General features: G+C 58.5%; 60 protein-coding genes, 3 tRNA genes and 1 pseudogene (2 of these 64 cut by a window edge). 13 read left to right on the top strand and 51 right to left on the bottom strand.

Annotated elements, in window-relative coordinates:
• On the bottom strand, nucleotides 1-3,343 hold the 5' portion of the coding sequence (locus SFU85_12870; protein ID MDX6767667.1) for a hypothetical protein. 800 nt of this gene lie to the left of the window's left edge; the window shows 3,343 of its 4,143 coding nt (coding positions 1-3,343); the start codon lies at nucleotides 3,341-3,343; its stop codon lies off the left edge, out of view.
• Nucleotides 3,344-3,789: 446 nt separating this feature from the next.
• Here SFU85_12870 and SFU85_12865 point away from each other — a divergent pair, with 446 nt between their 5' ends.
• From SFU85_12865 to SFU85_12850, 4 genes are all read left to right on the top strand, one after another.
• Entirely contained in the window at nucleotides 3,790-5,538 is a 1,749-nt protein-coding gene (locus SFU85_12865; protein MDX6767666.1) for a glycoside hydrolase family 3 N-terminal domain-containing protein, read from the top strand.
• A gap of 21 nt (nucleotides 5,539-5,559) precedes the next feature.
• A complete protein-coding gene (locus SFU85_12860; GenBank protein MDX6767665.1) occupies nucleotides 5,560-8,031 on the top strand; it encodes a glycoside hydrolase family 2 protein in 2,472 nt (823 codons plus the stop codon).
• 50 nt (nucleotides 8,032-8,081) lie between these two features.
• Nucleotides 8,082-9,323 carry an alpha-L-fucosidase gene (locus tag SFU85_12855; protein MDX6767664.1) on the top strand — a complete coding sequence of 414 codons (1,242 nt, stop codon included), beginning with the start codon at nucleotides 8,082-8,084 and terminating at the stop codon, nucleotides 9,321-9,323.
• A 117-nt stretch (nucleotides 9,324-9,440) separates the two neighbouring features.
• Nucleotides 9,441-10,688, top strand: a complete 1,248-nt coding sequence (locus SFU85_12850) for a glycosyl hydrolase family 28 protein (protein ID MDX6767663.1) — start codon at nucleotides 9,441-9,443, stop codon at nucleotides 10,686-10,688.
• Between the two features lie 160 nt (nucleotides 10,689-10,848).
• On the opposite strand, the gene glsA is transcribed toward SFU85_12850, so the two are convergent.
• Nucleotides 10,849-12,735, bottom strand: a complete 1,887-nt coding sequence (gene glsA, locus SFU85_12845) for a glutaminase A (GenBank protein ID MDX6767662.1) — start codon at nucleotides 12,733-12,735, stop codon at nucleotides 10,849-10,851.
• Between the two features lie 273 nt (nucleotides 12,736-13,008).
• A tRNA-Ala gene (locus SFU85_12840) sits at nucleotides 13,009-13,081 on the bottom strand.
• 115 nt (nucleotides 13,082-13,196) lie between these two features.
• On the opposite strand from SFU85_12840, the gene SFU85_12835 reads away from it, so the two are divergent.
• From SFU85_12835 to SFU85_12825, 3 genes are all read left to right on the top strand, one after another.
• Complete coding sequence (locus SFU85_12835; protein ID MDX6767661.1) at nucleotides 13,197-13,997, top strand: LysM domain-containing protein; 801 nt, start codon at nucleotides 13,197-13,199, stop codon at nucleotides 13,995-13,997.
• Nucleotides 13,994-14,617 carry a hypothetical protein gene (locus SFU85_12830; protein ID MDX6767660.1) on the top strand — a complete coding sequence of 208 codons (624 nt, stop codon included), beginning with the start codon at nucleotides 13,994-13,996 and terminating at the stop codon, nucleotides 14,615-14,617. Before SFU85_12835 ends, SFU85_12830 begins: the two co-directional genes overlap by 4 nt.
• A gap of 77 nt (nucleotides 14,618-14,694) precedes the next feature.
• Nucleotides 14,695-15,006 (top strand): hypothetical protein, encoded by a 312-nt coding sequence (locus SFU85_12825; GenBank protein MDX6767659.1) that lies wholly within the window; start codon nucleotides 14,695-14,697, stop codon nucleotides 15,004-15,006.
• Between the two features lie 231 nt (nucleotides 15,007-15,237).
• Here the strand turns inward: SFU85_12825 and rplQ are convergent.
• The 35 genes and pseudogenes from rplQ to SFU85_12650 all read right to left on the bottom strand — a co-directional run bounded on the left by rplQ (nucleotide 15,238) and on the right by SFU85_12650 (nucleotide 35,393).
• Nucleotides 15,238-15,591: pseudogene (gene rplQ, locus SFU85_12820) on the bottom strand (50S ribosomal protein L17).
• Nucleotides 15,592-16,611, bottom strand: coding sequence for a DNA-directed RNA polymerase subunit alpha (locus SFU85_12815; protein MDX6767658.1), 1,020 nt, complete (start codon nucleotides 16,609-16,611; stop codon nucleotides 15,592-15,594).
• 105 nt (nucleotides 16,612-16,716) lie between these two features.
• Nucleotides 16,717-17,325: a 30S ribosomal protein S4 gene (gene rpsD, locus SFU85_12810; protein MDX6767657.1), complete on the bottom strand. Its 609-nt coding sequence runs from the start codon at nucleotides 17,323-17,325 to the stop codon at nucleotides 16,717-16,719.
• 20 nt (nucleotides 17,326-17,345) lie between these two features.
• Nucleotides 17,346-17,732, bottom strand: a complete 387-nt coding sequence (gene rpsK, locus SFU85_12805) for a 30S ribosomal protein S11 (GenBank protein ID MDX6767656.1) — start codon at nucleotides 17,730-17,732, stop codon at nucleotides 17,346-17,348.
• Nucleotides 17,733-17,892: 160 nt separating this feature from the next.
• The gene (gene rpsM, locus SFU85_12800; GenBank protein MDX6767655.1) at nucleotides 17,893-18,288 is read right to left on the bottom strand and encodes a 30S ribosomal protein S13; all 396 of its coding nucleotides are present in this window, start codon (nucleotides 18,286-18,288) and stop codon (nucleotides 17,893-17,895) included.
• 12 nt (nucleotides 18,289-18,300) lie between these two features.
• Nucleotides 18,301-18,417: a type B 50S ribosomal protein L36 gene (gene ykgO / locus SFU85_12795; protein MDX6767654.1), complete on the bottom strand. Its 117-nt coding sequence runs from the start codon at nucleotides 18,415-18,417 to the stop codon at nucleotides 18,301-18,303.
• A 9-nt stretch (nucleotides 18,418-18,426) separates the two neighbouring features.
• Nucleotides 18,427-18,642, bottom strand: a complete 216-nt coding sequence (infA, locus tag SFU85_12790; protein MDX6767653.1) for a translation initiation factor IF-1 — start codon at nucleotides 18,640-18,642, stop codon at nucleotides 18,427-18,429.
• Nucleotides 18,615-19,379: a type I methionyl aminopeptidase gene (gene map, locus SFU85_12785; GenBank protein MDX6767652.1), complete on the bottom strand. Its 765-nt coding sequence runs from the start codon at nucleotides 19,377-19,379 to the stop codon at nucleotides 18,615-18,617. The genes infA and map overlap by 28 nt, the downstream gene beginning before the upstream one ends.
• A gap of 11 nt (nucleotides 19,380-19,390) precedes the next feature.
• Entirely contained in the window at nucleotides 19,391-20,893 is a 1,503-nt protein-coding gene (secY, locus tag SFU85_12780; GenBank protein MDX6767651.1) for a preprotein translocase subunit SecY, read from the bottom strand.
• A 58-nt stretch (nucleotides 20,894-20,951) separates the two neighbouring features.
• Nucleotides 20,952-21,416: a 50S ribosomal protein L15 gene (gene rplO, locus SFU85_12775; protein ID MDX6767650.1), complete on the bottom strand. Its 465-nt coding sequence runs from the start codon at nucleotides 21,414-21,416 to the stop codon at nucleotides 20,952-20,954.
• 13 nt (nucleotides 21,417-21,429) lie between these two features.
• Nucleotides 21,430-21,906 (bottom strand): 30S ribosomal protein S5, encoded by a 477-nt coding sequence (rpsE, locus tag SFU85_12770; GenBank protein MDX6767649.1) that lies wholly within the window; start codon nucleotides 21,904-21,906, stop codon nucleotides 21,430-21,432.
• 203 nt (nucleotides 21,907-22,109) lie between these two features.
• Nucleotides 22,110-22,478, bottom strand: coding sequence for a 50S ribosomal protein L18 (gene rplR, locus SFU85_12765; GenBank protein MDX6767648.1), 369 nt, complete (start codon nucleotides 22,476-22,478; stop codon nucleotides 22,110-22,112).
• Nucleotides 22,479-22,501: 23 nt separating this feature from the next.
• The gene (gene rplF, locus SFU85_12760; protein MDX6767647.1) at nucleotides 22,502-23,044 is read right to left on the bottom strand and encodes a 50S ribosomal protein L6; all 543 of its coding nucleotides are present in this window, start codon (nucleotides 23,042-23,044) and stop codon (nucleotides 22,502-22,504) included.
• Between the two features lie 5 nt (nucleotides 23,045-23,049).
• Entirely contained in the window at nucleotides 23,050-23,445 is a 396-nt protein-coding gene (gene rpsH, locus SFU85_12755; protein MDX6767646.1) for a 30S ribosomal protein S8, read from the bottom strand.
• A 13-nt stretch (nucleotides 23,446-23,458) separates the two neighbouring features.
• Nucleotides 23,459-23,644 (bottom strand): type Z 30S ribosomal protein S14, encoded by a 186-nt coding sequence (locus SFU85_12750; GenBank protein MDX6767645.1) that lies wholly within the window; start codon nucleotides 23,642-23,644, stop codon nucleotides 23,459-23,461.
• Between the two features lie 34 nt (nucleotides 23,645-23,678).
• Nucleotides 23,679-24,251 (bottom strand): 50S ribosomal protein L5, encoded by a 573-nt coding sequence (rplE, locus tag SFU85_12745; protein MDX6767644.1) that lies wholly within the window; start codon nucleotides 24,249-24,251, stop codon nucleotides 23,679-23,681.
• A gap of 6 nt (nucleotides 24,252-24,257) precedes the next feature.
• Nucleotides 24,258-24,542 (bottom strand): 50S ribosomal protein L24, encoded by a 285-nt coding sequence (gene rplX / locus SFU85_12740; protein MDX6767643.1) that lies wholly within the window; start codon nucleotides 24,540-24,542, stop codon nucleotides 24,258-24,260.
• Nucleotides 24,539-24,904: a 50S ribosomal protein L14 gene (gene rplN, locus SFU85_12735; GenBank protein MDX6767642.1), complete on the bottom strand. Its 366-nt coding sequence runs from the start codon at nucleotides 24,902-24,904 to the stop codon at nucleotides 24,539-24,541. Before rplN ends, rplX begins: the two co-directional genes overlap by 4 nt.
• Before the next feature lie 22 nt (nucleotides 24,905-24,926).
• Nucleotides 24,927-25,205 (bottom strand): 30S ribosomal protein S17, encoded by a 279-nt coding sequence (gene rpsQ, locus SFU85_12730; protein MDX6767641.1) that lies wholly within the window; start codon nucleotides 25,203-25,205, stop codon nucleotides 24,927-24,929.
• An 11-nt stretch (nucleotides 25,206-25,216) separates the two neighbouring features.
• Entirely contained in the window at nucleotides 25,217-25,432 is a 216-nt protein-coding gene (gene rpmC / locus SFU85_12725; GenBank protein ID MDX6767640.1) for a 50S ribosomal protein L29, read from the bottom strand.
• On the bottom strand, nucleotides 25,429-25,854 hold the full coding sequence (rplP, locus tag SFU85_12720) for a 50S ribosomal protein L16 (protein MDX6767639.1): 426 nt from the start codon (nucleotides 25,852-25,854) through the stop codon (nucleotides 25,429-25,431). Before rplP ends, rpmC begins: the two co-directional genes overlap by 4 nt.
• 6 nt (nucleotides 25,855-25,860) lie before the next feature.
• A complete protein-coding gene (gene rpsC, locus SFU85_12715) occupies nucleotides 25,861-26,502 on the bottom strand; it encodes a 30S ribosomal protein S3 (GenBank protein ID MDX6767638.1) in 642 nt (213 codons plus the stop codon).
• A 9-nt stretch (nucleotides 26,503-26,511) separates the two neighbouring features.
• Nucleotides 26,512-26,946, bottom strand: coding sequence for a 50S ribosomal protein L22 (gene rplV / locus SFU85_12710; GenBank protein MDX6767637.1), 435 nt, complete (start codon nucleotides 26,944-26,946; stop codon nucleotides 26,512-26,514).
• A gap of 1 nt (nucleotide 26,947) precedes the next feature.
• Nucleotides 26,948-27,670 carry a hypothetical protein gene (locus SFU85_12705; GenBank protein ID MDX6767636.1) on the bottom strand — a complete coding sequence of 241 codons (723 nt, stop codon included), beginning with the start codon at nucleotides 27,668-27,670 and terminating at the stop codon, nucleotides 26,948-26,950.
• 2 nt (nucleotides 27,671-27,672) lie between these two features.
• Entirely contained in the window at nucleotides 27,673-27,951 is a 279-nt protein-coding gene (gene rpsS, locus SFU85_12700; GenBank protein ID MDX6767635.1) for a 30S ribosomal protein S19, read from the bottom strand.
• A 12-nt stretch (nucleotides 27,952-27,963) separates the two neighbouring features.
• Entirely contained in the window at nucleotides 27,964-28,809 is an 846-nt protein-coding gene (gene rplB / locus SFU85_12695) for a 50S ribosomal protein L2 (protein ID MDX6767634.1), read from the bottom strand.
• Nucleotides 28,810-28,841: 32 nt separating this feature from the next.
• Nucleotides 28,842-29,126: a 50S ribosomal protein L23 gene (gene rplW, locus SFU85_12690; protein ID MDX6767633.1), complete on the bottom strand. Its 285-nt coding sequence runs from the start codon at nucleotides 29,124-29,126 to the stop codon at nucleotides 28,842-28,844.
• A gap of 12 nt (nucleotides 29,127-29,138) precedes the next feature.
• A complete protein-coding gene (gene rplD / locus SFU85_12685; protein ID MDX6767632.1) occupies nucleotides 29,139-29,750 on the bottom strand; it encodes a 50S ribosomal protein L4 in 612 nt (203 codons plus the stop codon).
• A 2-nt stretch (nucleotides 29,751-29,752) separates the two neighbouring features.
• Nucleotides 29,753-30,406 (bottom strand): 50S ribosomal protein L3, encoded by a 654-nt coding sequence (rplC, locus tag SFU85_12680; protein MDX6767631.1) that lies wholly within the window; start codon nucleotides 30,404-30,406, stop codon nucleotides 29,753-29,755.
• Nucleotides 30,407-30,443: 37 nt separating this feature from the next.
• Nucleotides 30,444-30,752 carry a 30S ribosomal protein S10 gene (rpsJ, locus tag SFU85_12675; GenBank protein MDX6767630.1) on the bottom strand — a complete coding sequence of 103 codons (309 nt, stop codon included), beginning with the start codon at nucleotides 30,750-30,752 and terminating at the stop codon, nucleotides 30,444-30,446.
• A 4-nt stretch (nucleotides 30,753-30,756) separates the two neighbouring features.
• Nucleotides 30,757-32,886, bottom strand: a complete 2,130-nt coding sequence (gene fusA / locus SFU85_12670; GenBank protein MDX6767629.1) for an elongation factor G — start codon at nucleotides 32,884-32,886, stop codon at nucleotides 30,757-30,759.
• A gap of 45 nt (nucleotides 32,887-32,931) precedes the next feature.
• Entirely contained in the window at nucleotides 32,932-33,405 is a 474-nt protein-coding gene (gene rpsG, locus SFU85_12665) for a 30S ribosomal protein S7 (protein MDX6767628.1), read from the bottom strand.
• A 44-nt stretch (nucleotides 33,406-33,449) separates the two neighbouring features.
• Nucleotides 33,450-33,875 carry a 30S ribosomal protein S12 gene (gene rpsL / locus SFU85_12660; protein MDX6767627.1) on the bottom strand — a complete coding sequence of 142 codons (426 nt, stop codon included), beginning with the start codon at nucleotides 33,873-33,875 and terminating at the stop codon, nucleotides 33,450-33,452.
• A 373-nt stretch (nucleotides 33,876-34,248) separates the two neighbouring features.
• Nucleotides 34,249-35,268: a cyclic nucleotide-binding domain-containing protein gene (locus tag SFU85_12655; protein ID MDX6767626.1), complete on the bottom strand. Its 1,020-nt coding sequence runs from the start codon at nucleotides 35,266-35,268 to the stop codon at nucleotides 34,249-34,251.
• 43 nt (nucleotides 35,269-35,311) lie between these two features.
• Nucleotides 35,312-35,393: transfer RNA gene (locus tag SFU85_12650), tRNA-Leu, on the bottom strand.
• Nucleotides 35,394-35,534: 141 nt separating this feature from the next.
• Between SFU85_12650 and SFU85_12645 the strand changes: the two genes are divergently transcribed.
• A complete protein-coding gene (locus SFU85_12645) occupies nucleotides 35,535-35,726 on the top strand; it encodes a hypothetical protein (protein MDX6767625.1) in 192 nt (63 codons plus the stop codon).
• Here the strand turns inward: SFU85_12645 and SFU85_12640 are convergent.
• Nucleotides 35,717-36,616: a LysR family transcriptional regulator gene (locus tag SFU85_12640; GenBank protein ID MDX6767624.1), complete on the bottom strand. Its 900-nt coding sequence runs from the start codon at nucleotides 36,614-36,616 to the stop codon at nucleotides 35,717-35,719. The genes SFU85_12645 and SFU85_12640 overlap by 10 nt on opposite strands.
• A gap of 245 nt (nucleotides 36,617-36,861) precedes the next feature.
• Between SFU85_12640 and leuC the strand changes: the two genes are divergently transcribed.
• Nucleotides 36,862-38,277 (top strand): 3-isopropylmalate dehydratase large subunit, encoded by a 1,416-nt coding sequence (gene leuC, locus SFU85_12635; protein ID MDX6767623.1) that lies wholly within the window; start codon nucleotides 36,862-36,864, stop codon nucleotides 38,275-38,277.
• A gap of 41 nt (nucleotides 38,278-38,318) precedes the next feature.
• Complete coding sequence (leuD, locus tag SFU85_12630) at nucleotides 38,319-38,924, top strand: 3-isopropylmalate dehydratase small subunit (GenBank protein MDX6767622.1); 606 nt, start codon at nucleotides 38,319-38,321, stop codon at nucleotides 38,922-38,924.
• Nucleotides 38,925-38,989: 65 nt separating this feature from the next.
• Here the strand turns inward: leuD and pyrE are convergent, their stop codons facing one another.
• Both pyrE and SFU85_12620 read right to left on the bottom strand, forming a co-directional pair.
• Nucleotides 38,990-39,553, bottom strand: coding sequence for an orotate phosphoribosyltransferase (gene pyrE, locus SFU85_12625; protein ID MDX6767621.1), 564 nt, complete (start codon nucleotides 39,551-39,553; stop codon nucleotides 38,990-38,992).
• A 5-nt stretch (nucleotides 39,554-39,558) separates the two neighbouring features.
• Nucleotides 39,559-39,951, bottom strand: a complete 393-nt coding sequence (locus SFU85_12620; protein ID MDX6767620.1) for a RidA family protein — start codon at nucleotides 39,949-39,951, stop codon at nucleotides 39,559-39,561.
• Between the two features lie 112 nt (nucleotides 39,952-40,063).
• Between SFU85_12620 and SFU85_12615 the strand changes: the two genes are divergently transcribed.
• Nucleotides 40,064-40,882: a TatD family hydrolase gene (locus SFU85_12615; protein ID MDX6767619.1), complete on the top strand. Its 819-nt coding sequence runs from the start codon at nucleotides 40,064-40,066 to the stop codon at nucleotides 40,880-40,882.
• 6 nt (nucleotides 40,883-40,888) lie between these two features.
• Here the strand turns inward: SFU85_12615 and SFU85_12610 are convergent, their stop codons facing one another.
• Together SFU85_12610 and SFU85_12605 are read right to left on the bottom strand one after the other, a co-directional pair.
• On the bottom strand, nucleotides 40,889-42,325 hold the full coding sequence (locus SFU85_12610) for a rhamnulokinase family protein (protein MDX6767618.1): 1,437 nt from the start codon (nucleotides 42,323-42,325) through the stop codon (nucleotides 40,889-40,891).
• A gap of 125 nt (nucleotides 42,326-42,450) precedes the next feature.
• Nucleotides 42,451-43,410, bottom strand: a complete 960-nt coding sequence (locus tag SFU85_12605) for an adenosine kinase (protein MDX6767617.1) — start codon at nucleotides 43,408-43,410, stop codon at nucleotides 42,451-42,453.
• A gap of 155 nt (nucleotides 43,411-43,565) precedes the next feature.
• Between SFU85_12605 and SFU85_12600 the strand changes: the two genes are divergently transcribed.
• A tRNA-Asn gene (locus SFU85_12600) sits at nucleotides 43,566-43,640 on the top strand.
• A 163-nt stretch (nucleotides 43,641-43,803) separates the two neighbouring features.
• Here the strand turns inward: SFU85_12600 and SFU85_12595 are convergent.
• The 3 genes from SFU85_12595 to SFU85_12585 all read right to left on the bottom strand — a co-directional run bounded on the left by SFU85_12595 (nucleotide 43,804) and on the right by SFU85_12585 (nucleotide 48,258).
• Complete coding sequence (locus SFU85_12595; GenBank protein ID MDX6767616.1) at nucleotides 43,804-44,331, bottom strand: hypothetical protein; 528 nt, start codon at nucleotides 44,329-44,331, stop codon at nucleotides 43,804-43,806.
• A gap of 1 nt (nucleotide 44,332) precedes the next feature.
• A complete protein-coding gene (locus tag SFU85_12590) occupies nucleotides 44,333-46,723 on the bottom strand; it encodes an MFS transporter (protein ID MDX6767615.1) in 2,391 nt (796 codons plus the stop codon).
• A gap of 122 nt (nucleotides 46,724-46,845) precedes the next feature.
• Nucleotides 46,846-48,258 carry a GH1 family beta-glucosidase gene (locus SFU85_12585; protein MDX6767614.1) on the bottom strand — a complete coding sequence of 471 codons (1,413 nt, stop codon included), beginning with the start codon at nucleotides 48,256-48,258 and terminating at the stop codon, nucleotides 46,846-46,848.
• Between the two features lie 727 nt (nucleotides 48,259-48,985).
• On the opposite strand from SFU85_12585, the gene SFU85_12580 reads away from it, so the two are divergent.
• A complete protein-coding gene (locus SFU85_12580; protein ID MDX6767613.1) occupies nucleotides 48,986-49,639 on the top strand; it encodes a polysaccharide deacetylase family protein in 654 nt (217 codons plus the stop codon).
• Nucleotides 49,640-49,810: 171 nt separating this feature from the next.
• Here SFU85_12580 and SFU85_12575 read toward each other — a convergent pair whose 3' ends face one another.
• The 5 genes from SFU85_12575 to SFU85_12555 all read right to left on the bottom strand — a co-directional run.
• Entirely contained in the window at nucleotides 49,811-51,292 is a 1,482-nt protein-coding gene (locus SFU85_12575) for a hypothetical protein (protein MDX6767612.1), read from the bottom strand.
• 89 nt (nucleotides 51,293-51,381) lie between these two features.
• A complete protein-coding gene (locus SFU85_12570; protein MDX6767611.1) occupies nucleotides 51,382-52,455 on the bottom strand; it encodes an alginate lyase family protein in 1,074 nt (357 codons plus the stop codon).
• A gap of 62 nt (nucleotides 52,456-52,517) precedes the next feature.
• Nucleotides 52,518-53,603, bottom strand: coding sequence for a hypothetical protein (locus SFU85_12565; GenBank protein MDX6767610.1), 1,086 nt, complete (start codon nucleotides 53,601-53,603; stop codon nucleotides 52,518-52,520).
• Nucleotides 53,600-54,955: an MFS transporter gene (locus SFU85_12560; GenBank protein ID MDX6767609.1), complete on the bottom strand. Its 1,356-nt coding sequence runs from the start codon at nucleotides 54,953-54,955 to the stop codon at nucleotides 53,600-53,602. The genes SFU85_12565 and SFU85_12560 overlap by 4 nt, the downstream gene beginning before the upstream one ends.
• 25 nt (nucleotides 54,956-54,980) lie before the next feature.
• Nucleotides 54,981-54,986, bottom strand: partial view of a hypothetical protein gene (locus tag SFU85_12555; GenBank protein MDX6767608.1) — the 3' portion only. Its footprint extends 621 nt past the window's final position; 6 of the gene's 627 nt are visible here — the last part of the coding sequence; the start codon falls outside the window, past its right edge; it ends in the stop codon at nucleotides 54,981-54,983.

Genomic DNA, 54,986 nt, shown 5'->3' with positions numbered 1-54,986 from the left:
CATCGATCGAATAGCCCCCTTGGTTGCCTTCCTTCAGTGTATCGAGAACCTTAACGCCATTGACATAGCAGGCCATCCACCAGTCGGCCGAAGCCCCCAGCTTCACGGTCTGTTCGGAGGGACTCTCCACTTCGGCAAATACCAGCGCGGCCTGACGTTCTTTCGGTCCTCCGCCGAGGGCGGAGATATTGAGAATCTGGTCCTGGAGAGGCAGCAGGCGTCCCTTGATCTCACGACCTTTGACGGTCAAACTTTGGGGTATCTGCTTGAACGTGGCAGGGTCGAAATCACCTTCTCCAAATCCGGTATAAACCATCCAGTTGACCGGCCATGCCAGGGCAGTCCCGGTGGGATTCAAATTGATATCCACTTTGGCCACGGCTTCACCACTCCCCGGCAACGCGACTTCCTGGGTTCCGGAAACTGGGGTTCCAGCTATCTCATAGGACAGTTGGGCCTTGGCGGGCGATTTCCCTGGGTTGCGAACCTTGACCCGCACCGGGGTTTGTTTTCCAGGCAGCAAATTGACCACAGGATCCGCCTCAATGGACGAGGGCAGAACTTTCAACGCTTTGGCGTTTCCCTGCCAGGAGATGAAAAGCGGATCGGCCCCCACACCGATTGACAACACCCCATCTTTGCTGGCCCGGCGCACCTTTCTGTTTCCGAATAAATCTGCCGACACCACCCCCTTGTCCGTGTCCCGGAGACCTCCCAATTCCAATGTACGGTAAACGGTGTTTTCCTCGCCCCCCCAGGTCACGAGGACATTTCCCTGGCCGTTGGGTTTCTCGAAGACGTAACCCTCGGCGCCCGACTGGTCAAAATCGAACAGCCGGCTGAATTGATACCCCCGGAGCATTTCCACCGTGGTGCGGTAGGCCAGAATGACCGGACGCGGTTCTTGGGGTGTTTTCAATGAAGAATAAGAGGCTTCGGCACCGGTGAAATAGAGCCGGAACCAATAAAACAACGGGGAACCCACGGATTGGGCGTAAACCAGCTTTTGAATCGCCGTGCGGGCTTGGATTCTTTCTTGGCGTGCCGTTTTGGCGGCAAAGCCCGATTCAGTGTCTGCTAGTGGCTTGTCTGCCTTGTCCGTGCCACGGATGATGGCGGCAATCCGCTCATAGGCTTTCCGCTCCGAATCCGCCCCCGGCCCGTGACCGTGATAGGCCAGAATGTCGATTTTCGATTTCGGCACCTTCTCGACAAAGGACTTGGAACGACGCATCCCGTCTTCACCAAAGAAAGCCAGCCCGCCATTCATCACTTTGGCCCCAGGATTACCCCGTTTGATGGCATCGCGGAGGGTGACGAATCCTTCCAGGTAATCCTCGATGGGACCCGGATAGAAGAAAGTCAGATCGGGCTCGTTGCCCAATTCGTAGTAGGTCACACGGTCCTTGTAACGGGCGGCAAAGGCTTCGGCTTGGCCGGCCAGTTCCGCCACTGCGGCGGCCCGCTGTTTGGCATCCGGATTGTAACGCGGTTCCGGCATCATCTGGGTGCTCAACCCCGCTTTGCCATAAATTTCCAGGGCCTTGTCCATGGCGGCGAAATCCGTGATGGCCGGGCCGCCGTTGCGGAAGATGTCCACGCCCATCACCGTGGCCCACTGGACGAAGGCCGGATGGTCCAGCGGAGATCCCTGCACCACATCCAATCCATAAAGAAATTCCTTGTCTCCCGCTTTCGGTAAAACCACCGGACTGTGGATGGCGAAGGAAGTCTCGTGTTCATAGAGATTCTCAAAGCCCGTCGGCGTTTTCGCATCCGTTTTCAACCGGATGGTATAAACTCCGTAGGGGAGCTTTTCCGTGCCCACGGGATAATGGATGGCATCGGCTTGGCCGGGTTTGAGTGTAAGGTTGCCCTCGGACGATCCCAGCGCCACCCCATCCGGACTCAGCAGTTGGAAGTTGTAGGCCAGATCCACTGGCTTCAGCGCAAGATTCCGCATGTGAAAATGGAGGGAGGCCTTTTCTCCCTTGGCAAAGGCAAAGATGTCCTTGTCGCCGGTGATCTTTTCCAGACGGGCCAATCGTTTCCAGTCGGGCTTGTCCGAAAGGTCGTAACCCTTCACCCGGATGCTGCGGATGGCCACATCGGTGTTGAATGCATTCAGCCGGAAATCGTATCCCTTTTCCCCTGCCGCGGGGGTTTTAGACCCGGGCACACGCTGTCCGAAAAATGCATTATCCAACCGGAACCGCAACGTCTGGAATCCGGGGTTGTTCCCCCATCCCCCCGCCACCTGTTTGGGGCCCTCGGCGGTGTCCACGATCACATTGACCGGAGCGTTGGCCTCATAGCGATAGACAATTTCCACATCCACCGCCGCCTGGGCTCCGGAGAGAAATTTGGGATCGGTCACCCGGAAATACCACGAACGCGCCCAGGGAAATTCATCAGAAGACCCCCCGGCGGCACTCCATGCTGAAACCGTGCCTGTTTCTTGATTGAACGTTTGGGGGGAAACGTTTCGTGGGGCAAACTCCAACCCACGGCTGACCGGTTCTTTGTCAAAAAGCACAAACAGTTCGTAAGGATCGGGAATAATGAGTTCCCGGCGGTCTTCAAACCAGGGTTTCTCGGGAGCGGCACGGGGTGGATAGGCGCGAAGCTCCAAGGCATAAAATCCGGGTCCGAGCTCGGCCGTGGGCACTTCTGCTTCGAGGGCGCTGGTGGTCCCGGCCGCCAAAGCGGAACGACCTTTGACTTCGCGCACTGTCTTGCCTTCGGCGTTCAACACCTTGATCTGCCAATCCGTCTCGGTCGGCTTCAGGGCCTCATTGCGGATGTTCCAAACCACCTTCTTGGCCTTTCCCTCTCCGGCCACAAAATTTCCCCCCTCGGGCGTCACTCCCTCAATCTTCAATAACTCGGCATAATCCGGATTGTCCGAAACATCGTATCCGGTGATTTTGACCGATCGCAGGTAGAAGTCCCCCGCGGCCGCGTTGATCCGGAGATCGTAGCCATCTACCGGAAGTTTCTTCTGATCGTTGGCAAAATCACGGGAACCGAAGAAGGCATCCTTCAAGCGGAACTTGATCGTCTTCCATTTTTTTTCATTGCCCCATCCGGTCGCTACCAATGCATTGCCGGCCCCGGAATCGGCAAAGACCTCCACTTTGGTGTTGGCTTCGTGGCAATACACAATTTCCACATCCACCAGGGGCTTCTTGCCATCGCGGAACCGGGGGTCGGTCACTTTGATCAAAAAGGAACGAGCCCAATCATCAGCCACCACAGACTGATGACCGGACTTCCAAGCCTCGCAGGCTTGGCCTTCGATGTTGATCGTCTCCGGGGTCAATCGGTCGCGAATAAACGTCAACCCGTTTTCTTTCGGTTCCTTGTCGAAAATTAACGACAATTCGTCAGCGCCGCGGACCTTCGGCAAGAAAAGGAGCGCAAGCACTGCTGCAAGTGATATTTTTACAAGCGCGTTTTTTTGTGGTGTTGTTTTCATCGGTTGGGAGGCCCTATCAGGTTTTGGTAGTGGACGGGGTCGCTTAACTGAAAGTAGAATCCGAAATGTAAAAATCAAGGTTTTTTCCGCATGCTGTGCTTAAAGTCCCGTCGTCTTCAAGGAGCCAAGCTCAAACTGTCTCCAAAGAGCCAAATAAACTTCGACATTTATTCGACAACTGATATTAGAGATATGTCACTTTGAACTCTAATTCTTCCCTAATTACCCTTAAAAATCCACCTCCCGTGTCCCCACCGTTAATGCCCATAAACGAAACGTCAGCAAAGGAACCGACCCATCCCTTAAGGGATATGCTGCAACCGGATGCCAGAATATGGGTGGAAAAAACCCTGCGTGAACTCTCCGACCGGGAAAAAATCAACCAGTTATTCCAGACCACGTTGACCCATTGGGACCAACGAATCCCACAGCAAACCCTGGTTGATCGGGTGCGTTTCAATCAGGCAGGCGGGGCCTTCATGGCCGGACGTCCTTGGAAGCAACTGCGCGATTTGGCTAGACAGGCCACGGAGGGCCAAAAGGTACCCGTCATCTTCTCCGGCGACAGCGAATGTGGTCCCAATACCCCCGCCGAGGGGGTAGCTTTCGGCTCGGCCATGGCCTTGGGGGCAATAGCCGATTTGCAAGAAGCCTGCACCCTGGCCTATGAGGTGGGCCGCGTGGCTGCCCTACAATGTCGTGCCTGCGGCGTGCGTTGGAGTTTTGCCCCCGTGGCTGATCTCAACTTCAATCCCGATAATCCCATCACCAACATCCGATCTTTCGGATCAGATCCCGAACGAGTGGGCGCCCTCGTATCAGCCTACCTCCGTGGAATGCAGGACCATGGTTTGGCCGCCACGCTCAAGCATTTTCCAGGCGACGGCATGGACTCCCGGGACCAGCATATCACCACCGCGGTGAATCCCCTCACGGAAGAAGCCTGGCAGTCCACTTATGGAAAAGTTTTCCGGGCGGGGCTCGAAGCAGGCCCCTGGAGTGTGATGGTGGGTCATCTGGCTTGGAGTGCGCGGTCCGGCCGAAACCCAAATACCGGATTGTTCCTCCCCGCCACCGCCGATTCCCGTATCCAAATCGATCTCTTGCGCAACGAGATGGGGTTTACGGGGGTCATTGTCTCAGATGCCATCGGTATGGGCGGGCTGGCCGGACATTTCAAATCAGAAGCCGACCTGGCCCTGGCCAATGTGCTCACAGGTTCCGATGTGGTGTTGTTCGTGGAAAATCTGCCCGCCGCTGCCGATACATTTCTCAAAGCGATGGACCGGGGTGAATTGACCCGGGAAAGATTGGACGCCTCAGTGCGCCGAATACTGGAATTGAAGGCAAAGGTCGGATTGACCCCACCGGCCCCCGTTCTGCCAGATGAATCAGCCTCCGCCGCCGCCTTTGCCAACCGCCACGAACATACCGTGCGTCAGGTGGCGGAAAAATCGGTCACCCTCATCCAAGACCGGAACCGCCTGTTTCCCATTAAACTTCCCCGTGGATCGAAAATCCTCGTTTTTGACCTGCCACGTGATGTTTCAGATTTGGGCAAACTGGCAGTCGTGGATGCGGCGTCGAACACCGATCCCGGAGTCCAGCCCACACTTGGGTCAAACCCTGTGCATTCCCGCCCGAAAGCCGCCTTGGCGGAGGAACTCGAAAAAGGAGGCTACGTAGTGCAATGGGTGGAGAACCTTTCCGACTATGAACGCGCCGTGTCCTGTTGCGATGCGGTTTTGTATGTTTTCCGAAACGGCCCCATGGCGGGCCGCAACAGCGGCCGCATTTCTTATAACGCCATACAGTCCCTCGACTTAGTGCGGATTTTTTCGCATTTTCCCTGCTACTTTCTTTCTCTGGGAAGCCCCTATGTGGCCTGGGAAATCCCCGTCTTGCCGAATCTGATCTGCACCTACGCCGGACACGATGCAGCACAAAGAGCCGCGGCATCCGCCCTGTTGGGCCGGATTCCCTTTGCCGGAATACTACCCGTCCACTTGCCCGAGGATTCGGGTTTTTCCCAAGTGTGTGGCCCCCTGTCGGGCCTCTGATCCTAACGACTTCTTTTCCTAATGACCACGAAACCCATGAACATCATCCGCCTAGAAGGAACCTGGAAACTACACTGTCCGAGACGCCATCTGACACTGGATGCGGAATTGCCCGGGGACACCCACAGCGCGTTGTTGAAAGCCGGTCATTTGCGGGACCCGTATTATGGTCTCCAGGAATTGGAAGCCCAGTGGGTCGGTCGGGAAAACTGGACCTATCAACGTTCTTTTAAGGCATCGCGGGACTTCCTCAAGGCACCCGGGGTCTTTCTCAATCTGGAAAACGTGGATACTTTAGCCACCGTTTTCATCAATGGGAAAGCGGCGGGTAAAACGGCCAATGCTTTCCAACGCCACCGATGGGAAGTTCGCCACCTGTTGAAAACGGGGCTGAACGAGATCCGAATCGAATTCCAATCCGCGGAAATCATGGCAGCCCGGGAGGCCTCCCTTCTCCCCTATCCTATTCCCCACAGTCAGTTTCCCATCCAATCTCAGCACCGTAATCTCATACGTAAACCCCAATGCCATGCCGGCTGGGACTGGGGCCCTTGCCTGATGGTGTCGGGCATTTATGGGGACATCTATCTGGCCGCAACCTCGTCGCCGCGCATCGAACATGTCCTTGTGACCCAAAAACATGACAAGGGCACAGTTGATCTCGAAATCACCTGCGAAATACAAGCTTCCGGCAGCGGTAAATCCACTTACGCTTTTTCCTTCGCCGGTCAAAAAACCAACGGATTATTCTCTTACACCGCAGGTTCGAACCACCTGAAAGCAACCCTTCATGTCAAAAATCCTTCCCTGTGGTGGCCCAATGGATACGGCGACCAACCTCTCGAAGATCTCCGGGTCAGCGTAGGCCATGAGTCAGTGGTAAAGCGCATCGGTTTACGCCACCTGGAAACCCGATTCCAAGAGGATGCCCAGGGACTGAGTCTTGAATTTCGGGTCAATGGTGTGCCCATCTTTGCCAAGGGTGCCAACTGGATACCGGCCGACGCCCTTCCGGCCCGGGTCAACCGCGACGTTCTGGAAGATCTGCTGGAAAGCGCCGCAAAAGCTCATATGAATATGCTCCGTGTCTGGGGCGGTGGACGCTATGAGAGTGATGACTTTTACGATCTGTGCGATGAAAAGGGCCTTCTGGTCTGGCAAGATTTCATGTTCTCCTGCTCGCTTTACCCCGCGACCGAAACGTTCCTGTCCAACGTCCGCAGCGAAGCCGAGTACCAGATCAAACGTTTGCAGCATCGCACCTGCCTGGCACTTTGGTGTGGCAACAACGAAAATGTCGGCGCCCTCAACTGGTACGAGGAATCGAAAAAAAACCGCGACCGCTACCTGGTGGACTATGACCGACTGAACGAAGGGGTGCTCGGAAACACCGTTCGCAAACTCGACCCCACCCGCACATTCTGGCCCAGCAGCCCCTGCGGGGGGCCGGGCGATTACTCTGATTGCTGGCATGATGACTCACGAGGAGACATGCATTTCTGGAGCGTCTGGCACGAAAGCAAGCCCTTCGAGGATTATCTGAAGATCCAACCCCGCTTCTGTTCCGAGTTCGGCTACCAATCCTTCCCCTCTCTGGAAAGCATCAAAACGTATGCGCCACGGGAGCAGTGGAACGTCGGCTCCCCCATCATGGAGCACCACCAGAAAAATCCCGGGGGGAATGCCCGCATCACGGAGAACATGACCCGTTACTTCCGGTTTCCGGATGGTTTTGATGCCTTTGTTTACCTCAGCCAGTTCCAACAGGGAATAGCCATAAAAACAGCGGTGGAACATTTCCGCCGGTTGCGTCCGGTTTGCATGGGGGCTCTCTATTGGCAGTTGAACGAAATGTGGCCGGTCTGCTCCTGGGGATCACTGAACTATGGAGGCAAATGGAAACTGCTCCATTACATGGCAAAAAAGTTTTTCGCCCCCGTGCTGGTTTCGATAGAACAAAAAAACGATGGGATCCTGGAAGTATGGGGGAGTAGTGACCTGATGAAAACTGTTTCCGGAACCCTGTCGATTGAAGTGATGGATTTTTCCGGCAAAACCCGGAAGCGGCTGCAGTTCCGTACGACACTCCCCGGACTCAGATCCAAATGCCTCAAGCGTTTGAAAACAGCCGATCTGGCTTCCGATCCCGCGTCGGTTTTCGTCCATGTGGAATTCAAAACTCCTGGCACCACAAGCCGGAACACCCATTTCATGACGCTTTACAAAAAATGTGAGTTGCTGAAGCCGACGATTAAAGTGTCCGTATCCCGCATTGGAAAAGACGGAGTCCTCGAATTAACCCTTGCCACCAACCGCCCCGCTTTTGGTGTCAGCCTGAACGCAGTCGGCATTCGCGGAGAGTTTGACGATAACGTGTTGACCCTTCTTCCCGGGAAAAACCATCCGTTGAAGTTTTTCCCAAAGCAGCGAACCAATCGTGAACAATTCCAGCGTTCCCTCACCATCCACAACCTCCGGGATAGCTATGCCTGATGCCAGGTCCCCGTGAAATCCTGCCACAAATCCCCTCACAGAGTGACCCCATGCCAACCGATTATGCTGCCCAAAAAGAACGCCTGAAATGGTTCAACCAGGCCCGCTTTGGCATGTTCATCCACTGGGGTCTCTATTCACTGCTCGGGCGCGGTGAGTGGGTGCGATACACGGAGTCCATTCCGACGGACGAATACCAATCCCTTTCGTCAAAGTTCAATCCGCGACATTTCGATGCCAGAAGCTGGGCCCGGCTGGCCAAAGAGGCCGGGATGAAATACATGGTCCTTACGGCCAAGCATCATGACGGCTTTTGCCTGTTCGACAGCCACCATACCAATTTTACCGCACCGCGCACGGCTGCCCAACGTGACTTCGTCGCGGAGTACATCACCGCCTGTCGGGAGGAAGGCCTGGGTGTGGGGCTTTACTTCTCCGTTAAGGATTGGGATTTTCCCGCCTACTTTGAAGGCCCGGAAAAAAACCCCCAAGGCTGGAAAAAATTGGTGGAACACTTACATAACCAAGTGCGGGAATTGCTGACGAATTACGGCCAGATCGATATTCTTTGGTATGACTGCCCGGATGACGCCAACTTCCGGGGGGGCTGGGGAGACAAGACCAAGGATATATGGCGCTCGGAAGAACTGGAAATCATGGTTCGTGCGCTTCAGCCCCAAATCCTGACCAACAACCGTTCCGGCTTGCCGGGGGATTTTGCCACTCCGGAGCAGGAAATCCCCAATGCCTATTACCAGGATGGTTTTTTTGAGTCCTGCATCACGATGAATCATTCGTGGGGTTTTTCGTCGAACGAAGGCGAGTACAAAACCTCGACTCGACTTTTGGAACAGCTGACCGCCTGTGCCGCCCGGGGGGGCAATTACTTGCTGAATGTGGGGCCGAATCCAGACGGCCAGATTTCTCCCCAGGCCGTGGACCGGCTGTTGGAAATGGGACAATGGCTCAAGATATGCGGCCAGGCCATTTATGGCACTGAGCGGATTTTACCCAACTGGTGGGACTTCTGCACCAGCGGCAGGATAACGACCAAAGGGGACAACGCCTACGTGATCATGCAGACTTGGCCCGGCGACGGCCGGATGGTCCTGGCCCAGCTCGGCAATCATGTACCCAAAGCGGAGCTGCTGGGAGCCGCCGGAACTTTGACCGTCAAGCGCAAAGGTCGACAGTTGATCGTGGAAGGGCTGCCCCATCAGCCTCCGATCCATCCGTTTAACGTCATCAAACTAACTTTGGATGGAAGTCCGCAACCCCAGTATTACTACTAGATAAACATGATTTCCTCCTGCTCATCCCCTACTGGACCCGACCTGATCCATCCCGACTTCCGGGTTTGGTTCCGACATTCCGCACAGGACACGTGGCGGGAACGCCCCGTTTCCGCCATGATGGTCGATATGCGGCGACCCCGCATGGTCGGACATGCAGTCATTCCGTCCGGTAAAAAAGTATTATTGAAAATTGTGACAAACCACCCGGCAGACCAAGCCGAGATTCGCCCAGCCCAGCCGAAATTGCTTCGAAAAAATAAGGATGGATCGCTTCGTTTGACCCTATCTGCAAATGAATCAGCCACCTTGCAGTTTTTGAACGACCCCGGCATCTGCTTGCACCTGAATGTGCGGCCGGGTAAATGGGCGACGACCACGCGCCCTCAAAAAAACGTGCTGCACTACAAACCGGGATTCCACGTGATCCCCGGGGGTGTGCTCAAACTCCAATCGAATCAGACCCTTCAGCTTGACGATGGAGCCGTTCTGCGCGGTCGTCTCGAATGCTCCGGCGTGGAGAACGTCCTCATTCGGGGGCTGGGAGTCATCGATCTGCTAGCAGATTGTCCCCCGGACCCCAGAAATGAAATAGCCCCCAAAGCGCCTGCCCTCAAAATCGTTCACAGCCGAAACGTCCGGGTGGAAGGCGTGACCCTGCGTAATCCATCGCATTACGGCGTCATGTTAGGTCAGTCAAAAAATATTCATATCAACCACGTCTCCATTTTCACCCACTGCCTCTGGGGGGACGGCATCGACTCCATGTCATGCTCGGATCTCCGGGTGGCGCATTGTTTCATCCGGAGTTCCGACGACTGTCTGGCCGTGTACGCCGACCGCGGCGAATTCAAGGGGTCCGTCCGCCGCCACCATTATTCGCATTGCACCCTTTGGGCAGATGTCGCCCATCCGGTCATGGTTGGAGTGCATGGCCAACAAAAATCTCCTGGCCGTAACATCGAAAAACTGCGCTTTGAACATTTGACCATCCTGCGCCATTGCGAACCCAGTCCGATGTACCAGGGTTGTCTCGCGCTGAATCCCGGAGATTGGAACATCATACGCAACGTCCATTTTACGAACATCCGCATTGAGGATTCCGATGCCCCGCGCCTGCTGGATTTACGGGTGCTTTTCAACCCCGCTTACAACCCAGTGCCCGGAAAAACCATCCAGGACATCCACTTCAACCGCATCAGCTACCGGGGTGATCCGGAAATTCCTTCCGTTATCGAAGGCTTTGACCGGCATCGCTGGGTCAAAAATGTGTCCGTGAAACAATTGTGCATCAACGGTATCCGGCAGAAGTCGATCCCCAATCTACGCACAAACCAGTGGGCAACACTGCCCAAGGTTGGCTGACGCCGCTGAATCCCCCCTACTTTCATGCACAACAAAGAGGACTGCTCGGGGCCCGGATGAACTGGCGGACAGACCGATCCTGGTTAACTCATCCGTCCGATGGACGGGTCCAACATCAAGCGTCCCACGGCCACCGACAAACTACCGCTTACTGGAACCATCATCGGGCCAGCACAGAGCGACCGATGTTGGCTTTGCGCAGGCGTCCGGAAAGCAGACGGGTCAGATTGCGCAGGATGAGGGCATACAGCCGCGGGCACGACACCTCCAGGCCGTCGAAATCCACCGCTCTCAGGCGCTGCAATTCCACTTCGGTATCACTGACCACTTTGGCTGATCTGGGGGAACGGTCGATGAGGGCCATTTCGCCAAAAGCCATCCCCGAGGAGAAGGTGGAGACACGGGTTTCCCCGCCCTCCCCGTCCGGCACCCAGGCACTGACCTTGCCCCTGAGGAGGAAGTAGAGATCGTCCCCGGTTTCGCCAGGCTGGATCAGTGCGGTGCCCGAGGCCACCTTGGAGGAAATGAGCAACTTCTCAAAGATCTTCAGGTCGTCGGGGTGTGAGCCGAGGAGCAATTCGCAATCCCCCAGTGCCACCCGCTCGTCCGCCGACCAAGTGGCGGAAAGGTCGGCCAGCAGGCGGTTTTCCGCCGTTTCCAACGCGTAGTCGGCTTCCTGAATCCAGAGGATTTTGTCCCGCACCGCTTCCGGGGCCTCTTTGCGGAAGACGGACTCGAGGATCGCGAGATGGCGGGTCCCGGTCAAAATGACCGGCAGGTTCCCCAAAAGGATGTTTCCCAAGAGGCGGGTGAGCATGCGGGCGGCCACCAAATCCATGCGAAGCACATGGCGGAAGTCGAGCAAGAGGTGCGGGCTGTCCTTGATCACATCGAGGACGGCACGGGTGACCGATTCCGCCCCGGAAAACAACAATTCGCCCTGCAATTCCACCAAGGCAATCTGGTGCCCGTGGGCCTTGAGCACGCGTGATTCCGATTCGGTGCGGAGCCGGTTGGAACCGTTCTGGTCCGGGTGGATGACCCGCCGGACGCTGGTCCGGGCCACCCGGGGGATTTTGAACATGTGCAGGTCGAACATGTGGGACAATTCACGGCAGACCGCGATCCCGCGCACGCTGTTCCCGCGCGGATCGAGTCGCGGGGAAAAGACGCCGATGCCGAGCTGGCCGGGTAGGACGGCCACGATGCCGCCAGCCACGCCGCTCTTGGCCGGCATGCCCACATTGTAGATCCATTCTCCCGCCGCATCGTACATCCCGCAACTGCCCATCACGCTGAGCATGCTCTCGACGTAATCCGCGCTGACCGCGCGCTGGCCGGTGATGGGGTTGGACCCGCCATTGGCCAGGGTGGCCGCCATCACTCCGAGGTCGCGACAGTTGACCAGGACGGAACACTGTTGGAAATAGGCCTCCAGCGCTGGGGTGGGATCTTCGGTGAGGATGTCAAAATTGCGCAGCATGTGGGCGATGGCACGGTTGCGGTGACCGGTTTCGTTTTCCGATTGATAAACGGTCTGGTCCACGGAAAGGCTGCGTCCGGCGAAGCGTGAGAGGGAATCGAGGATCCGCCGCATTTTCTGCGCGGAAGTTTTCCCCTCGACCAGGCCGGTGGTGGCGATGGCCCCGGCGTTGATCATCGGATTCATGGGGCGCCCGGTGCCGGGCTGGAGGCTGATCGAGTTGAAGGCTTCCCCGGTTGGCTCAACCCAGATTTTCTTCAAGACCTCGACCCGGCTGTTGTCCTCCAAGGCCATGCCGTAGCTGAAGGGTTTGGAAATCGACTGGATGGTGAATTCCTGTGTGGTGTTGCCCGCCTCGTAAACCGCTCCGTCGGCAGTGACCAGACAAATGCCGAACCAGGACGGATCGGCCTTGCCCAATTCGGGGATGTAGGTCGCGACCTCGCCTTCGTCCAAGTCGCAAAACTGGCGGTGCAGGGCTTCGATGGTTTCTTGGATGGGAGAGGAGATGGAGGTGGCGGACGGTTTGGCGGGGCGTTCAGGGAAAGAATTCTTGGAGGACATAAGAAGCGATGATGACAAGCAAACCCCATGCCGGGAAAGAAAAAGTCCACCATTCAAGCGGGCAAGCGGCCGAATTTTGTTCGGATCAGAGGACGATATTCACCTCGCGAAGTACCACACCACGGAGGGCGTGGAGCCATGGGGATGGGACCCTCCCGGGTCGTTGCGTATTGGCCTCCGGCCCGATGGATTTGTCCTTCGGACGCAGCAAACGAACTGCGTTCGAATCAGGGGAACAACGTTCGCTTTGCGAAAGACTACGCCCGGAGGGCGTGGAGCCATGGGGATTCGAACCCCAGACCTCCTCAATGCCATTGAGGCGCTCTACCAACTGAGCTATGACCCCGTGAAGGAATGAAAATAAAACCACCGCCACGGCAAAAGATCAACTGAATTGTGCAAGGCCCCCATGCCCCGGAAATCCCTTGCACCCCCCCTCCCCGGGAGTACACTCCTTCCACATGAAGTTATCTGTAGTTTGGATGGCCCTGGCCTCCGCCGCGGTGTTGTTAACGTCCTGCAAGCCCCCACAGAAGGGCCTGGACGCGGAAAATGAACTCAATCCCTACTTCCGCAAGGCAGCGGATGCCACGGCAGAGGGCAATTATTACGCCGCCATCGAACAATACGAAGCCGCCCTGCAGGCGAACAAAAACGTGGCCAAAGCCCACGTCGAAATGGGTCTCCTCTACTCGGAAAAACTCGGCGACCCGGTCAGCGGCATCTACCACTTCCAGAAATACCTGGCCGTCCGCCCGACCGCCGAGGACCGCGAGCAAATCCAGGCGTATGTGGAAAAAGCCAAAATTGATTTTGCCCTGACTCTGCCCAACTCCACCGTGCACAACGCCGAGGAAATGGCCCGGTTGAGCAAGGAGAACATGGATCTCAAACAAGCCTTGGCCCAGCGCGACACCCTGCAGGCCAGAAAAGACGATTCCACAGCGGCCGCACGGATCAACCCGGTGCCCGCCGAACCTCCGCCCTCCCCGGCCCAGCCTGCTTCACCCACCGGCGCCCCGACCGTTGAACACACGGCAGCCGCCACCGCACCCATCACCGCTCCAGCAACCGAAACCATACCTTCGACCGCCGGAGCCCGCAGCTACACGATCCAAAAAGGCGACAGTCTGTGGAAGATCGCCAAACAATTCTACCCCGATGACGTGCCCGGCGGTGTCCAGAAGATCAAGCAAGCCAACCCCGAAGCCACGGCCAAAGTCCAGAATCTGAAGCTTGGCACGACACTGGTTATTCCATGAGTCCCCTCCCCTCCTCTGAACAACCCGATCTCCTGGGCCGTTCCGGCTCGAAATCCATGGAAGACCTGACCCATGAACTCCAGGAGCAACAGGAGCGCCTCATGGACCTGCGGCGACAGCAGGAGGAAGTCGAGCGCCGCAAGAACGAACTAGAGGAACTGAACCGCCGCCGCCAAGAGCTCGCCATCGGGCAAAAAACCATGCGCGAGCGCCTGACCCGTGCCGTCACCGTGCTGGAAAGGGCCGAATATGAGGCTCGCAAAGAAATCGAGCAGATCCAGATCACGCGCGAGACATTCACCGACCACCTGAACCAGATCGAGGCCATCCAGCCCGGTTCCTGGACCCCGGAAAACCTCGATGAGGAACTGACCAAGGCCCTTTCCAAAATCGATCACGCGCAGTCGATCTACAATCAATCGCGGGCCAAAATTGACGCCCTCAGCGGCAAGGACATCCACGATGGCTCGGACACCGAATCCACAGAGGGAGAAACGTCCTCATCGGGTTTCGAGGGACAGGTGCCCTTCACGGAACTGGTCGTCCGGGGTTTTGCCCTAACACTGCCGCTCCTGATCCTGCTGACCGTCATCGCACTGGTTTTGTTGTTCAAGTTCTGAACCGGGGCTGGCCGGTTTGGTGCTGGGCCGGGCTTGGTGGGTTGACGTTTTCGTCCACCTCGGGCACAAGAGGAGCCATGTCGTTGTTTTCCCCCCGGCCGAAAGACCCCATCGCAGAGGAAATGCGCCGCCTTGAGGAAAAGGAGCGCCAGCTGGCGCGCGAGCTGGAAAAGCTGCAACACCCGGCACCGCCACGCAGCGAACCGGGACCGCCACGTCCACTGGTCCTGATTCCACCAGGGGAAGAAACAGCCCCCGCCCCTGTCCCGACGCCTCCACCGGGTCGGCGCCTGCGGGTGCAGGAGCGCCGTTCTCGCGCCCGTGTCATCACGGCTTGCGTCATCCTGGCCGTGCTGCTGCTCTTGATCTACCGGGTTTGGCGGGGTTGATAAGCTTTACAAGACGGGGTGGGACACCCGTCTACGGATCAAAAAAGCATCCCGGGTTTCAAACAAAAAGGGCGGCCGTTTCCGGCCGCCCTTTTTGTATTTTCCCTCAGGAGGATGAGGAAATCATTCCTTGGCTTTTTTCTTGGCGGTTTTTTTCTCCGCGGCCGGGGCCGTTGCGGCCTCGGTCTTGGGTGCCGGGGTCTCCACAGCCGGAGCCGCTTCAACTTGGTGGTCCACCCATTCGATCAACGCCATGGACGAGGCATCGCTGCCGCGGACGCCCAGTTTGAGGATGCGGGTGTATCCACCCTTGCGGTCCTTGAAACGGGGGGCGATGTCGGAGAAGAGTTTGCTCACCACTTTGGCATTTCCCATCAGTTTGCTGGCGGCTAGGCGGCGGTGGTGGATCTCCCCCTTCTTGCCGAGGGTGACGAGCTTTTCCGCGAGCGGACGAACCGCCTTGGCCTTGGTCAGGGTGGTCTTGACGCGGTTGTGCTGGATCAGGCTGGAGGCCAGATTGGCCAGAAGCGCGTTCCGGTGCGCGGATTTGCGCCCGAGTTTGACAGTTTTCTTCGCGTGTCTCATTTACTTGGATTCCGTATTGGCCGCTTCCGGGGGGAGTTCGACCAGGCCGGGCTCGAACTTCATGCCCAGACCCAGACCGAGTTGCTGGAGCTTATCCTTGATCTCGTTGAGCGACTTCTTGCCGAAGTTGCGGTACTTGAGCATCTCGGCCTCGCTCTTGAGGGCCAGCTGGCCCACGGTGGTGATGTTGGCGTTGTTGAGGCAGTTGGCCGCACGCACCGAGAGTTCGATCTCGTTGACGCTCATGTTGAGCAGTTTCTTGAGGGCGCTGTCCTGGGTGCCGGTCTGTTCCTTCGGCTCCTCGAACTCGATCGGCTCCTTGTCGAAGTTGACGAAGATATCCAAGTGGTGGCGCAGGATGGCCGAAGCTTGGAGCAGGGCATCATCGGGATTGAGGCGGCCATCGGTCCAGACTTCCAGAGAAAGCTTGTCGTAGTCGGTGCGCTGGCCCACGCGGGTGTCGGACACTTCATACTTCACCTTGCGCACGGGGGAGAAAAGCGAATCGATCGGGATGACACCGATGGCGGTTTCCGGGGTCTTGTTTTCGTCGCCGCTGGCGTAGCCGCGGCCGACCTTGACCTCGATCTCGGCCTCGAACTTCTGCTTTTTGTCGAGGGTGCAGATGACTTGGGAGGGGTTGATGACCTCGACGCCGGCGTCAAGGGTGATGTCCCCGGCGGTGACATCGCCTTCCTTGTTCACATTGATGTACAAGGTGCGGGCATCGCGGTTGGGGAGCTTGAAGAGGACCTTCTTGAGGTTGAGGACGATTTCCGTGACGTCCTGAACGACGCCGGGAAGGGTGGCGAATTCGTGCAGGGCACCCTCGATCTTGATCGAGGTGATGGCGGCACCCTCCAGGGAGGTCATGAGGACCCGGCGGAGAGAGTTGCCGAGCGTGTGGCCGTAGCCGGCCTCGAAGGGTTCGGCGACGAATTTGGCGTAGACAGGGGTGGCGGAAGCCTCGTCCTTGACGAGACGGTTGGGCAGCTCGAAGCGGCTGAGACGAATGGGCATGAGTTTTTTTCTGTTGTGGCCGGGTTACCCCGGAAGCGCGACCGGCGCTCCGGGACCAACGGCGGTTGTTTTTTTCCCCGGGGTGGTCCACCGGGAGAAAGGGGTTTACCGTGAGTACAATTCGACGACCAAACGTTCGTTGACGATGGGGGCGATTTCCTCGCGGGTGGGGATACGGGCAACAGTGCCCTTGAAGTGGTCTTTGTCCAGGGTGAGCCAACCGGGGACCGGGGCGAGCTGGGAGGCTTCGAGCCCGAGGGTGGCCATGCGGCGGGACTTGGGGTTGTCCCGGATCTCGATGACGTCGCCGGCCTTGAGGTTCATGCTGGCGATACTGGCCTTGCGTCCGTTGACACGGGTGTGACCGTGGGTGACCATCTGACGGGCCAGGCGGCGGCTGGTGGCGAACCCGAGGCGGAAAACGACGTTGTCCAAGCGGGTTTCCAGGAGCTGGAGGAGGGTGTCGCCGGTGACCCCGCGTTTCTGGACGGCGATTTCATAGTAGCGGCGGAATTGCTTCTCCATGACGCCGTACATGTACTTGAGTTTTTGCTTTTCCCCGAGGGCGGTGCCGTATTCGGAGAGCTTGCGGCGGCTTTTCGGGCCGTGGACGCCCGGGGGGAAGTTGCGGCGCTCAAGCGCCTTGGAGGGTCCATAGATCGGCACGCCAAAGCGGCGGCTGATTTTGCTGCGGGGTCCGGTGTAACGAGCCATGATGTTCTATTCCTTGGTGATCAAACGCGGCGGGCCTTGCGGAGGCGGCAGCCGTTGTGGGGGATGGGGGTGACGTCCTTGATGGTGCTGATTTCCAGACCCATAGCCTGGAGGGCGCGGACGGCGGATTCGCGTCCGGTGCCCGGGCCCTTGACCCGGACTTCCACTTCCTTGAGGCCATGGGACATGGCCTGGCGGGTGGCATCCTGGGCGATGACCTGGGCGACGTAGGCGGTGGATTTCTTTGATCCACGGAAGCCGCACTTGCCGGCGCTGGACCATCCGATGACATTGCCCCGGAGGTCGGTGATGGAAACAATGGTGTTGTTGAAAGAAGCGGTGATGTGGGCGATGCCCTGGTAGACGTTCTTGCTGCCCTTGGCCTTGATGATCTTGGGTTTTTCGATCGGGCTGTCGAGGCTGAGGCTGAGGTCGGCCGGAAGGGGAGCGGCGGCTTCCTTGGCTTCGGCGGGCTTGGCGTTTCCGCCTTTGGCGGCGGGCTTGGTGGCTTTGGGGGCCTTTTTCGTTTCTTCTGCCATATGTTTGGTTCGTCGTTATCCCTTGGGATCAGACCTTGCCGGCCTTGGCGTCCTTGTTGCGCTGGACCCCGACGGTCTTGCGGGGGCCCTTGCGGGTGCGGGCATTGGTCTGGGTGCGCTGGCCGCGGACCGGGAGGCCCTTCTTGTGGCGGATGCCGCGGTAGCAGTTGATGGCCTGGAGGCGCTTGAGATTGACCTGCAGATCGCGGCGGAGGTCGCCTTCAATCAGATAGCCGCGGGTCTGGATGACCTGGATGATCTGGTTGATCTGCTGTCCGGTCAGATCCTTGGCGCGGGTGGCCGGATCGATCTGGGTTTCTTCAATGATTTCTTTCGCACGGGTCGGCCCGATGCCGTACAGATAGCGCAGCGAAAACTCGACGCGCTTTTCCCCTGGAATATCCACACCTAACACTCTTGGCATAACAAATCCTCTTCAACCCTGGCGCTGCTTGAGCCGGGGATTTTTCTTGTTGATGACGTACACTTTTCCCCGCCGCCGGATGATCTGGCAGTCGGATGTGCGCCGTTTGACGGATGCTCTGACTTTCATTTTGGTTCCTTAGATGAGCCCGATGATCCGTCCTTTTGACAAATCATAGGGCGAGAATTCTACAATCACCGGGGTGCCTGGCAAGACCCGAATGAAGCTCAAACGCATTTTTCCGGACAAACTGGCCGGGAGCTGCTGCCCGTTGGCCAGTTCGATGCGGAATACCGTCTTGGAGATGGGGCCTACCACGGTGCCTTTCATTTCAATGCGGTCACTTTGCGGCATGTCAGGATCTCCGGATCACCCTCGGTGACCAACACGGTGTGCTCGAAATGCGAGGAAAACTTGCCGTCGACGGCCACCACGGTCCAGCCGTCGCCGAGGATGCGGACGTCCGACCGGCCGAGATTGACCATGGGCTCGATGGCCAGGGTCATTCCGGGTTTGAGCAGGGGGCCGGTGCCGGCCTTGCCGTAATTCGGGATCTGGGGCTCCTCGTGCAGGCTGCGTCCGACCCCGTGGCCGACGAATTCCTTGACCACGGAGTACCCGGCAGCGGACACGTTTTTTTCGATGGCGCAGCCGATATCGCCCAAGCGGTTGCCCGCGCGGGCCTTGTCGATCCCAGCGGCCAGCGCCCGTTCGGTCTGTTGACAGAGACGGGTGACTTCAGGTGCCACCGCTCCCACCGGAACCGAGGCGGCGGTGTCGCCCACCCAACCATCGAGGACGATGCCCACGTCGAGTTTGACCAAGTCGCCGTAAACCAGTTTCCGTCGGCCGCCAATGCCGTGCACAACCTCCTCGTTGACCGAAATACAGATATGGCCGGGGAACCCGCGGTACCCGTGGAAGGGACTTTTGCCCCCGCGCGCACGGATGATTTTGGCGGCTTCGGCATCGATCTCGCCGGTGGTGATGCCGGGTTGGACCAAGGCCATGAGCGCATCCAGCACTTCAGCAACGGCCTGGCCGCTGCGCCGCATGCTGTCGATTTCCTGGGCGCGCTTGATGGGGATCATAGACGCACCGGTCAGCTCTTGATCAGGCTGACGGCGATGCCCCCCACAATGATGATGCCGATCAGAACGAGCAACCAGATGATGCGGTCTTCGGAAACGGCTTCGCCCTGGGAGGAAGAAGCACCGAAGGAACGTCCGCGGATTTTGCCCTTCTTGAGGAATCCGTCGTAGTGCCGTTGCAGGAGGAAAGTTTCTGTCTGCCGCATGGTGTCGAGCATGACCCCGACGATGATGAGCAGACCGGTGCCGCCGAAGAACTGGGCCGTGATCATGGGGATACCCATGAAGCTGCTGATGAGCATGGGCAGGACGGCGATGACGGTGAGAAAGATGGCTCCGGCGAACGTGAGGCGGGTCATGGAGAAATCAAGGAACTTGGCCGTGGGGTCACCCGGGCGGACACCGGGGATGAAACCGCCGTTGCGCTTCATGTCATCGGCGATCTGGGTGGGGTTGAACACCATGGCGACCCAGAAAAAGGAAAAGAAGAAAATCATGAGGGCCTCGAGCGTGACGTAGAGCCAGGTGCCCGGGGCCAGGAGGGAGATGAACTTGTGGGCGGCCTCGTTGGTCGGGAACATCATGCTGATGATGGTCGAGGGGAAGACGAGGATGGCGCTGGCGAAGATGATGGGCATGACGCCGGCGTAATTGACCTTGAGCGGAAGGAAGGAAGACTGGCCGCCGAAGACCTTGTTGCCACGGACTTGGCGGGCGTATTGAACCGCCACTTTGCGCATGGCCTGGGTGATCATGATCGTGCCGGCGATGACGGCGAAAAGGAAGGCGATGAGGAGGACAAGGACGAGCGGGCTGACGGCTTCCTTCCCGCTGCTGGCCGGCGGATTGAAGACATTCCATCCGGCGGTGATGGCGGCGGGGAGTCCGGAAACAATCCCGATCGTGATGATCATCGAGACCCCGTTGCCGATGCCGCGCTCGGTGATCTGTTCACCCAGCCACATGAGGAACATGGTGCCGGCCGTGAGCGTGATAACCGTCGTGAGCTGGAAGGCCCAACCCGGATTGGCCACCAAGGGACCCATCTTGGCCATCACCACCTCGATGCCATGGAGCATGGGGAGGTTCTGGGGATTTTCGAAACTGCGGGCGAGGAAGTAGCCCTGGACGATACAGAGGATGAGGGTGCCCATGCGGGTGTACTGGGTCATCTTCTGGCGTCCCCCTTCTTCGCGGGACAACTTGCCCAGACTGGGAATCACACCCTGGGCCAGCTGGACGATGATGCTGGCGCTGATGTAGGGCATGATGGTGAGCGAGAAGATCGCGCAATGGCTGAGAGCGCCACCGCTGAAGAGGTTGAACAGACCGATGACGTTGCCCTGTTGCTGCTGCTCGATGACCGTGCGGAAGTATTCCTTGAGCACCATGAAGTTCACCCCGGGACAAGGTATCGAAGCCCCGATCCGGGCCACCACGAGCACGGCCAGAGTGAAGATGATGCGCTGGCGGAGTTCCGGGATTTTGAAGCAGTTGGTGAAGGCGGAAAACATCGTTGGGTCCCCCTCCCCCGATCAGCCCGGCCGGGTGGGCGGGGCCTGGCGGGGGTGGTTAGTTGCCTGCGGGTTTTTTGGCGACCAGCTCCAGCGTTCCGCCGGCCTGGGTGATTTTCTCCTGGGCCGTCTTGGAAGCGGCATGGGCGAGGATCGTGAGTTTCTTGGTCAGCTGGCCGGTGCCGAGGATCTTGACCCCGTGCCAGGTGCCGGTGATCAGACGTTTGGCCCGCAGCACGGATTCGTCGATCTTGTCTCCGTCGTTGAAGGCATTGAGGCTGTCCAAATTGACCGGGGCGTAATAGGTCTTGAATTGGGCGTTGTTGAATCCGCGCTTGGGCATGCGGCGGATGAGGGGCATCTGGCCGCCTTCGAAGCCGGGACGGATGTGGCCACCGGAGCGGGCTTTTTGGCCCTTGTGACCGCGGCCGCTGGTTTTGCCATGGCCGGAGCTTTCGCCACAGCCAAGTCGCTTGATGCGGTGGGTGGCTCCGGGACGGGGTTTGAGGTCGTGCAGATTCATAGGGATCGGGCGGTTAGTTGTTGATCGCGGCCGGCGCGACGGACTTGCCGCGTGCGCGGAGGATGTCTTCCGGCTTGTTGAGTTGGTGCAATCCTTCCAGCGCGGCCTTGACCACGTTGGCCGGGTTGCCGGAACCGAGAGACTTGGCCAGGATGTCCTTGACGCCGGCGGCTTCGAGGACGGCACGAACGCCGCCACCGGCGATCAAACCGGTTCCGGTGGAGGCCGGGCGCATGAGCACCCGGGCACCGCCAAATTCCCCGATCACTTCGTGGGGAATGGTGGTGTTTTTGAGATTCACTTTTTCCATGTGTTTGCGGGCGTCATCGGTGCCCTTGGAGATGCAATCCGACACCTCGTTGGCCTTGCCGAAGCCGATGCCGACCTGGCCCTTGCCGTCGCCGACAACGACGAGCGCGCTGAAGCTGAACCGGCGACCGCCCTTGACGACCTTGGCGCAACGGTTGATGAAGACGACCTTCTCGATCAGGCCCTTTTCTTCACCCTCTGATTTCTGGTCATTGTTACGGCGCGGTCCGCGGCCCCGCTGGCCGCCTCCGCGCTGGCCACCGCCACGGGGACCGCGGTCGGAGCGCTCGGACTTCTCGGCCGGAGCAGCAGTTGCGACAGCCTCGGCGGCGTCGGTTGCAGGAATGTCCGCCGGAGCGGGGATAATGTTTTCGTCTGCCATAATTAGAATACCAATCCACCTTCGCGCGCGGCGTCGGCGAGTGCTTTGACTTTACCGTGATAAAGGAATCCTCCGCGGTCGAAAACGACCTGGGAGATCTGTTTGGCCTTGGCCCGTTCCGCCAGGAGCTGGCCGACCTTGGCCGCACCGGCGAGGTTGGGACGCAGGTTTTGTCCGGCGACCGATTTTTCGGTGGTGCTGACCCCGACCAGAGTTTTGCCGAGGGCATCGTCGATGATCTGGGCGTAGATGTGCTGGCTGGTGAAGGAGACGGCGAGGCGGGGCCGGGCGGGGGTGCCGACAACCTTGCGCCGGATGCGGATGTGGGTCCGCTGGCGTGTCGCCTTGGTGGTTTTTTTCGAAGCTTTCATGATGTGTCAGTTTCTCCCTGGGATTACTTGCTCTGGGCCGTCTTGCCTTCCTTGCGGCGAATGACCTCGTCGGAGTAGCGCACACCCTTGCCCTTGTAGGGTTCCGGGGGGTAGTAACGGCGGATGTCGGCGGCCACGGCCCCGACGCGTTGCTTGTCGACGCCCTCGATGACGACATTGGTGTTTTCCTCGACGGTGACCTTGATGTCGGCCGGGATGGGATAAATGACCGGGTGCGAGAAGCCGAGGCTGAGGTTGAGGTTCTTGCCCTGGACAGCGGCCTTGAAACCGACGCCATTGATGATGAGCTTCTTTTTGAATCCGTTGAGGCACCCCTGCACCATGTTGTTGACGAGGCTGCGGGTCAGGCCGTGGAGGGCACGATCCTGGCGGCTGTCACCGGCGCGGGTGAAGCGAACATGGGTGCCATCGACGGCGACATTGACACGCGGGGTGATGGTGAGTTCGAGTTTGCCCTTGGGTCCCTCGACCTTGACGACACTCCCGGAGACTTGGACTTTGACTTTGTCCGGGACCAAAATGACTTTGTTTCCGATTCGTGACATGGCGATTACCAGATGTAGAGGAGGAGTTCCCCCCCGACGTTTTGTTTTTTGGCCTCATGGCCGGAGAGGATGCCTTTGGGGGTGGAGAGCACGGCCGTGCCGAGTCCCCCGAGGACCTTGGGGATTTCCCCGGCGCCGCAATAACGGCGGAGTCCGGGCTTGGAAATGCGGCGGATGCCGCGGATGGCCTTGACGCCGGCGGTTGCGCCTTTGAGGGTGAGCTTGAGGGCCTGATGGGAGCCGTTCTTGGTCAGCTCACATTCCTCGATGTAGCCTTCCTTCTTGAGCACCGTGGCCACGTCGCTTTTGACGCGGGAATAGGTGGTCAGGCACTCGGGCTTGGAGGCGCTGGCGGCGTTGCGGATCTGGGTCAGAAAATCTGCCAATGGGTCGGTCTGCATGTGGTTGTCCTGGTTACCAGCTGGCCTTGGTGATGCCGGGGATTTCCCCGTTGAGTGCCATCTCGCGGAACTGGATACGGCTGACGCCGAATTTGCGCATATAGGCGCGGCGGCGTCCGCTGATCTGGCAACGGTTGTACTTGCGGACGCCGAATTTGGGCGTCCGCTTCTGCTTGGCGATCATCGATTTCTTGGCCATGTGCTAGTCCTGTAGTCTTGTAGTCTGGGTCTGGTTAAGCTTGGGTCGGGGCGGCGGCCACTTTGCGGTCCGCAAAAGGCATGCCCATGAAGGTGAGCAGGTCCTTGGTTTCTTCCTTGTTCTTGGCGGTGGTGACGATGGTGATATCCATCCCCAGCGTGCGCTTCACCTTGTCGAGTTCGATTTCAGGGAAGATGGAGTGGTCCTTGACGCCGAGGGTGTAGGCGCCGCGTCCATCGAAGGCGCGCGGGGAGATGCCGCGGAAGTCACGGATACGGGGCAGGGCCATCCGCATGAGGCGGAGGAGGAACTCGTTCATCATCTTGCCGCGCAGGGTGACCTTGACGCCGATTTCCTGGTGCTGGCGGAGTTTGAAGTTGGAAATGCTCTTCTTGGCCAGGGTTTTGACCGGCTTCTGACCGGTGATGATCGTGATGTCGTGAAGGGCGTCTTCCATGGCCTGCTTCACATCCTGGGCGGAACCCACGGAGCAGTTGACGACGATCTTGGTGACCTTCGGCACTTCGTGCACGTTCTTGTAGCCGCGCTTCTCTTTCATCGCGGGGACGACGATGTCCTTGTATTCCTGTGCTAAATCAGAACTCATGGCTTGTTACTTCTTGGCTTTGCTGGGGGTCTTTTCCGCAGCGGTGACCAGCTTGACGTTGGAAATGTGGATGGAACCTTCCTTTTCCGTGAATCCGCCCTTGGGGTTTTCCTGGGTCGGGCGGGCGGCCTTCTTGATCATGCGCACACCCTCGATGATGACACGGTTGTCCGTGCGCAGCACTTGGAGGATTTTGCCTTCGCGGCCCTTGTGGGCGCCGCTGATGACCTTGACGACGTCGTCTTTTTTCACGTGGAAGGACTTGGGGGTTGCGTAACGGGTGATGCTCATAAGACCTCCGGGGCGAGCGAGATGATCTTCATGAAGTTTCTCTCGCGGAGTTCGCGGGCCACGGGTCCGAAGATGCGGGTGCCGCGGGGGTTCTGGTCCTTGTCGATGATGACGACCGCGTTGGAATCGAAGCGGAGGTAGGAGCCGTCGGGACGGCGCACCGGGCGGCGGGTGCGGACGACCACGGCGCGAACCACTTCACTTTTCTTGACCGTGCCGTTGGGGGCGGCTTCCTTGACGTTGGCGGTGATGATGTCACCAATGCCGGCAACCTCGGTTTTTTTGCCGATGACGCCGATCATGGTGGCCTTGCGGGCGCCGGTGTTGTCGGCGACATCGACCCAGGAACGAATTTGAATCATAACGTATTGCTCCGTATCCGTTTCAGGATTTCTTGAGGATTTCGAGGACTTCCCAGCGTTTGAGACGGCTCAGGGGGCGGGTCTCACCGATGCGGACTTTGTCACCGACTTGGGCCTTTTTGGCTTCGTCGTGGGCGTAAAACTTCTTGGATTTCTTGACCAGTTTTTTGAACTGGGGGTGCGGGACCTTGCGGGTGACCTTGACGACGATGGTCTTCTCCATTTTGTTGGAGACGACTTCGCCGAGGAGGACCTTGCGGTTCTTGCCAGGGGCAGGTGCGGTTGCGGTGGCTTCAGTCATGGTGCGGTGCCTTAATTATTCCCCTGCTTGCGGGCCGCTTCGAGACGGCGCTGGGACAGGACAGTTTGGATACGGGCGATGGTCTTGCGGATTTCGCGGAGGCGGCTGGGGCGTTCGAGTCGTCCTCCCTGCTGCTGGATGCGCAGGTTGAGTTTCTCGTGCCGGAGTTCCTGCACGCGGGTCTTCAGTTCGTCGAGGCTGAGGGCTTTGACATCGTTGATTTTCATACGCTCAGTTTCCGGTCACGGGTGATGAAACGGGTGGGGATGGGCAGCTTGGAGGCGGCCAGGCGGAGGGATTCGCGGGCGACTGTTTCCGTGAGGCCGTCCAATTCGAAGAGGATGTTGCCCGGGCGGACGGTGGCCACCCAGTGTTCCGGCTGGCCCTTACCCTTACCCATCCGGGTTTCCGGGGGGCGGGCGGTGACGGGCTTGTCGGGGAAGATGCGGATCCAGCTCTTGCCTTTGCGCTTCATGTTGCGGGTGAGGGCGACACGGGCGGCTTCGATTTGGACGTTGGTGACCCAGGCGCGGCCGAGGCTCTGGAGGCCGAAGGCTCCGAAGGCCAGGCTGACGTTCCGGCAGGGGGTGCCGGCGCGGCTGCGACGCTGTGTTTTACGGAATTTAACCCGTTTGGGAATCATGGCCATAGGTTATCAGGCGGCGACTGCCGCTTCCTCCTTGAGACAAATCCAGACTTTGACGCCAATCTTACCCGCGATGGTCATGGCTTCGGCGAATCCGTAATCGATGTTGGCGCGCAGGGTGTGCAGGGGCACCTGTCCTTGGCGGTATTGTTCCGTGCGGGCGATTTCCGCACCCTGCAGACGTCCGGAGCAACGGATTTTGATCCCGAGGGCCCCGAAATCCATGGTGGTGGCGATGGACTTCTTCATCGCGCGGCGGAAAGAGATACGGCGTTCGAGCTGGAGGGCGATGTTTTCCGCCACCAACTGGGCGTCGAGTTCCGGATTCTTGATTTCCTTCACGTCGACGAGCACATCACGCAGGGGGGCGATCTCGCGGATCTCCTCCTTGAGCTTGTCAAGCTCGGAGGCCTTGCGTCCGATGACGACGCCCGGGCGGGCGGTGAAGATGTTGACCCGGACGCGGTTGGAGGCGCGTTCGATCATGACCTTGGAAATGGCGGCTCCGGCCAGGCGCTTCTTGATGAATTGGCGGATCTTGTAATCTTCCAGGAGGTAAACCGGGAAGTCTTTCTTGCTGGCGTACCACATGGACTTCCAGTTGCGGCGGACCGGCAGGCGGAATCCGAAGGGGTGAGTTTTCTGTCCCATAATCGTTCTTTATTTCTTGGGGGTCTTGGCAGCCTTGTGGGCGCGACGGGCCTTGATGGAAGCGTCACGTCCGGCTTTTTGTTTTTCCTCGGCGGCTTTCTCGGCGTCGAGGTCGCGCTCGGAGAGGATGATTTTGATATGGCTGGTCCGCTTGCGGATGGCGTTGGCACTGCCGCGGGCGCGGGAGGCGAAGCGGTGGATGGTCGGTCCCTCACCGATCTGGGCCTGCTTGATGATCATCATGGCGGGATCCAGGGAGTGGTTGTTTTCCGCGTTGGCCAGGGCCGACTTGAGGGTCTTGTGGATCAGACGGGCGGCCTTCTGGGGATAAAATTCGAGCAACTCCAAGGCGCCGAGGGCGGGCATGCCTTGGACATGGCGCGCGACGTCCCTGGCCTTGAAGGCCGAGATCCGCGTCATTTTCAGTTCTGCTTTTACTTCCATATCATTTCACCGTTTCAAGGAGCAACCGGTCACCCGGCCGCACCGTTTCTTTTTCGATCACGCCTTCCACAAGGGCGGCGCTCAGGTATTCCCTGACTTCGATCAGTTTGCAGCGTCCGATGACCCTGCCATCCCGCAAGATGCGGAAAGGCATCCCGATGCGCGCATCCTGTGCGCGCCCGAAATTAGCGATGGCCACGTCCATGTCATCATCAAAAGCGGCGACAAACCCCGATTGGAGGTTGGCCGCGATCTGGATGCGGTCCTGGGCGGGCTGGCCGCCGAGGAACCGGGAGGCTTCCCGGACGGCGACCTCGTATTCGGCGCGCCTCTGGGCTTTCTCCAACGGACCGGCTTGGTTGAGTCCTTTCGCCGTGCGGATAAGGTCCGCGATGGATTGTTCCATCTGCAGGCGGGTTTTTTCGCTCCGGTAGAGCTCCCCCGCCAGCCGGGCGATCTTGTCCTGCAACGCTTTTTCGTTGCCGGTCAGGGCTTCCAAGCCAAGGGCTTCGGTGCGGATCCGGAGGTCGGCCCACTTCTGGTGGAAGAAGTCGGCCTCAGTCCTGGCCAGGGCGAGGCTTTCCTCGGCTTTGGCCAGTTCAGTCTCCAGCCCGCTGCTGGTTCTAGATTTTAAAGAGCGTTCGGGCCCAGTTTCCTGTGCCCTGCCGGTCTGCTCAAGGCAGGCCAGCAACAGGCCCGCAGTGATTGCGAGCCAGGTTTTCATGGTTACTTGGTGACTTTCTCGGTGTGTCCGCCGTGCTTCTTGAAGATGCGGGTGGGCGAGAACTCGCCGAGTTTGTGACCAACCATGTTTTCCGTCACGAAGACGGAGTTGAAAGCCTTGCCGTTGTGGACCATGAAAGTCTGGCCGACGAACTCCGGGGTGATCATGGAGCGGCGCGACCAGGTTTTGATCGGCTTCTTGGATCCGCCACCGGCGTTTTTTTCAATTTTTTCCAGAACGTGGTAGTCCACGTAAGGTCCTTTTTTCAAGCTGCGTCCCATATGCGTTCTCCGTTATTTCTTGCGGCGGTCCTGGACGATGAAGCGGTCCGTGTTCTTGTGTTTGGCGCGGGTCTTGAGGCCCTTGGCCAGTTGTCCCCAGGGTGAAGTGAGGTGCTGGCGACCGCCGCCGCCCTTGCTCTTGCCCTGGCCACCGCCGTTGGGGTGGTCGATCGGGTTCATGACCATGCCGCGGACGGTCGGGCGGATGCCCTTCCAACGCGAGCGGCCGGCCTTGCCGAGGGAAATGTTTTCATGCTGCACGTTGCCCACCTGTCCGATGGTGGCGTAGCAGGTTTTGTGGACGAGGCGGATTTCACCCGAGGGCATCTTGAGCTGGGCGTAATCACCGGAGAAGCCCATGGTGGTGGCGGCTGATCCGGCCGAGCGGACCATCTGGGCACCACGTCCGGGGGTCATCTCGATGTTGTGCACCGCGACACCCAGGGGAATGACGCCCAGGGGAAGATTGTTGCCGACTTCGGGAGCCGCCTCGGGGCCGGACTGCACGGTGGCGCCGACTTTCAATCCATCGGGGGCAACGATGTAGGAACGGGTCTTGGCCTTGTCGGCGTATTCGATGAGCGCGATGTAAGACGTGCGGTTGGGGTCGTATTCGATCCCGATGACGGTGGCCTTGACCCCGTACTGTTTGCGCTTGAAGTCGATGAGGCGGTATTTCTGCTTGTGGCCTCCGCCGATGTGGCGGCAGGTCAGGCGGCCGTTGTTGTTGCGTCCGCCGGTTTTCTTCTTGGTCACAACCAGGTCCTTTTCAGGAGTGGACTTGGTGATCTCGGCGAAGTCGGCGAGCGCGGTGTAGCGCAGGCTGGGGGTCAGGGGGCGGAAAGTTTTGAGTGCCATAATATGCTCCTATGCTTCTCGGGGCCGGTGCCTCAGACGAGGTCGAGTCTTTCCCCGTCCTTGAGGGTGACGATGGCTTTTTTCCAGTTGCTGGTGCTGCCGGCGGCGGCGGTGCGCTGGCGGCGGGCTTTGCCGAGAACGCGCAGGGTGTTCACACGCTGGACCTTTTTCTTGAAGATGGCTTCCACGGCCTGCTTGATTTCGACCTTGGTGGCGGCGGTATCGACCTCGAACACATATTGGTTGTGCTCCTCGGTCAGACGGGTGCCTTTTTCGGTCAGGCGGGCCGTGCGGATGATGTCGTAGGGGTTTCTCATCGTCGGTTTTCCTTATTTGAGGCGGTCGGCGAGGACCGGCATGGCGTCTTCGACCAAGATGACTTGTTGGAATTTGAGCACGTCCTCGGCGTTGACCTGGCGGGCCTCGACGATGCTGCACTTGGGCATGTTGCGTGAAGCAAGGACGGCCTTGTCATCTTTGCCCTTGGTGACGACCAGCACAGAGCCGGTGAATCCATTTTCCTTGATCCAGGAAGCAAGTTCTTTCGTCTTGGGATGGGCGAGGGAGAACGTGGCGACCGCCTGCAGCTTGCCGTTTTTGGCGGCCTCGCTGATGGCTTTCTTGAGGGCGACCTTGCGGACCTTGGCCGGGGTGGTCTTGGAGTAATCGCGGGGGTGGGGGCCGAAGGCGACTCCGCCACCGGACCAGACGGGGGAACTCTTGTAACCGGCACGGGCGCGACCGGTGCCCTTCTGGTTCCAAGGTTTGGCGCCGGAGCCGGCGACGGTGGCCTTGGTCTTGGTCGAGTGGGTGCCGGCACGACGGTTGGCTTGATAGGCGACCACGGTTTCGTGGAGGGCCTGGGTGGCCTTGCCATTGGCGATGAGCTTGACGCCGAGGGCGGCTTCAGCGGCTTGGAAAGTGAGGCTCTTGGATTTCATGGTCAGGATTTCCCGTTGGTCTTCTTCTGGCCCTTGACGGCATCACGGATGATGACGTAACTGCCGTTGGCACCGGGAACAGCACCACGGATCAGGAGGACCTGGTCTTCTTCACGCACACCGACCACTTCGAGGTTCTGGATGGTGATCTTTTTGTCACCCATGTGGCCGGGCATTTTCTGGTTCTTGAAAACACGTCCGGGGGTGGAGCGGCAGCCGATGGCGCCCGTCCGGCGGTGCATCATGGAGCCGTGGGTTTCGGGCTGGCCACCGAAGCGGTAACGCTTGACCACGCCCTGGAAGCCCTTGCCCTTGGAGACACCGATGACGTCGATCAACTGACCGGGTTGGAAGCGGGTGACGCCCATGACGTCGCCAACCTTGCACTCGGCCTCGGCGGGGAGGGCGAATTCACGGACGAATTTCTTGGGGGCGGTGCCCGCTTTCTTGAAGTGTCCGGCAAGCGGTTTGGTGGTGCGCTTTTCGGTGGTTTCGCCGAAGCCGAGCTGGACGGCGGTGTAGCCGTCTTTTTCGCTGGTCCGGACCTGGGTGACGACGTTGTTGCCGGCTTCGATGACGGTGACGGCCACGGAGGTGCCGCTCTGGTCATAGACCCGGGTCATGCCGACTTTTTTGCCTAAAATGCCGATGCTCATGGTATTGGTTCCGCTGGGGGTTGGTCGGAAAAGGGCGTCAAATCTTGATGGTGATGTCGACGCCGGCCGGGAGGTTGAGCTTCTTCAGCTCGTCCACGGTTTTGGCGGAGGGTTCGATGATGTCCAACAGGCGCTTGTGCGTGCGGATTTCGAACTGCTCCATGCTTTTCTTGTCGACGTGGTTGGAACGGTTGACGGTGTAGCGCTCGATCTTGGTCGGCAGCGGAATCGGTCCGGAGACACGGGAGCCGGTGCGGACGGCGGTCTCGGCGATTTCCGAGGCGGCCTTGTCGATGAGACGGTAGTCGAAGCCTTTGAGGCGGATGCGGATTTTGGTGCCAGCCATAATGTTAGCCCTTCTTCTGTTCGAGGATCGCGTTGAGGATCTGCGTCGGCACTTGCTCGAAGTGCGACGGTTCCATGGTGTAAGCGGCACGGCCGCGGGAAAGGGAGCGGAGGGTGTTGACGTAGCCGAACATTTCGGCCAGCGGGACGTCTGCCTTGAGGGTGGTGGCACCCTGCTTGGCGGTCACATCATTGATGCGGCCGCGGCGGCGGTTGACGTCGCCCAGGATGTCGCCCTGGTATTCGTCCGGGGTGATGACTTCCACCTTCATGATAGGCTCGAGGAGGATGGAGCCGGCTTTCTGGAGCGCGTCCTTGAGGGCGAAGGCTCCGGCCAGTTTGAAGGCCAGTTCGTTCGAATCCACTTCGTGGTAGGAACCGTCGGTGATTTCGATGGCGATGTCGATGACCTGGCTACCATTGATGATGCCGGTGGAAACCGCTTCTTCCAAGCCCTTGCGCGCGGCCGGAATATATTCCTTGGGGATGTTGCCGCCGACGACCTTGTTTTCAATCGTGACGCCTTTGCCGCGTTCGAGCGGGGCGACGTTGATGACGACGTGACCGTATTGGCCACGACCACCGGACTGTTTGATGAGCTTTCCTTCGCCCTTGGCGGCCTTGGTGATGGTCTCGCGATAGGCGATCTGCGGGGCCCCGGCGTTGGTCTGAACGTTGAATTCGCGCTTGAGACGGTCGAGAATGATGTCGAGGTGGAGTTCGCCCATCCCCTTGATGATGGTCTGACCGGTTTCTTCGTCGGTCTTGACTTGGAAGGTCGGGTCTTCCTCGGCCAGACGTTGCAGGCCTTCGCCCAGCTTCTCGCGGTCGCCCTTGGTTTTCGGTTCCACGGCCATGCTGATGACGGGCTCGGGGAAGGACGGGGGTTCGAGGAGGATGCTCAGGTCTTCGTTGGCCAGGGTGTCGCCGGTCTTGACGTCCTTGATCCCGACCATGGCGGCGATATCACCGGCGAAGACGGTATCGATGTCCTCGCGTTTGTCGGCCTGGATCTGGATGATGCGGCTGATGCGCTCGCGCTTGTTGGTGCGCGGATTGTAGATGGTGTCGCCCTTGGAGAGCTTGCCCGAGTAAACGCGGAAGAAGATGAGCTTGCCGACGAAGGGATCGGTCCAGAGTTTGAAGGCCAGACCGCAGAATTTGGCGTCGTCGTTGGCCGGGGCTTCGACGGATTCCTCGATGTTGTCGGGGTTGAGGCCCTTGGCGGGGGGGATGTCGATCGGGCTCGGGAGGTAGTCGATGACGGCGTCGATGAGGTATTGCACGCCCTTGTTCTTGAAGGCCGAACCACCAACGACGGGAACGATCTGATTGGTCACGACCAAACGGCGGATGGCCTGCTTGAGTTGGAGGGCGTCGGGGAGTTTCTCGTTGAGATACATGTCGGCGACGGCTTCATCCTTGTCGGCGACGGCGCTGATGAGGTCTTCCAAGGCCTGCTTGGCCATGGCTTTGTGTTCTTCGGGAATCTCGACCACTTCGTAGGTCGAACCGATCTTGTCGTTGTCGTTGTAAATGACGGCCTTCTGGTTGATGACGTCGATCTGTCCCTTGAGCTGGTCCTCGGCGCCGAGGGGGATGAGCACGGGCCAGGCGTTGGCGCCGAGCTTGTCGCGCATCTGTTGGACGGCGTTGGCAAAATTGGCACCGACGCGGTCCATCTTGTTGACGAAGGCGATGCGGGGAACGTTGTATTTGGTGGCCTGGCGCCAGACGGTTTCGGATTGGGGCTGGACACCGGCGACTCCGCAGAACACGGCGACGGCACCATCCAGCACGCGCAGGGAACGCTCGACTTCGGCGGTGAAGTCCACGTGGCCGGGGGTGTCGATGATATTGACCCGGGTCTTGCTGCCCGCGTAAATCTTGACGATGCCTTCTTCAACCTTGGAGGGCCAGAAGCAGGTGGTGGCCGCGGAGGTGATGGTGATGCCGCGCTCCCGCTCCTGTTCCATCCAGTCGGTCACGGTGGTGCCGTCGTGCACTTCACCGATCTTGTGGATCATGCCGGTGTAGAAAAGAATACGCTCGGTGAGGGTGGTTTTTCCGGCATCGATGTGGGCGCAGATCCCGATGTTGCGGGTGCGCTCGAGGGTGTAGGTGCGTGCGGCCATGGTCGTTATTCAGTGAGAGTGGGAATGGATGAAGATGGGTGAAAACTACCAGCGGAGGTGGGCGAATGCCTTGTTGGCTTGGGCCATGCGGTGGACGTCGTCGCGCTTCTTGATCGCGGCGCCCTGTCCGTTGGCGGCGTCTTTGATTTCGAAAGCCAGGGCTTTCTGCATCGGGGTGCCCTTGCGGTTGGAGGCGTAGGTCACCAACCAGCGCATGGCGAGGGCCTGCTGGCGTTCGGGGGTGACTTCCATCGGGACCTGATAGGTGGCGCCGCCGACGCGCTTGGATTTGACTTCCAGGCGGGGTTTGACGTTTTCCAGGGCCTTGGTGAGGATTTCCAACGGATCGCCTTCTTTGGCGTCGCCGTTGGCCAGCTTGATGGCGCCATAAACAACGCGCTGGGCGGTGGCTTTTTTGCCTCCGCTCATGACGGTGTTGACGAGGGCGGCAACCACTTTGCTCTCGAAGAGGGGGTCGGGGATGGTTTCGCGTTTGATCGCGTTACGACGGCGTGCCATAGGTCAGGGGGTGTTGAAAGGTTGGATGGGGGTTGTTTGAGTTCTTACTTCTTGGCGGGAGCGGCGGCGGCTCCGGCTTTCGGGCGCTTGACGCCGTACTTGCTGCGGGAGACGTTGCGGTTGAGCTTGTTGGTGTTGCTCGGGCCGACGGCACCAAGGCAGTCAAGGGAACCGCGGACGATGTGGTAACGGACACCGGGCAAATCTTTCACACGGCCGCCGCGAACGAGGACAATGGAGTGTTCCTGGAGGTTGTGGCCTTCGCCGCCGATGTAGGCGATGACTTCCTGGCCGTTGGTCAAGCGGACCTTGGCAACCTTACGGAGAGCGGAGTTCGGCTTCTTCGGGGTGCGGGTCATGACCTGGACACAGACGCCGCGGCGCTGGGGACAGAGCTTCAAGGCCGGGGCCTTGGTCTTCACCACCGCTTGGCGGCGGCCTTTTCTCACGAGCTGGTTGATCGTCGGCATGTTCTACCTTGTTTTTCTACTTTGTCTCAATCGTTCTGAAGTTGTTTACAAATAAGAAAGGCACGCCAAGCGTGATGCCGTGCGTGCCCTTGAAAGCTCAAAAGCGACCGCATGGAGGACGAACCAACCCGGGGGCCGGGCCGTCACACGCTTGAGGATGTCTCCCTCATTTGTTCCCTTTCTGTGGGAAAAGGGATGAAAGTTCTATGACATGGGGACAGGAAGGCAAGCGGTTTTTACATTTTTTTTAACTTCAGGCCGCGGCGATCCAGGAAGTTGGATGGCCCAGGCCGCGGGAGCCTGTTCCAGCAACCCCAAAGGAGATCCCGCTCGCCCCTGCCCTTGCGTCCTTACTCAGTTGTGTCGGCGATCCCTAGCGACGCCCCAGCAAAGCTACGATGCATTGCGCGGCGGCAAAGAGTACTTCAAGGGCTTTTTCGGGCTTCGTCTCCTTCAGCAGCTCGTAGTCGTAACCGGAGAAGATGGAAAAAGTCACCGGGCCGGAGGCGCGCAAACTGACCAAGCGGGGCTGGTCGGAAAAGTAGGCAACCTCGCCGGCCACCGTCGGCCCCCGCATGCTTCCAATGACGTGCTCGCCGCCTTGTGCGTCATCTGACTTTAAAATCTCGAGCACTCCTCTGTGGATAAAGAAAAAACCCTGCGACGGCTCCCCTTGTCGGCAGAGGAATTGACCGTCAACGAGTTGTTCCTCTTTGGGGAAGAACTTGAAGGTGTCTTTCGGCAGGTTGGCCTTGATGATGCCCACCGCCTCAATACCCGCCTTGTCACGGGTCACCACGGATGGGTCGTTTGTAGAGTCGACATGGTTGTTCTGGGTGCGCAACCACTCACTCAGGACACAAATCAACTGCTTCAGCAGGGCCAGAGCGGCGTACACGTCGCCCATTTCGGAAAGCATCTGGATCGGGTTGTTCCGCACTTCCAGGAGCACCGTGGGCTCGGCAGCACGGGCCGTCGCCGACCTCACCCCGCCTTCACTGATCAGGCCCATCTCGCCAAAAATCCCGTCCGGTCCCACTTCGTTCAACTTCACCTCGCCCTCCGGGGTGGCCTTGAGGATCTCCACCTTTCCGCTGAGAACGACAAAGAGCCCGGATGCCGGTGCACCTTCGGTGAAAATGGTTTCGCCGACACCGATCTCCCGGCGACAGGACGCTTTTTTCAGCGCTTGGTCGGCGAGGAGAAATCCGGTTTGAAGTTGCATGGGGAGGTTCGGTTGGAGGGGTTGGTTTCGTTTCGTTCTGGCGCGCTTAAGAAGCTCTATCGCGCGATCAGCTGCAAGTCTAAAGTGTTCGGGAGGGTCATTTTCTAGCACGCCCAGGGGAATCAACCCCGCTGAGCGCTCTGGCCAAGCTAAATAAACAGCGCTCACCCTATTAATGTAAGAAAACCCATCAGCCGCTCTCTTCAAAAAATGGGCCTGGAGGGACTTGAACCCCCACGGATTGCTCCACTGGAACCTAAATCCAGCGCGTCTGCCAATTTCGCCACAGGCCCGTCGACCCCGCTGCATCAAACGGAACCAAGAACCTACCTAAATCCCTTCCCTGCAAACAAGATTATTAGCCTTAGCGCACGAAGGCACTTGCCAGAGCCAGGACGGGCGATAAGCTGTCATTATAGTAAAAGGAGCCCATCATGAGCACAAAGAATCACTCCTCCCAGCCTCCCCTACAGACCGTTCTGCTATTTGCTGCGGGTACCCTGCTTGCCGCCGCCGGAGCCTCCCTCGTGGTCCGCTTGCTCAACGAAAAAAACCTCGAGCACCTGGCCCGTTTGGCGGCCGGAGAATCGGACTACGAGCACGAGCATCCCAAGCGTCAGAGCTGACGCCGGGGCCGTTTTTGCAAGGCCAGGACACGGTGCTTGACCTCGGGCAGGAGTGGAAGGGCTCGGTTATTGGGCTCGATCAAAAAGAACCGCATCGTCGGACGCGGTCGTAACAGGGGTCGAAAAACCGTCCCCTCCCCGCAATAGTGTCGCAGGTGCTGGCTCAGGAAAGAAACCCCCAACCCGGCCGCCACCATGTTGACCGCCAGAATGCGCGTGTCCGCTTCCTCGATCTCGCGGGGGGAAAATCCCGCCACCCGGCACGCTCCCAGGAGCTCGCTATACAGGGTTGGATTCGCCCGGTAGGGAAAAAGAATGAACCGTTCTTCCCTCAAATCCTTCAAAGCCAGATGCTTGCGTCCGGCCAGCCGATGATTGTCCGGCAGGACGATCCCGATTTCTTCGACCGCCACCGGGGTGCTGTTCAGGGCAGGGTCTGAGGTGGGAAAGGAAATGAAGGCCAAATCCAGTCGACCCAGCACAACCTCCTTGGCCAGTTGTTCGGAATGCTCCTGCCGCAGATGCAGGGTGACCTCCGGCAGGGCATCGCGCAGGCTTCTCAACAAAGCCGGCAGGAACCCCGACATGGAAGCCTCCGTATAGCCAAGCGCCAGGGCCCCCCGCTTGCCCTCCCCGGCCTCCCGGGTCTCCCGGACCACATCCTCGAAACTCTCCAACAACGCCCCCACCCGCCGGTAAAGCTGGCGGCCTGCCGCTGTCAATTCCACCCGCTTCCGATCACGCAAGAAGACGGCCTTCCCCAGATCGGCCTCCAATTGCACGATCTGCCGCGAAAGGGCTGGCTGGGTCAGGTTCAGCGCTGCCGCCGCGCGGTGGAAGTTCAGATGATCCGCCACCGCCTGAAACGATTTCAAGTGTCTTAATTCCATGGGTTTGTCCTTCGGATTTAAAACCGCCAACAACCGCTAATCTTCACGAATGCACGCGAATCAATCAAAAGAGGCTCAGAGGCCTCCATACCCAAAGTCATCCTTCTCCCCGTCTTCATTCGCGTCGCTTAGCGGGCATTCGCGGTAACCCTTTCTTCTGATATCCATTATGCATCACACAATGCAAAAATTCAATTGGCGTGTTATCAGACTTTCCGGCAGGTTTTGATCAGAAAACAATACGCATGGCCACCACCGCTAAAACCCTCTTCCAAAAAGTCTGGGACGCCCACGCCGTCCGCACCCTGCCGAACGGCCAGACCCAGCTCCTCATCGGCACCCACCTCATCCACGAGGTCACCTCACCCCAGGCCTTCGCCATGCTGCGCGACCTGAAAGTGAAGGTGAAATTCCCCCACCGCACCTTCGCCACCGTCGACCACATCGTCCCGACGGACCAGTTCGAGGAACCCTTCGCCGACCCCCTGGCCGACGCCATGATCAAGGAACTGCGCAAGAACTGCGACGAGTTCGGCGTCACCTTCTTCGACCGCCATTCCGGCAAACAGGGCATCGTCCACATCGTCGGCCCCGAACAGGGCATCACCCAGCCCGGCACGACCATCGCCTGCGGCGACTCCCACACCTCCACCCACGGGGCCTTCGGTGCCATCGCCTTCGGCATCGGCACCACCCAGGTGCGTGATGTCCTCATCACCCAGACCATGGCCCTCGGCTCGCTCAAGGTCCGCCGCATCAATGTCAACGGCGCCCTCCGCCCCGGCGTCTATGCCAAGGACGTCATCCTCCACATCATCCGCACCCTCGGGGTCAATGGCGGCACCGGTTACGCCTACGAATACGGCGGATCGGTCTTCGACGCCTTCACCCAGGAGGAACGCATGACCGTCTGCAACATGTCCATCGAGGGCGGGGCCCGCGTCGGCTATGTCAACCCAGACCAGACCACCTTCGACTACCTCAAGGGACGGCCCTACTGCCCCACAGGCAAAGCATGGGACGAGGCCGTCGAACGCTGGAAGGCCGTCGCCTCCGACAAGGACGCGGTCTACGACGATGTGGTCAATTTCAACGCCGGCGACATCGAACCCACCGTGACCTGGGGCATCACCCCCGGCCAAGCGGTCTTCATCAACGAGAACATCCCCTCCCCCGACGACGTCCCCGAATCCGAACGCGCCACCACCGCCGAGGCGCTCGAGCACATGAAGTTCGAAGCCCGCTCCCCGATCAAGGGCAAAAAGATCAACGTCGCCTTCCTCGGCTCGTGCACCAACGGACGCTACAGCGACTTCGTCCAGGTCGCCAAAGTCTTGAAAGGCCGCAGGGTTGCCCCCGGCATCAAGGCCATCGCCGTGCCCGGCTCGCAGGGCGTGCAGAAACTCTGCGAATCGCAGGGCATCGACCAGATCTTCCGCGACGCCGGCTTCGAGTGGCGGGATGCCGGGTGCTCGATGTGCCTGGCCATGAACCCGGACAAACTGGTCGGCGACCAGCTTTGCGCCAGCTCCAGCAACCGCAACTTCAAAGGCCGCCAGGGCAGCGTGAACGGACGCACCCTGTTGATGAGCCCCATCATGGTCGCCGCCGCCGCCGTCACCGGCGAAGTCAGCGACGCGAGAGAAGTCTTCGCGGCTTAAAACTTAAATCTTAAATCTTAAAACTTAAATCTCCCCCACCCATGGCCCTCGAAAAAATCCTGAAAATCACCGGCACCGCTGTGCCCGTTCCGGGCGACGACCTGGACACCGACCGCATCATCCCCGCCCGCTACATGAAGTGCGTCACCTTCGACGGCTTGGGCGAGTTCATGTTCTACGACGTGCGCTTCGACGAAAAGGGCAACAAGAAAGCCCATCCGCTCAACGACGACCGCTTCAAGGGCGCGAAGGTTTTGATCAGCGGGAACAACTTCGGCTGCGGAAGTTCACGGGAACACGCGCCGCAGGCCATCTACCGCTACGGCATCCGGGCCATCATCGCCGAGGGCTTTGCCGAGATCTTTTTTGGCAACTCCACCACTCTCGGCATGCCCTGCATCACCGTCAACCACGCCGACCGCCTGGCCTTGACCCAAGCCGTGGAAGCCGATCCCACACTGGAAGTCACCGTGGATGTCGAGAAGCAGCAAGTCCGTGCCGGGGGCAAAGTGTACCAAGGCGTGATCCGCGAAAGCGCCCGCCATGGCCTGACCACCGGCCACTGGGACCCGATTGCGGATCTTCTCGACGGGCTTCCCGAGGTGGAAGCCACGGCAGCCAAATTGCCCTATTTGGCCGCCAGTTGACTGTGAAGGTCCGTCCCGCGCGCGTTGCGGGACAAGGCGAACCCGACGACGGGCTTGGAAGAATCTCAACTTCCCGGTTTCGTCGCGGGGATACCCTGTAGATCTTCTGGAATCCGGTCAGCCGGGAACGTCTCCACCTGCAACTTCAAGAGGCTGGTGAACGGTGCCCCAAAATCCGGTGTGGCCTCCCCGCTGCGATCGACAATCGAACACACCCCGGCGATGACGCCGCCCGCCGCGCGCACCACCTCGCACACTTCCTTCACCGCACTGCCCGTCGTGACCACATCCTCGGCCACCAGGAACCGCGTTCCCGGCTCGATCTTGAACCGCCGGACAACCAACTGACCGTCCTTTTTCTCGGCAAAGATGTGCGGCTTGTCCAAGTGGCGCGCCACGTCATGGCCCACCAGGATGCCCCCCATGGCTGGCGAGACGACACAGTCAAACGCCAGTCCGCGCACCTTATCCGCCAATGCGGCACAGATTTCCGAGGACAGGCGGGGCCGCTTCAGCAGCAGCGCGCATTGGAAGAATTGGCGGCTGTGCAGGCCGGAGCGCAAGACAAAATGCCCCTCCAGCAAGGCGCCACATGCACGGAAGGTCTGCAGGATCTGTTCCGGGCTCATAAAGTTCAAGCGGCGTTGACGCGGGCCACGGCTTCAATCTCCACCAGCGCCCCCTTGGGCAGGGCGGACACTTGGATGGTCGAACGCGCCGGATGGGGCTCTCGGAAAAACTCGGCGTAGACCGTATTCATTTCGGCAAAGGCCGCCAGGTCGGTCAGGAAAACCGTCGTCTTGAGCACATCGTCGGGGGTGCACCCCGCGGCCAGCAGCACGGCCTTGAGATTCAGCAAGACCCGCCGGGTCTGCTCCGCCACCGTCTTCCCGGTGATTTCCCCGCTCGCGGGATCGAGCGGGATCTGTCCGGCCGTGAAGACCAGATCCCCACTGCGGATGGCCATCGAATAGGGCCCGACGGCTTGTGGCCCGCCAGCCGGCGATACACTGCGTTTGTGCGACATGTCCCGATGTAAGACAAACCCCGCACGAGTGCAAGCCCGGGGCTGCACGGAAAGATCTCCCTCGAATGCTCGGGCTTTGCAAGTGCCGCGGCTTGCGATTGACTGTCCCCGCATGATTCCGGTCATTGACACCCACACCCACCTCGATTTCTCCGACTTCGACCCCGACCGCGCTGCGGTCATCGAGCGGGCCCAGCAGGCCGGGGTGGCACGCATGCTCCTCATCGCCACCCGTCCGGCCACGCTCGAACGGGTCACCGGGCTCTGCGCCCAATACCCTGTGCTCGTCCCGGTCCTGGGCTACCATCCGGGCAACGTCGACGAGGTCACCCCGGGCGACTTGGACCGCCTCCGCGATGTCTGCCGGAGCCATCCGGTGGCGGCCCTCGGAGAATGCGGCCTGGATTACCACCGTCCGCCAGAGAACCTCCCAGGCGAAGATGCCACTGCTCATGGCCAACGATTGGAAGATTGGAAGATCCGCCAAAAAGAACTCTTCCGAAGCCAGTTGGATCTGGCGGTGGAATTGGGTTTGAACGTGGTCGTCCACCAACGCGACAGTTGGGACGACTGCCTGGCAATCCTGCGCGGCTACACCGGGCGGCTGCGCGCGGTCTTTCATTGCTTCGGTGGTACACTGGAGCAGGCCCGCACCCTACGTGATCTCGGACATCTCGTGTCCTTCACCGGGATCGTCACTTTCAAGAACGCCGCCGCCGCCCAGGCCGCGGCGGCCGGTGTGGATGAGGCGGGCTTCATGGTGGAAACCGACTGCCCCTACCTCGCCCCCGTCCCCCACCGAGGCAAACGCTGCGAACCCGCCTTCACCCGCGAGGTCGTGCAACATATCGCCCGCCTGCGCGGCGTCGGCGAGGACGACATCGCCCGCATCACCAACCGCGTGGCGGCGGACTTTTTCCGCCTGCCCTGACCCGCGTCAGCGCGGGGTAAAAACCCGGAACTCCGACGAATCTCTGACCACTTGGCGCATGTTCTCACCGGCCTTGACCAGTCCGAGTCCGTGGAGTTGCACCAGCATGTTGCCCATCGCGGTGGCTTCCTCCGGGCCGGCCAGCACTTCCCGGCCGGTTGCCTGTGCGGTCAATTCACACAGAAGGGCACTCCGGCTTCCTCCGCCCACCAGGCTGATCTGCCGGTAGCTTTGGGCGTTGATTTTTTCGAAAGACAGCAGGGTCTTGCGGTAGGCCTGGGCCAGTCCCTCCAGCGCGGCCCGGACGATCTCGCCGTCGGTCTGCGGTATCCTAACTCCTCTTTCCGCATACCAGGACTGGATGCGTCCGGACATGGTGTCGTCGGGGGTGCAGATCGGGGCGAAGCGCGCATCGTCGGCATCCAGAGCCAACTCCGGCGACGCCGCCTCACGCGCCAACTGGGTCAGGGTGGTGTAATCGTATTCGCGTCCGGCTTCGGCAAAGGCCCGGCGGCAGTTCTGCACCAACCAAAGCCCGCTGATGTTCTTCAGAGGACGGAACTTCCCGTCCCAGGCCACTTCATTGCTGATCTGGGCTTTATCCGCATCGTCCCCGGTCAGCGGCTTGTCCGAGACCACGCCCATCAACGACCACGTGCCGGAGCTGATGAAACAAGCCTCGCGAAAATCCGCCGGAACCGCCGCCACCGCGCTGGCGGTGTCGTGGCTTCCCGGGAGGATGATCTTGGGCCGGTCCTTGCCCCTGTAGCCGAGTTTTGCCGCCAACTCCGGCTTCAATTGCCCGGTCACGGTCCCCGAGGCCACCGGTGTGCCCAACAAGTGGACGGGCAGGCCGAGATCGTTCAGGAGTTCGGTATCCCAAGCCCGTGCCCCGGGCAGGGCCATTCCAGTGGTGCTGGCCATGGTCCATTCGTTGGCCGGTGCCCCACCCAGCCGGAAATGCAGATAATCGGGTGTGGTCAGCAGATGCCGGGCCCGCTTCAGGTCACCCGCATGGTCGCGAACTTCCGCCACCAACTGGAAGAGGGTGTTGAAAAACATCGGACGGATGCCCGTGCGACGGAACAACGACCCCACCTTTTTCTCCACCTGATCCGGAATCCCATCGGTGCGCGGATCGCGGTAGCAATAGGGATCGCGCAAGGGCTGGCCCGCTTCATCGACCAGAACGTAGTCCACGCCCCAGGTGTCAATACCGATCGAAGCCACCTCCGGGAAGCGGGCGAAGGCCTGGGCCAGTCCCTCATGGATCGAGGCCTCGATCCGGCCCATGTCCCAATACCAATGACCGTTCCGGGTGTAATTCACCGTCGGAAAGCGATGGATTTCCTGCAACTCCAGTCGCTGTTGGTGGAAAATTCCGGCAATGACCCGGCCGCTCTCGGCGCCAAGGTCGACGGCAATGACATGGGTGGGGTTCATCAAAGTTTTAAGGTTTAAGTTTTAAGGTTTAAGCTGAAAAATACAGAAGCAAACGGAGACATGGAGATCAGACACTTAAAACTTAATTCTTAAAACTTAAAACTCCCGGCACGAGTCGTGCCGGGTTAGAAGTGCTTCTTGATCTCCAGCCAGCGGTCTTCCGGAATGGCCGCGCCCAGCACCTGCACAATCTCGGCCCCGAGGATCGAACCAAAACGCCCGCACTGGGCGAAATCATGGCCCCGCAGCCAGCCCGTGAGAAAACCCGCCGCCCACAGGTCGCCCGCCCCGGTGGTGTCCACCGGGTGGTCCACCCAAAGCGGCGCCACATCGTGAACCGTGCCGGCCGTGGCCACATGGGCGCCTTTTTTCCCCACCTTCACTGCCGCCACCGGGCAGATCTGGGCAAAACGGGCCGCCAATTCACGGAAATCCCCCGACGATCCATGATAAGCCGCCGCCTCGTCCTCGTTGGCGAAAACGATGTCGACATACTTTTCCAGCAAACCGGGAAGGATGTCCTTGGCCGCCCCCACCACCTCGAAGGACGCCAGATCCAGGCTGACCGTGCAGCCCGCCGTCTTGGCCAGTTCCAGCACCCGGAGCATCAGGTCGCGGTTGAACAAGACATATCCTTCAATATGTACATGGCGCACCCCCGCGAAATCCGAAGGCTGGACTTCATCCGGAGAAAGCGTGGCCGCCGCCCCCAGATCCGTGCGCATGGTGCGTTGGGAATCGGGGGTGACCAGGGAAAGACAGCGTCCGTTGCGACCGGTGCCCCGCTTGAAACGCGCATCCGATCCGCCCAGGGAAAGAAATTGTTCGGTGTAGCGCGTGGCCGTCTCGTCATCGCCCAACTTGCCCAGCAGGGCCACCCGCACCCCCAACCGGGCCATGGCCCCGACGGTGTTGGAAGCCGAGCCCCCCGGGACTTGGGTCACCCCGCCGGGCAGGGTCTGGATCCAGCGGTCCATGGTGGCCGCATCCATCATCTCCATCCCTCCCTTGGCCCCTCCGACGGAGGCCAGGACGGCATCGTCCACCCGGGCCAGAACGTCCATGATCGGCGAACCGATTCCCATCACATCTAAGGCATAATCAGACACGGCGATGTTTGTAACAGTTCATTCTCCGCTGGCAACTGACTTCCCCTTTGGCCCTCTGACCCATGAAATACGGCGCAAGAAATAGGATTGCCAGCGGGGCCGTGTTTTGGTCTTATCTTAACTCCATCTGATCCGGAGTAGCTCAGTGGTAGAGCGATCGGCTGTTAACCGATTGGTCGTAGGTTCGAGCCCTACCTCCGGAGCCAATTTTCTGCCGTTGCGTTTCAACGGCTTGCATCGGCCCCGACAGTCGGGGATGCCCCACAGATTCCGGAACTGACACCACCGGGTGACCCGAATCCCGAAAACTGGACATCTGCAGCTCTTTTCGCGTTTTCGGGGTTTGGGTCAGATGCACCAAGAATGCCCTCAATTGGTGTCTACTTCTTTGGAAGCATATCGGAAAAGAACGGCTCCAGAGCACAGACCGATCAGCCCAGCCGCCAGAAAAACCCCAGGAACGAACCATGTCCCCAAAACTGTCAAAAAAGCAATGTCTTGTGGGTTGAATCGATTGTATCTCACCAACAACGCTGAGGGCAAACCATCCTCGTCTCGCAAAGGATACAGAGACTGGAGTTGGCTTCCGACCGGCAGCCGAACCTGAACCTCCTCCCCCGTGTCCGTGATCAGATTAAAGTCATTCCAAAATGTCCAGCTCCGGTCGGTGGTCTCCTCACGTTTCAAAACGACACTGTCATTAATCAAGATATCCCGAGAACCGGGACGGGACTTGACTACCCGGACTGCTTCTACCGTTCCCGTAGTGCCGAAGCATATGAGCCTGAACACGGGCATGAGATCCCATAAACCAATCAGAAACAGCGATAGACCCAGGATACAGAATGCCATTTTCTTATTCGCATGGCCGGGTATGTGAGACGGGCGGCTCTTCATTTTAGTCCGTATTTTTCTCTGCTTCCAGCAAACCCAATTTGCGTATCTCCCCTCGCCGCTCCATTTTTACAAAGTAGAACGAAATCCACAAACCGATGAAACCAAGCATGAACATCATCAAATAACCGGCCATGTAATCGTACTTCATGGGCTGATAAGAGCTAAGCAACACGGGTTTGGGCACAGTCAATCTCTGACCTGCCGCCTGAGAGACACATTTCTCCAAAAAAGCAACGCCTTCAGAGGTCAAGCTGTTGCCGCTACCCAGTGATGCGTTCTGAACAGCCCCGGGCACCACCAAGACACGCATAGCGTGAAAGGGACCCTCAACATCCGTGACCCTGACAAAGGGAAGGTTCTCCGGATCTCTCAAATTCCGGCCGAGTGCCTGGAGCCGTCGGTCTATGGGGGGCGCCTTGTTGAAGAATCCCATCAAACCGTTGACGATGCTTGTGATCGGGGACGCATGTATTTCCAATGGTTCCTCAATCGTTTGCACTTCAAGTGAAAATGCCGATGTCGCCGATGTGCGGATCACTTCAGGCTGCGGAGGCAGCACCCCTTTCTGCCTGACCGCCATTCTGCGGGAAACTAGGGCCGCCCAGGTCTCATTCGTGGTCTCATTATCCTGAACAGCTAGAATAATCTGATAGTTTTTTCCATCAAAGGCCAGGCGTAGATCGATCAATGCCGGATTTGCCGTCCGAAGGTCATTTAATAGCGCTTCCGTTTTCTGACCCGATGGACGTTCCAAGACTGCCAGTGTGATGAGACGGACCGGAACCTGTGAGCAATTTCGCACAGCACCATTTTCGTTTATCAACCGTAACGATAGTGCCTTTCGGATTTGTTTTTCAAAATCGGCCGAACGTAAGGCCAGTTCGCTGTTGATTTCACCGATTCGTGCCTCAATGGCCGCAATGCGGCCGTCTTGTCTAGGGTTGGCCAACGTACGTAATTGAGCACCCTCACGCATCAGATTTTCCCTCTCACTGGCCAATGCTTCACTGCCCGGATTGCTAACTCTGATTTCCCAGCACCGCGCCGGCTCTTCCAAGGGTCCGGAGGCACGCCAAGAGGCGGCGTGAATGGAGCCGGGAGAAACTGGCTGATCCTGCCCCGGCAGGGTCCACGTCACCCTATGCAGAAGTTCGTTTATATCCGCCTTGGATGCGGGCTGCTCCAGGACCACCCGGACTGCCTCACCCGCGGGAGGCTGGAAGGCCAAACTGTATCCCCAGACAAAAAGGCCCACAGTATTTGTCGTAATAATTGTCGTAATCCGCGTAACCATGGCGGAGCCGGCGAAAAAGGTCCCCATCTTGTCACGCACAACATACTCATAGGCCAGGGGCACATAAATCAGCCCAGTGAGAATGCCTATGATGGACAGGACTTCGCCAAATGCGATTGATTCGATTACCGTTGCCCGTTTGTCCGGAAGAATGAATTCAATATAGACGTAAAATAAAATCTTCACCAGCAGCGCGAGACCGATGAGGACTTGGTAGGCGCGCAGACGATTAAGCCGGTCCGCGATCAAGCCAAGAAAACCGATGATGAAAACATTGATAAGGCCGCCCACCACCACATTGTTTCCCATGTCCTGTTTGCTGAAGCCGAACAACTCGACCGAAACAAGCGTCCCAAGCGGGCCAAGCCCGGAATTCAGCAGGGCCTGTCCGAAAACCAAGATATAAACCGGCCAAAGGTCGCGGTCAAAAAGACCTTTGAGCAAGTTGCCCAAAGTTAATCTCCCGGACCCCGAAGTTTCAGAGGGCTTGTTTTCTTTGATGGCGAGAACGATCAACAGAGCAACCATGGCCAACAAAAGCGCGCCCGACCAATAGACAGCGTGCTCGCCATCAATCTGGAATCCGGCCATGAAGCGCACGTCGTCAAAACGACCGAGTGCGACAAAGAAAAATAGCATGTTGGTGATATTCGCGAACCACTCAAAAGTAGCACCTGCACGGCCTCTCTGATGGGGGGGCACAACTTCTTGGCGCAATGGCTCATAAACACTTCCGAGTTCCTTGAACAGATTGTAGGCAATATATGCGGCAACCAGCGTCCAAAAGTTGGGCATGAGAGGCAGAAGAAAACAGCTCAGCGCCATCCCCCCCCAGGAGGCAACCAAGAAAGGTTTGCGTCGGCCAAAGCGGGTCCAAATATGATCCGAGACATATCCAACTACCGGTCCAATCACCAAAGCCAGGAAGCTCGGCAGACTGATAATCAGATTCAGAAGTGCCGGGTTGTCGGCATACTTCTTCAACGAAAAGACAAACGAAATTCCAAGTGCGGAATCGGCGAACCGCAGGGCGCAAACCGGCAAAGCGATAATGAGAAACCAACTGTAGGGTACCGATTTTTTGCCCGTGATGATCATAATGTATCTCCGGGCCTAAACCACCCTGAACGATAAACCAACCGGATAGTATTCCGGGGCACCAGTGCGTCGAGTGCGAGTCGGCGCCATCCAGCTTAAAGCGTTAATGCATCGCGAATGAGCTAATGATTAATCGCCGCACCGTTCGACTCAATGACCTTGCGATACCATCTACCCGAGTCCTTGATGGTGCGTTTCATCGAGGTGAAATCGACGTGAACAAGCCCGAATCGTTGTTTGTAGCCTTCGGCCCATTCAAAGTTATCCATCAATGACCAATGGAAATAGCCCCGAACATCGACGCCCTCTCCAATCGCCCGGGATAGCTCGCGCAGATGCCTCTGGATGAAATCAATTCTCTGCGGATCATGAACTTTTCCATCCAATGAGATCCAATCATGGCAGGAAATCCCATTTTCTGTAATCACAACAGGCAAGCCGTAACGCTCATACAGGAATCGCGGGCCCCAATACAGGCATTCCTCCGCGACCTTCCAATGGAAGAGGGATTGGGGGTGTCCGGCCGGATAGTCTACCTTGATCTGCCCTCCTCCCGCAGAAGAACGGCAGATTTCTGCGTTGTAGATGTTGGCCCCATAGAAATCCAGCTTCTGCGAGATGACTTCCATGTCCCCGTTTCCAATCCTTGGACCATGACCTTCAAAAAGTTTCAGGCCATCTTCCGGGTAACGCCCGAAAACAACAGGATCACCCCACCAAGCATTATTCCAGAATTCACTCCATGAGGCCATTTGGGTAGCAAACATGGCCTTTCGGGCAGCTTCGACATTCTCGGCAGAGTGAGTTTCGGGAATGATCACACATCCCACAGGCGCCCATCCAATATGCAAAGGTTGACAGGCTCCTGCCCTCATGGCCTGCACAGCCCTTCCGTGGGCCAACAGCACATGGTGCCCAACCTGCAAAGCCGCACCCAGACTCAAACGATCCCCCGGGGCATGAGTCGCCGGCACCCGGTGTCCCAGGCCCGCGAAGCATTGGGGTTCGTTCAGGGTGACCCAATGGGATATTCGATCCGAAAATCGACCTATTAGAAGGGAGGCGTAATCGGCAAACCATTGCGGGCTGTCTGGATTCAACCACCCTCCCCTTGTGTAAAGGGCCTGTGGGTAATCCCAATGAAACACCGTCGCCCACGGTTCAATGCCCTTTTCTAAAAGGGCATCAATGAGCCGTTCATAGAAATCCAGACCCGCGGCATTCATCTTTCCTGTCCCATCCGGCAATACTCGTGTCCAAGAAAACGAGAATCGGTAGGCTCTCAATCCTAATTCACGCATCAAATCGACATCTTCCCGATAACGCAGGTAGTGATCACAGGCCGAACTTCCGTGCTGCCCCTCCCAAATGCTGCCTTTTGTGGAGCAAAACACATCCCACACCGAGGTCCCCTTCCCATCAGCCGAAGAAGCTCCCTCAATTTGATATGCAGATGTGGCGGCACCCCAAGTGAATTTATCGGGGAACCATCCAGTTTTTCCATCTGTCATATTCATATTGAAAGGAATCTCCATCGGCAGGCCTACACAGCTACTGAACGTCGTAACGAAACGTCAATGAATGTGCCATGCCACGCCCCATGAATGTGCCGACTGAAACCTGATCAAAAACCAGGACAACATGAATAGCGCCTCTTTCTTGGCCATTTCCATCTTTATAAACGCGTTAAGACGTTTGCCGGCAGCAGTTGCGCAAGGAAAACAAGGGCATCTTAACGAATTAACTTAGGCGACCCTTGTGACGACACATGAAAGGGAGATGCTGGGCCCGCAAATGGAGGGCCATTGTTTGAATGACCATGATCCACCCAATCACATTTCCGCATTATGGCGTTTAGAAACGGAATTCTCTGGCAAGACAACTCCGTTTTTCAGCACAGCCCACCTGCTCATTCGTTTGAGGCCGCGCTTCCGGTGGTTGCCCTTGGCGTTTTCATGGGTCCGTCGGGCCAAGGGATGGTGACAGCGGAGGACGATGACAGGGCAGGTGACTTCTCATTCCAAGAACAGGGGCTGTCGTTCGATCGGTATGTATTCAGTCCTCTTTGTGGGGAAAACCACTTGATTTCCAACCTCCTAGAGGTCGCCCGCGCTTTCGGTACTTCCATTAACGAGATTTCGGAGAATCCGGGAAAGCGCATTTCCCCTCGACCTGACCCGACGGAAAGACGATTCTTGTCCAAAAGCGTTGCACCGAACCAAGGCGGGATTAGCGGAATCCCTCACAGAAGGAAATACAACTATGAAAGTGGTCCAATGTTGGGATGACGGAGTCGACGACGACGTCCGCCTCATTGAAATCCTGCGTAAACACGGGGCAAAGGCTTCCTTCAACCTGAATGCGGCACAACACACTGCGAAACGCACCAGTGGCTGGAAATACAAAGACATCAAACCGGTTTGGAAACTCTCGGCAGGGGAGCTGGTCGAGGTCTACCGGGGATTTACCATCGCAAATCATACGGCAACCCACCCGTTTCTCACCCGCATTCCTCTAGCACAAGCGGAGCGTGAAATCCGCCAGGGAAAAGACAGGTTGGAACAGATTTTTGGAACCGAGGTGCCGGGCTTTGCCTACCCGTTCGGCGACGCAAACCCAGATGTCGAGGAACTGGTTCGATCCGCCGGTCATGTTTATGCACGCACCACCGGACGCACTCAAAGTGTCTTTCCCTGCGCCAATGCCATGGCGTTGCATCCCTCCTGCCATTTTTTGGACCCGGATTTCTGGGAGCTTTTTGATGCGGTGAAAGGCAAGGATGGTGTCTTTTACTTCTGGGGCCACAGTTACGAGATGATCGAAGATTCCGAGTGGGAAAACTTCGATGCCAAGATCGCCCGAATCACCGCCGATCCCGCCGTGACCTGGACAGACCTTCCTGAGTTGTTCCGCTGAGCCGTGTCTCCTCCAACCGAGGCCGATTCAGCATGCCAAAGTAGGCTGGGGCAACTCCCGGGAGGCTTCCTGCAAACGAGAGGCGACGTCGCAGCCCCACCCATCGGGAAAGGCCATCATCAGAGCACTGGCCCAAATTCATGAGGATACGTCACGCGGTGGGCCATTGTGTCAGGATTGGAACTCGATCAAGGCCACGCCCGGAGCGGAAAATTCAAAACTCATCTCTGATCCGATCTGATCGTATCCATGGAACGGTTTAAGCCGGTTTGCGGCACGCAACTCCTCGAGCAGCTCCCGCTTCAAGTACGGGGGACTGCCGGATGCCCGCCAAGTGTGAAGGATGTTGTTTTCATCTTCCGTCAAACGTGTGACCGATTGCACCGCGCTTCCTTCCGGCAAACGCACGCGCAACTTCAGGGACTCTGCGCAGGGAGGATGGCTGCCCGAGGCGTCGTAGGCATAAAAAAGCACCGCGCCACCCTCCTTGGACTCCGTGGCCAGCGCTTGGTGAAGCGAATCCAAATGCTCACCCTCCACCGCGACCCGCCGCTCACCCAGGCGACACAACAATTGAAAGGCATGGTAGGCGGGCTTCCGCAGTCCTTGCAAATTGAGCATGCCGTAATTCCCATGGAAGGCACGGCTTCCATAGCCCACTTGGTCGTATATGTCGCTCAGACACCAATAGGCAAAATAGTCCCCCAGCTGGGAAACTTCCGCCATGGTTTTGACGATGAAGGCCGCCTCATTAGCACTTTCCCGGACAGGCTCGCAGGGAAACCAGGAACGACCCCACTCGTTCCAATGCACCTCACCCCGATAACCTATTTCGTCGAGGAATTTGCGCGTCCCGCGGATGACTCCGGCGGCAAAATGCGGCGACTGAGAAACCCGGTCCTCCTGGGGACCATCGAACGGGGAAAGCGGCTGGCTGTCACTGTCGTTGTTGTAGACGTGCCCGATGATGTATTCGGGTTCGATGTTGCGGGAGCGACAGAAGCTCATGAATTCAGGCATCCATTCGGCACGGGCCGTCGAGGGACCACCCACCTTGAACGAGGCGTCCACCTCCTTGATCGCCGCCTGGGTGTTTTCATAGAGGTCGAAGAAATCGCGCTGGTCCCCTTCAAAAAATCCGTTGCGCAGATTGGGTTCGTTCCAAACTTCGAAATAAAGTCCACGCACCACCCCGATCCCAAAATGGTCGACGAGATGCCGCACCAGATGGCCCACAAGCTTGCGCCACTCCTTCATGTCCGTGGGCAGGCTGATGCGGGAGCGTGTTTCAAAAACGGTGCGGGTTCCGGAGGCCAGCACCCCCGGCATGAAAGCTGTCGTGATCATGGGAAAGATTCCCCTCTCCAACAACCGTTCGATGATCATGGTATTGATCTGCCAGTTGGGCCGCTCATGCAGGCGCTGTTCCGGCCATACCCCGGGATCCTTCGTCAACACGCGCATTTCATCATCCAGCATCCCAACGGCGCGGACGTGGCGCGCGCCAATTTCTGCGTGCGCCATCGCCAATTGCTCCTGCATGTCCGCGCGCACCATCCACCGGAACTGGTCCACATTGACCATTCCTTCCCAAGTGTGACGGAGCGGGCTGCATGGACCGCCCCACTGCGGCTTGATCGTGATCGTTTTCAATATAAGGATTCCAAAGAACGAACGATCATCCAATAGCACTCCACAGGGAGTCGAGATGGATACTCCACCCAGAAACTTAATACGTTAACTCAGCGGAAGCCCGGGCGTACGGGGTTACCCCGGTCGCAAGCAGTGGTGATGAGACAGGCCCAATCGGGCATCTCCATCTTGTGGATGGTACGAAGTTCCGGTAGTCGCATTCGCAGCTCTTCATCAAACCGCGCCGCCATCTCCAACAAAGGCAGGGCATCACGTCCATTGTAGTATCTGCCAGGCCGGTAGGCTTCCAACCCCGCCGCCGCACGCGCGTGGTCCAATCCCACTTTGGAATGAACCCATTCCTGTCGTTGTTTTTCTCCAAGGACATAGGGGATGAGGTAATGGACCGATTTTCTCACCGATGAACCGCGCGCCGAAACCGAATGATAAAGCCGCCCTGCATCCGGACCCAGGGAATGCAACAATTCGATCACACTCAAGAGACCACTTAAATGGTAGGTCAGGCTATCCCGCATTTGCAGATCATAGCTCCCGCCGTCTTCAAACAAACTCTTGTCGACAAACGCCGTAAATCCCCTCCGGCAATCCTGCCACCAGACGTCGTTACCACTCCAGGCCGCGCACAGGGCCAGAAGCCTGAGTCGTTTCGCAAAGCGGTTCCCGCGGTCCGGAGCCCCGCCCAAACCTTCCGCGTGCAACCTGCCGATGTCATGAATCCACGTGTCGATGCGGGCCAGATCATCCCGGGAGAACGAACTGCGGAAAGTCAGGGCCGCCACCAAAAGTGGGGCCAGCTTGTTTTCATTGACGTCGTTCCCTGTGGGAACGTACGTGGCCGACCAGGCGCGGACATGATCCATCACCGTCCGCGCCGCCGCCTCGTCCCCGGTCGCCTGCCAGAGCAGCAAGAGCGCAGCGACATGGTCCAGGGTCCGCAAATTCTCGACATCCGCGCGGCGACCGGGGTCGGTATCGACCAGCCCTTCATACCGGATCACCCGCAGGGGGTTTGGCTTGGAAGCGATCCAAGGGGCCGTTTCAAAACGGAGAGCCTGAAGCTGGCGGGCAGCCTCTCGGTCTTGGGCCACCAGAGCGCGCAAACGTTCGTATTGCCTCCGCTCCAAAGGCAACACCGAGCGCAGGGCAAATTCACCGGGCTCCATGCCACGTAGCGGCCAAGCAGCACACATTCCCACTGCTGCACTCAGAACGTATTTAAAGAAACTCATCCTCCCTCTCTTTTCCCAGCCGCTGTGGGATCAACATATGTTCCGAGATGGCGGCTCGGGAAAAAAAGAAGCGAGGCATGAACCAATCCGGCAATCAGGAAACAGACCCCGACAAAGGCCACCACGGCCGGGCCTCCCCACTGGCCGAAAAGTCCTTCGCAAACCCGGCTGAACCAATCCAAGAATCGACCCTCCAGCGGACCAACATGTGCGAGCAGCACACTATCCTCCGGTTTCTTGGGATCAAAATACACATCCGCCGGTCCGAACAATTGGAGGGCCAGCGTAGGACCACCATATCGTCCGATATGCGATATCTGCGTGATTATGCGCCCCCCGGCGCTGTATTGAAAAACCGGACGAAACTCCGTGGACCGTGGCTCGGCGTAGAGATAAAAATCTCTTTTTGTCGTTTGGACATCGTAACCTTCCTTTACGTATCGGTAGTCCTTCATCAATTCGCCCCGACTTGCGTCCAAGGCTGCCAGGTCTGATCGATCGAAGCGTGCACTGATTTGGATCCACCCCAAACCCGAGGTCATGGCTGGCCCCTTGGGGACCAATCCACCATGGTCCACATCAAACCCTTCTGGCAGATCGGCCAGACCGAACCACCCTTCCACCCGGTCCGTTCGGCCGATAGCCACAATCCGATCCGGATCTCCGCTTCTGCGGCCCTCACGCTTCAAGATACCCCGCAATACAGATGCATCGCCTTTGGAAGCCTGAGTGACCATCTGTTGCCAATCGGGCTTCATTTGCTGCAAACCAGCCATTTCACCAGTCCGATCCGGTGAAGAAGAGACAGTCCCTGATAGATCGACCCATCCTTCGATGGCTTGGTCATCCTTGAAACGGGCGAATACCCTTCTGCCATCGGGAGTTTGCATGGTGATATCGGTTACGGTCGATCGCATGAGGTCGGTTCCCGTAGAGCGGACCAACAACATCGCCACCACCCGGGCTTCTGTATGTTCCCCGAAGAAAACAAGACGCAACTCGCGTCCGCACCAGATCAAGGCCAGCACGACGAGAAGCAATCCCAAACCCGGCACCAAGACAACTTTGAAAAAGCTTTTCATGGAATCTTCACATCCCGTTCTGAATACCCTTCCAATCCCACGGGCTGGATCCGCCCTAAACGCACCAAGTGGGCAAAATAAAGAAGGAAACCAAAGCTGGCCGCATCCAACAGCAACAAAAACAACGTGCCGCTGAAGTAATCGTACTGGCCTTGGGGCAGGAACCACTGCGAATAAAGGGCCACCCAGAGTCCGACTCCGTTGAGCGTGACCAACCGGGTGATGCTGCGGACAAAGTTAAGGCCCGCTTGGGCCGTGCCCATCCTACCCCGCGGAATGTACTCGAAGATCAACGGTTGCAGGGCAATGGTTGTAGTGACCCCACATATTGACATCAGTTGTCCGAAGAAAATCATGTGGCCTATCGTGGGGCGATGATCAGGTAGCACGTACTGGACGAAGAAATAATAGGCCAGTCGCACCAAGAAGAAACACACCACTCCGATCATCACCAAACGAAGTTTGGGGAATCGGTCCACGATCAGGCCGATGAACGGAATCACCACCACCATGTTGATGATCCCACCAAAAAGGATATTTGTACCCATCTCTTGTTTTGAGTATCCCCACTGCTCGGTGACCAGGAGATCCCCCAGCGAGCCCAGACCAGTCCCCATCAAGATCGTCGAAAAGGCCAGCAAGTATACGGGCCACAGGGAACGCTCGGCAAACAACTCACGCAACGCCCCCACCAGGCGGCCTGAATGCTGGTCCGCCTCCCTTGCAACATCCAACGGAGGACGCTCCCGGATGAATAACATGGAAAAAACCACGCAGAAGCACGCACAACATGCGGCAAACCAGTAAATCAATTGCTCGCCGTCCAATTTGAACGAACCCAGATGGATGGCATCGTCAAACCGGCCACTGATGATGACCAGAAAAAGCATGTTTCCAATATTGCCAAACCAACCGGAAATCGCCGAGGCGCGTCCACGCTGTTCCGGGGGAATGATTTCCATCTGCAGCGTCTGGAAAGTCGAACCAACATCGCAGAAGATCAACCATAGCACGACTAGAATCCCGACCGGGACGGCATGGCCCGCGAGCGGGAGCAGGAACATCACCACTGCCATGACGGACCAAGCCGTGAGGACGAAAGGCAGGCGCCGTCCATAGCGTGTCCAGATGCGGTCGCTGTAATACAAGCAGGGAGCGGCCACCAGCACATTGAACAACACATCCAGGCTGCTGATTCCGTTGATCAAAACCGGTGACTCGATGAACTTCCGCATGGTGAAGGTCATGCTTCCCGAGGCGGCCATGACAAAGAGATGGGCCTGTCCGACAAAAGCGAGCAGTACCACCCAACGCCACGGAATCCTCTTATGTTGGGTTTCCAGGATCATCATGGACGGATTCAATTGTCCTCTGAACTCAGGG

Source organism: Candidatus Methylacidiphilales bacterium (genome assembly GCA_033875315.1).
Lineage (GTDB): Bacteria > Verrucomicrobiota > Verrucomicrobiia > Methylacidiphilales > CAZTYG01 > JANRJG01.
This window is presented reverse-complemented; position numbering and strand designations above follow the sequence as displayed.

Excerpts from the sequence above, each read along its gene's own strand:
- leuD (MDX6767622.1), top strand. The coding sequence starts at position 38,319 with ATGGCCCTCGAAAAAATCCTGAAAATCACCGGCACCGCTGTGCCCGTT.
- rplF (MDX6767647.1), bottom strand. The coding sequence starts at position 23,044 with ATGTCACGAATCGGAAACAAAGTCATTTTGGTCCCGGACAAAGTCAAA.
- rplX (MDX6767643.1), bottom strand. The coding sequence starts at position 24,542 with ATGAGCATCACCCGTTACGCAACCCCCAAGTCCTTCCACGTGAAAAAA.
- SFU85_12860 (MDX6767665.1), top strand. The coding sequence starts at position 5,560 with ATGACCACGAAACCCATGAACATCATCCGCCTAGAAGGAACCTGGAAA.
- rplN (MDX6767642.1), bottom strand. The coding sequence starts at position 24,904 with ATGATTCAAATTCGTTCCTGGGTCGATGTCGCCGACAACACCGGCGCC.
- SFU85_12705 (MDX6767636.1), bottom strand. The coding sequence starts at position 27,670 with ATGAAAACCTGGCTCGCAATCACTGCGGGCCTGTTGCTGGCCTGCCTT.
- rpsG (MDX6767628.1), bottom strand. The coding sequence starts at position 33,405 with ATGGCACGCCGTCGTAACGCGATCAAACGCGAAACCATCCCCGACCCC.
- rpsM (MDX6767655.1), bottom strand. The coding sequence starts at position 18,288 with ATGCCAAGAGTGTTAGGTGTGGATATTCCAGGGGAAAAGCGCGTCGAG.
- rplC (MDX6767631.1), bottom strand. The coding sequence starts at position 30,406 with ATGAGCATCGGCATTTTAGGCAAAAAAGTCGGCATGACCCGGGTCTAT.
- infA (MDX6767653.1), bottom strand. The coding sequence starts at position 18,642 with ATGCCGCAAAGTGACCGCATTGAAATGAAAGGCACCGTGGTAGGCCCC.
- rpsS (MDX6767635.1), bottom strand. The coding sequence starts at position 27,951 with ATGGGACGCAGCTTGAAAAAAGGACCTTACGTGGACTACCACGTTCTG.
- ykgO (MDX6767654.1), bottom strand. The coding sequence starts at position 18,417 with ATGAAAGTCAGAGCATCCGTCAAACGGCGCACATCCGACTGCCAGATC.
- SFU85_12610 (MDX6767618.1), bottom strand. The coding sequence starts at position 42,325 with ATGAACCCCACCCATGTCATTGCCGTCGACCTTGGCGCCGAGAGCGGC.
- rpmC (MDX6767640.1), bottom strand. The coding sequence starts at position 25,432 with ATGAAAATCAACGATGTCAAAGCCCTCAGCCTCGACGAACTGAAGACC.
- SFU85_12570 (MDX6767611.1), bottom strand. The coding sequence starts at position 52,455 with ATGGAGCCCGGTGAATTTGCCCTGCGCTCGGTGTTGCCTTTGGAGCGG.
- SFU85_12850 (MDX6767663.1), top strand. The coding sequence starts at position 9,441 with ATGATGGTCGATATGCGGCGACCCCGCATGGTCGGACATGCAGTCATT.
- SFU85_12825 (MDX6767659.1), top strand. The coding sequence starts at position 14,695 with ATGTCGTTGTTTTCCCCCCGGCCGAAAGACCCCATCGCAGAGGAAATG.
- rpsJ (MDX6767630.1), bottom strand. The coding sequence starts at position 30,752 with ATGGCTGGCACCAAAATCCGCATCCGCCTCAAAGGCTTCGACTACCGT.
- SFU85_12865 (MDX6767666.1), top strand. The coding sequence starts at position 3,790 with ATGCTGCAACCGGATGCCAGAATATGGGTGGAAAAAACCCTGCGTGAA.
- SFU85_12590 (MDX6767615.1), bottom strand. The coding sequence starts at position 46,723 with ATGATCATCACGGGCAAAAAATCGGTACCCTACAGTTGGTTTCTCATT.
- rplB (MDX6767634.1), bottom strand. The coding sequence starts at position 28,809 with ATGGCACTCAAAACTTTCCGCCCCCTGACCCCCAGCCTGCGCTACACC.
- rplW (MDX6767633.1), bottom strand. The coding sequence starts at position 29,126 with ATGAGAAACCCCTACGACATCATCCGCACGGCCCGCCTGACCGAAAAA.
- rplE (MDX6767644.1), bottom strand. The coding sequence starts at position 24,251 with ATGAGTTCTGATTTAGCACAGGAATACAAGGACATCGTCGTCCCCGCG.
- SFU85_12815 (MDX6767658.1), bottom strand. The coding sequence starts at position 16,611 with ATGCCCATTCGTCTCAGCCGCTTCGAGCTGCCCAACCGTCTCGTCAAG.
- SFU85_12645 (MDX6767625.1), top strand. The coding sequence starts at position 35,535 with ATGAGCACAAAGAATCACTCCTCCCAGCCTCCCCTACAGACCGTTCTG.
- glsA (MDX6767662.1), bottom strand. The coding sequence starts at position 12,735 with ATGTCCTCCAAGAATTCTTTCCCTGAACGCCCCGCCAAACCGTCCGCC.
- rpsD (MDX6767657.1), bottom strand. The coding sequence starts at position 17,325 with ATGGCTCGTTACACCGGACCCCGCAGCAAAATCAGCCGCCGCTTTGGC.
- rplD (MDX6767632.1), bottom strand. The coding sequence starts at position 29,750 with ATGAAATCCAAGAGCCTCACTTTCCAAGCCGCTGAAGCCGCCCTCGGC.
- SFU85_12580 (MDX6767613.1), top strand. The coding sequence starts at position 48,986 with ATGAAAGTGGTCCAATGTTGGGATGACGGAGTCGACGACGACGTCCGC.
- rpsH (MDX6767646.1), bottom strand. The coding sequence starts at position 23,445 with ATGCAGACCGACCCATTGGCAGATTTTCTGACCCAGATCCGCAACGCC.
- rplO (MDX6767650.1), bottom strand. The coding sequence starts at position 21,416 with ATGAATCTGCACGACCTCAAACCCCGTCCCGGAGCCACCCACCGCATC.
- SFU85_12605 (MDX6767617.1), bottom strand. The coding sequence starts at position 43,410 with ATGGGAATCGGTTCGCCGATCATGGACGTTCTGGCCCGGGTGGACGAT.
- SFU85_12855 (MDX6767664.1), top strand. The coding sequence starts at position 8,082 with ATGCCAACCGATTATGCTGCCCAAAAAGAACGCCTGAAATGGTTCAAC.
- SFU85_12585 (MDX6767614.1), bottom strand. The coding sequence starts at position 48,258 with ATGGAGATTCCTTTCAATATGAATATGACAGATGGAAAAACTGGATGG.
- rpsQ (MDX6767641.1), bottom strand. The coding sequence starts at position 25,205 with ATGACTGAAGCCACCGCAACCGCACCTGCCCCTGGCAAGAACCGCAAG.
- SFU85_12615 (MDX6767619.1), top strand. The coding sequence starts at position 40,064 with ATGATTCCGGTCATTGACACCCACACCCACCTCGATTTCTCCGACTTC.
- pyrE (MDX6767621.1), bottom strand. The coding sequence starts at position 39,553 with ATGAGCCCGGAACAGATCCTGCAGACCTTCCGTGCATGTGGCGCCTTG.
- SFU85_12830 (MDX6767660.1), top strand. The coding sequence starts at position 13,994 with ATGAGTCCCCTCCCCTCCTCTGAACAACCCGATCTCCTGGGCCGTTCC.
- SFU85_12835 (MDX6767661.1), top strand. The coding sequence starts at position 13,197 with ATGAAGTTATCTGTAGTTTGGATGGCCCTGGCCTCCGCCGCGGTGTTG.
- rplV (MDX6767637.1), bottom strand. The coding sequence starts at position 26,946 with ATGGAAGTAAAAGCAGAACTGAAAATGACGCGGATCTCGGCCTTCAAG.
- SFU85_12595 (MDX6767616.1), bottom strand. The coding sequence starts at position 44,331 with ATGAAGAGCCGCCCGTCTCACATACCCGGCCATGCGAATAAGAAAATG.
- rplR (MDX6767648.1), bottom strand. The coding sequence starts at position 22,478 with ATGAAAGCTTCGAAAAAAACCACCAAGGCGACACGCCAGCGGACCCAC.
- leuC (MDX6767623.1), top strand. The coding sequence starts at position 36,862 with ATGGCCACCACCGCTAAAACCCTCTTCCAAAAAGTCTGGGACGCCCAC.
- rpsC (MDX6767638.1), bottom strand. The coding sequence starts at position 26,502 with ATGGGACAGAAAACTCACCCCTTCGGATTCCGCCTGCCGGTCCGCCGC.
- rpsL (MDX6767627.1), bottom strand. The coding sequence starts at position 33,875 with ATGCCGACGATCAACCAGCTCGTGAGAAAAGGCCGCCGCCAAGCGGTG.
- fusA (MDX6767629.1), bottom strand. The coding sequence starts at position 32,886 with ATGGCCGCACGCACCTACACCCTCGAGCGCACCCGCAACATCGGGATC.
- SFU85_12640 (MDX6767624.1), bottom strand. The coding sequence starts at position 36,616 with ATGGAATTAAGACACTTGAAATCGTTTCAGGCGGTGGCGGATCATCTG.
- SFU85_12620 (MDX6767620.1), bottom strand. The coding sequence starts at position 39,951 with ATGTCGCACAAACGCAGTGTATCGCCGGCTGGCGGGCCACAAGCCGTC.
- SFU85_12560 (MDX6767609.1), bottom strand. The coding sequence starts at position 54,955 with ATGATGATCCTGGAAACCCAACATAAGAGGATTCCGTGGCGTTGGGTG.
- rplP (MDX6767639.1), bottom strand. The coding sequence starts at position 25,854 with ATGGCCATGATTCCCAAACGGGTTAAATTCCGTAAAACACAGCGTCGC.
- SFU85_12750 (MDX6767645.1), bottom strand. The coding sequence starts at position 23,644 with ATGGCCAAGAAATCGATGATCGCCAAGCAGAAGCGGACGCCCAAATTC.
- SFU85_12565 (MDX6767610.1), bottom strand. The coding sequence starts at position 53,603 with ATGAAAAGCTTTTTCAAAGTTGTCTTGGTGCCGGGTTTGGGATTGCTT.
- map (MDX6767652.1), bottom strand. The coding sequence starts at position 19,379 with ATGATCCCCATCAAGCGCGCCCAGGAAATCGACAGCATGCGGCGCAGC.
- secY (MDX6767651.1), bottom strand. The coding sequence starts at position 20,893 with ATGTTTTCCGCCTTCACCAACTGCTTCAAAATCCCGGAACTCCGCCAG.